The sequence below is a fragment of the Bacteroides sp. BFG-637 genome (genome assembly GCF_024793605.1).
Lineage (GTDB): Bacteria > Bacteroidota > Bacteroidia > Bacteroidales > Bacteroidaceae > Bacteroides > Bacteroides vicugnae.
Genome location: NZ_JANUPD010000002.1, coordinates 2,998,917 through 3,056,587, shown reverse-complemented (window position 1 = coordinate 3,056,587; position 57,671 = coordinate 2,998,917). Strand labels below are relative to the sequence as shown.

Genomic DNA, 57,671 nt, shown 5'->3' with positions numbered 1-57,671 from the left:
CTTTAGGAGTACCACTTCCCATAATCTGGCGGTCTTCCTCATCAATTTTATAGTCTTTATTCACATCTTCATATTTGATGTCACCTGGTTTCTTACCATATTTAGCAGCTTCTGCTACTTCTGCCAATCCCCATGTGCCCAGTCTTTTATATACATAGTATGACGCCCACTTTTCTCCTTCTCTAGCTATCGTATTATTACCTGTATCAATCGTTTCTCCATTGATATCTGCAACCACCAATTTATTGGTAGAAAATACCAAGTCTGTTACCCACATAAAATCACGGGTATGAATGTTGCGTGAAGTAATAGTTGTCTCAAAACCTTTATTAACTATTTCTCCCAGATTAGTCCATGTAGTCGTATAGCCGGTTGTAAAAGGAACCTGCTTTTCGAACAACAAATCTTTAGTAGATTTGTGATAGTAATCCATGATTACTTCCAAACGATTATCCCAGAAACTCATATCAACTCCGATATTGAATTGACGTGACGATTCCCACTTCAAGTCTTTATTACCTAGATTACTAAGAACTACGTAAGAGGTAAGTGCCTTGTTAAATATAGTAGAGCCGTTGCTATATTGCGATATGGTTCTATAATTGGGAATAGAAGCATTTCCTACGATACCATAACTAGCTCTCAATTTCATTTGACTGAGGACATCTTTTACAGGGAAGAAGAATTTTTCCTCTGAAATACGCCATCCGGCTGATACAGATGGAAAATATCCATACTTATTATTCATACCAAAGTTTGAAGCACCATCCACTCTGAATGTGAAACCAAGAAGGTATCTATCAAGAAAACTGTGGTTCATTCTAAAATAGTATGAATTCATAGTATTCTGATTCATTCCTGATTTTGGTTCATGCCATGTGGTTCCTGCCGATAAATTGTGATAGCCGAACGAATCGTCGAAATATTGTTCAGACCCCGAAGATGATTCTTCTGCATGATTATAATACCAACTGGCTCCCAAAACAAAGTTCGAGCTAAGTTTTCCATCAAAGAAAGTATCTGTATAAGTAAAATAGTTTTCACTGGTAAGTTTTTGGCTATCGCTATTTTTTATATCAGCATATCCGCCATTGTTTTCACTGACATCAAACAGCCCGGCTTTGGCATAGCTCATTTCTTTCCTATTTGATACCTGATAATCTCCCTGAGTAGTAAATGTTAACTTCTTAGTAATGTCAAATGTAGCATTCAAACTAAACAATGAGAAGTTAGACTTCCATTCGTTCTTTCTATCCTGAAGTAGTAACAACGGATTCTCTGCTGTTTCCGATAAAGGATAATCGTGTTTACGTCCCCATGTACCATCATCATATTTAATAGGAACGATAGGTGGCATTTCAATCATGTTTCTGATAGCCCCCTGATTAAAAGATCCCTCCATATCGTTATTATTGCCTTTCTGACTACCTACAGTTCCCACAAGTTGGATACGGAACCAATCTTTTATCTTAGTTCTTACATTCAATGTAGCAGAATAACGTTCGTACACACTTTCTTTTATCAATCCTTCCTGATTCTGGTATCCGACACTGGCATATACGCTTGTATCTTCATTCCCTGATGAGAAAGAAAGGATATGGTCGTTAGTCATAGCTGTTTGTGTCACCGCTTTCTGCCAATCTGTATTATATTTCGGAGAAGCAATCAAAAGTCCGTTTTTATCGTATTGGTAATTTTGGGAAGCATCTTTAGCATAATAGAACAGATTTTCATAAGGTGTTGTCAAATGAGGCATTGTCTGTCCACTATATGCGTATGCACGTCTTTGAACCTCCATATATTCATCCGCATTCAGCATGTCGAGCTTACGGTTCATAAAGCCAAATCCGACTTTACCATCATAAGTGATTGAGCCTTTGCCTTTTTTACCCTTCTTGGTGGTTATAAGAACAACTCCGTTTGATCCTTGTGCACCATACATGGCAGTTGCAGCAGCATCTTTAAGAACATCAATAGATTCCACGTTGGCAGCGTTTATAATGTCCGGATCCACTCCAATAACACCATCCAATACATAGATAGGATCTTTTCCTGCATTGATAGATCCCATACCACGAACACGTAAAGATGACGATCCACCTGGTCTACCAGACATCGATATATTTTGCACACCTGCTACTTTTCCGGCAACGCTCTGCATAATATTGAAAGCCGAAGGTCTGTTATTCAGTTCATCACCTTTCACAGAACTAACAGAAATTGACATATCTTTTTTCGAACGGGTTCCATATCCAATAACCACCACATCATCAATCAACACTGCATCTGATTCCATTACCACTTTAAACTGTGACTTGCTGCCAATAGGCAATTCTCTCGTCTTCATTCCCATATAAGAGAATTGTAGGATTCCTGCATTTGCGGGTATCTTTAGTGTAAAGACACCATCAAGATTAGTTGTCGTACCCACTCTCGTACCTTTAACCATTACCGTTACCCCTATTAAAGGCTCACCATTTTCATCTGTCACTAAACCAGAAATTGTTCTTTCTGATTGTTGCAAAATGCTGTCTGAAAAGGCTTTTGCCTGAACTCCACCCCATAATAGTAGAGCCAGTAACAACATCATTTTTGCAAGTCCGGGAAATGCACTAAGTGCATCCGCTCTTTGTTTTCTTTTTCATAATAGTAAACAATTTTTAATTAACAAAACATTTTCATGTTATTTATATATCAACTCAGAATCCTCTAACCATTTTAGGATATTCTATATATTAAACCTTATCTATTTTAAGCCACTCACAATCAATTCAATATTTATCTTCCCCACTCTTTATTAGGTGTATTACCCATATACAATTCCAAGACACTACCGGCCGCAATATCTGCAAAGTCCAGATAACATTTATTATATATCTTGCCGTTTAATAAGGCTTTTTGTATATACATATTATCTTTGTTGTTATCATGGGCAATCACCGTAAACGCTTTCCCTGAATAATATTTCGGATCAAGATGAAACTCTACCTTATCGAAAACGGGACTTGTTATTTCCACACGCGTGTTGCCCGGACAAGAAGGATGAATGCCAGAAGCTGCCAAAATATACCATGCTGACATTTGCCCCACATCCTCATTACCAACAATCCCCTCTACTTTATTTGCATAAGCTTTTTCACAGGTGTGGCGAGTCCACTTCTGCGTATACCAAGGTACCGCAAGCTGATTAAACAAGAAAGGCACGAAGTGTACCGGCTCATTTGCATGGTTATAATATTCATTCCATAACATACTGGAAGGAGTTTTATTGAAAAAATCAAGTAAGTCTGCGATCACCTTTTCTTCCCCCCATCAACTCTACCATTCCTTGGACATCGTGTGGAACAAACCAGCCTTGTTGATAAGCATTTGCTTCTATACAACCATACCATTCTTCAAGACGTCCATTTTCCGGCCATACTTCCCAGGTACCATCCACCTTGCGAGGACGAAACCATTCTTTTTCTTTATCAAAAATATTATGATAAGCCTGTCCTTTTTCATAAAAAAACTTTATATCCTCTTCCTTTCCCAAGGCTTCAGCTAATTGAGATATACACCAGTCGGTATAAGCATATTCCAAAGTATGTGAGATACTCAACGGTCCCGAAGTATAGCCCAATGAGTCATTGCCAAAACGATGAGATGTATTGATGGCATACTGATATGCTTTTTCGATATCATACGTACGGATTCCTTTTATATAAGCATCAGCCAATACAGACAAGACAGGATTTCCCAACATACAACCGGAATAAGAATTCAGAAACTCCCAGCGTTCGTAATATTTACGCCCGCTTTGATCGGCCATCGTTATCAAAGAATTTAATTCATCACTAACCAAACGCGGATTAATAATAGTCTGCAGAGGAAATTGGCTACGGAACACATCCCATCCACTAAAAATCGTACGTTTCGTAAATGTGCTGTCTTCTGTGTGTATATTATAATCTCCACCTACATAACGTCCATCTACGTCTGTATAAATACGAGGATCAATCATCGTATGATATAAAGCCGTATAGAAAATTGTTTTTTCATCATTCGTCCCTCCAGATATCTGGATGCGGCTAAGTTCTTTATTCCACAAATCCGTAGCTTCCTGTTTTACCTGTGCCAAATCTTTAGAAGCAATTTCCTGTTTAAAATTATTAGCAGCTCCTTCCATATCGACGAAAGAGATACCCACTTTCATCTCCACGCTCTCCCCTTCTTTGGTCGGAAATTCAGTAAAGAAGCCCAAGTGTTTGCCTTCCAACTCTTTCTTATCTTTTATAATCGGAGCCTGTGAAACACGTGTCAGATAGGGAATACTCACTACCTCATCCCGCTTCCGGGTCCATTGGTCAGGAATATCTGCACTCCAGAAACCGTAATCAGTCAGAGGTTTGCTGAATTGCGCATAATAATAAACGGTATAATTGGCTTTTCCCTCACCATTACCCCATCCACCACCATCGGGTGTGCACTTCATCCAGCCTTGAATCGTATAATCATCTACCACTTTAATATATTGGGAAGTAGATGTTCCTCCTACCCTGCGTGCCAGATCTATCTGAATACGGGATTGATCGTTAGAGGGATAAGTGAAACGCAATATTCCACAATGCGGCGTCGCACTACTCTCCACTTTTATCTTGTAATCAGTCAACTCTACAGAATAATATCCGGCTTTAGCTGTCTCGGTTACTTTATTATAAGCCGAACGATATCCTTTGATACTATCGTTATTCTCTTTGCCTGCCACTTTATACAATTCACCGGTAGTTGGCATTACAAGAAAATTTCCTAGATCCCCAAACCACCCTACGCCACTCATCTGGGTAAAAGCAAATCCCTCAATCGTTTTATGCTCATCACTATAACCGGAACCGTTATCGCCTCCTGTTATTGTGTTCGGGCTAACTTGCACCATACCATAAGGAGTCGTAGCCCCAGGAAAAGTTTTACCTAACCCATGATAAACGCCGGCAGCTCCCACACTGGTACTGGCACCAATAAATGGATTTACATAATCCGTCGGGATTAGTTCTTCCGAAGCTGTCTGGACCGATGAGCACCCTGTCATCCACCACAAAGAGCAAGCAATTAAAAGACTAGCAGTTGCTTTATACATAACAATATTATAATTATTTTAATTCAAACCCAAAACAAATGTCTTTATACCAAAGCGAGGCATTGAAATTGTCATTTCCGACTTTCCGGCATGTGTTTTTATTTTCTTTCTTTCGATGCATTGACCATTCAGATCGACTTCTTCCACGCTTGATAATGGCATATCGAAAACGATCTTCTGCAGCTTGTCATTTCCTTCTGCATTAAACAGGCGTAATATAATCTTTCCACTTTCCAACCGGGCAGTACTTATTTGATAACCTGTATTTCGCAAATCGACAAATGATTTTGATTCCAAAGCTGCTATTGAATGGCAGGAATATAGCAACAGCTCATTCCAGCAATCGCTATCATCTGCTATTGATGCTTTGTCCCATTTACCACGATGAGGTATGATTGCATATTTCATCTTCAGCGGCTGCGTAATTTTATAATCCGGCCCCCAAAGTCCTCCTCCCGAATATTGAGCTGTGAGTCCTAATGGATAATCTTTCCCATGAGAATAAGAAGTGGTATGATCTGACAATAAAGCCAGTGCATAATCGCCCTCCTGTTCAGCCAAATCAACCCAATGAAGTATGATATTATGTTTGATCTGATCCCAGGAATTAAAGAAAGTATTGTCGAGTTTACTTTCACAAACATCAAACGGTGCATTCTTATAGATACGAGGAGAATGAAGATCGGCTGGAAACAGAACATTCAGTTTAAACCGGTCATCACAAAAGGCCCTACGATTATCACTCCAATGATTTTCTTTATATTCTCCAATACCTACATTCTTTTTCCAATCAATTGTCAATTCAAAATCAATTCGTTTTGTTCCTTTAGAAAGAGTTATAATCTGTGTAAACGGATGAGAAGCAATTTCTCCTTGTACCTTTACTTTTTTCTCATACGTGTTATCTCTCAATACCGTCAGTCTGCCCGGTGTTTCCGTAGAAGAATGAAATTTATTTTCTTCATAAAAGAAACCTCTCAATTCTCCCAAAGAATATTCACCTGTTTTACATGCAAACTCTTTATTCCCCTCTTTCTTTGCAATCAGACTTTTTATAATTCCTCCTTTCGATAAGTCGAAAACAATCTTATACATATCATTTTCAACCGCGTACTCCTGTTCATTAACCTTTTCACTTTTTGAAACCTGTTCATTCCCTGAAACTGCTCTTTTACCTGTTTCTTTCTTTTTTATGCAATACGTGGAGTAACCGAAAGGAGGAATATCTGCTTCAAAAAACAATCTTATTTTTTCACCCTCACTTTCTACAAAGCAACCCTATCTCTTTCCCTTTCCAATCATAAATACCTAAATCCGAATATCCTGATTCCGAAGGAAGAAGGACATTCATTGTTTCTTTTCTTTCTGTTCCTAAAGTATTGAAAACGCGTATATACTGTTGTTGAGTGACCTTTTTCTGTTGAGCAATGGGATTATCAAAGCTCTGCATAGATGCTCCGATAATTCCATCAGCAATAGCATTCGTACTATCTGTCCAGCGTTTGATCTGATCTGCCCATGTACCCTGTTTATTCAATCCATTGTAGGGCACAATCCATGAGTCATGATGCTGCGCCAGCATTAAAGTGCGCCATGCCTCATCCATATCAGCTTGTGGACAGGTATATTTATTCTTCATATAAGCCATCACGGACATTTTTTCCGCCATGATAATCCGATTTTCAGATGTGCGTACTTCCTGTGCGATACGCTGCATCACCTGACTTCCCCACATCAGGTTTACATGCATGTCCTCCTGTGAGAAATGCCAGTCATCATCTGTTTTTCCAATGGAGATCTTTTCAATGTAATCTCTCCATCTCATATATATAGAGTTATTTTTTGTGTTCTTCCCACTTCCTATCCACGGACCATTTTTCCATCCGGCATCCTGAAAACACATACCAACCGGATGCTGAATACCTGCATCACGACAAGCTTTCAAATATGCGTCCGAATTCCCCAGGCAGTTGTTTGCCAAGTTGATTTCTGCTCCAATTCTTCACAAGCATACCGGGGAACTGTCAATATGGAAGTACCATCTGGTCCTACCCAGTTAACCAGTTCACCACCATAAGCAGCCGTATATCCTCCCCAACAAGTATTAGGACATTTCAATACAGCATATTTAAAACCGAATAGTTTAAGAATTTGTGGCAAACAGCTTGTGAAACAAGGTTCCTCCACGGAATAAGTGACGAAATCCACCTCTGGAAAATGTGCATTTATTTTAGCTATACCATATTGAAACTGCCGTATGATACTTTCACCCGAAATATTATAGCAATAAGGCTGCGCATAAGTAGGATTCGTAAATTCTACTTGCTGACTGGTTGCCACTTCTTTAAAATGCTGATAAGCTTCTGGGGTCTGTACACGAACCGTATCCCAGGTTTCAGGTTCTATTTCCAGACCTATTCGCCAATCCGGATGCATGTGCAACTGATCCACTATAAATTGCGTTTTCCACTTCACCGGATAATGACCATATATTCCGCCATGGTATCCGTCAACAAAATAGGCTTGCTGCGAATAGGCATTAGTAGATAAGAAAACAGTCAGTAATATGATATAAATTTTATTCATGGTATCCTAAGACTATTTGGTTTTGCGTTGTTCCATTTTACGCATAAATTCTTTTAATTTTTGCTGCGCAACTTCTTCGTCATTCTCATTCTCCGGAAATGTCCAATCAAGAAGTACCAAAAGATTCTGATTTACAATAAATTCTTCTTTAAGTTCTTCACTATTATCCACTTCCTGCAGAAAATTTGTTTTTTCATCAGAAGTCAGTTCATCAGCAAAATATCTATTCAGAAAATTTCTCATTCCTCGTCCTTTTTTATCAAAGAACGATTAGATATATAAAAACCCCTAAAAGAATATCTATAAATTAATTAAAAGTCACGCTGCTAAGCACACATTAAGTTTTACTCTCAATTTTTTAAGTGCTATTCCCATTTGACATTCCACTGTATTCACCGAAATTCCCAGCTTCTCGGAAATCTCCCTGTATTTCAATCCCTTCCATACGACTTAACAAAAATATATCACGGCATCTTTTAGGTAAACTGTTGATAGCATCTCTGACCAGTCTTTCCGTTTCATTTCCCTCGGATATATCAGATACATCAAAACGGTCTAAAGATTGCAGTTTCAAATTTAATTCTATCTCAAAAGAGGCTTGCACATTCTCTGCATATTTTTGTTCGAATACCTTATGCTTCAAATAATCCAAGCATCTGTTTCTTACAAGTCTGAAAAGGTATGCATTTACATTTTCGATATGATCTATCGCATCTCTCCTCTCCCATAGGTCTGTAAACACATCTTGCGTTATGTTTTCAGCATCCTCTTCCAGTACAACAAATTCTTTTGCGAACCGAACAAGTTTGGGATAATACATAAGATATAATTCTGAAAAGCTCATAGTTGTGTGTTTCTTTAGATTAGTATTCAGTTATCAAAAATCTTATGTTGCAAATATAGAGATGAAAAAAGCCTACTTCTGTGTGGAAGTAGGCAGGAAAGTAGACGTTTTAAAGACTAAAAATCTTATATATATTTAATAATCAACATCTTATCATAATATCATTTTGTTGTTTTGGTAAACCCTGTAGAATCATTTTTGAGATAAAGAACCGAGCTTTTTCACCTCTTCTTCAAAGAGATTACTATCAAGAACAGACATTCTCTTCACTTTACTCTTATAATTATAAATTGTCTGCACAGAATAATGTAGAAATACAGCGATCTGACCTACGTCTATGATCCCTAATCGGATCAATGCAAATATGCGCAATTCTGTATTTAACTGGTCTTTTTCGAGCTTGTAATGCTCCTCCGGTTTCAACAGAGAATTAAACTCTTCTACAAAATTGGGATACAATTTAAGAAATGCTTTATCAAAGTTATTATAAAGTTCTTCAAGTTCCTTTTCAAAAGGACGGGAAGAGGATTTATACAAATCATCAATTTGTCCTGTCTTTATTTTCCTGTTTACATTCTTCCTGTATTCATCAAGCTTATTAATATAAACGGCACACTGGTTCATAAAATATCCCACATACTTTTCCTTGATTAGATTTGCTTCATCAAGATTCTTATTCAATCCAATCAATTTTTCATTCATGGCTTTAAGATGTCGTTTAGCCCGGGATACCACTTTTGTTTGCTTATACGTGAAATACAAGGTTATTGCAAGCGCCACCACAAACAAACTGGTCAGTAATATATAAAAACGCAGGTTTCGTTTCTGCTCCTCCAGCCTGTATAAATAAGTATTCTCTATAATCGGATGAATACGGGCTATTACGGTATTCTTAAAACGGGAGTTATAGAAAATTGCATCATCCAAAGCCACTTTTATATAATTATAAGCGCGGTCTATATCTCCTTTATGATACAAATTGACTGCTAAAGTCAACAATGCTTCATTCTCTTTCACCGCCAACTTCGTATCTGTCATAGCAGCCAGTATCAGGTACTTTTCCTCCAATTCAGGATTTTTCATCAACCGATAGATTCGTGCAAGTCCCATAGCCATCATAGCATATCCATGAGACTCCGGTTCCTGTTTATCATATATTTGCGTCAATATCTGAAGTGCTTCTTTTGTGTCACCACTATCTTGAAGCTTCACCGCTTTTTCTTTCCTGTACTCGTCGGACTCATTAAACAAGATACTCATGACTGTATCTCGATAAGCTTCTTTTTCTACAATATATCCTTTAGAGAATCGTACATCATCCGTATATTTAATGAGGTTTTCATAATAGCGTATCTTATTCCAACAATACAATGCTTTCAGATGATCGGGTAAATCTGCACACTCAATTGACTTAAAAATGTCATTTGCCTGAATAAACAAACCGGATAGGGAATAGACGAAAGCCAAACGGAGTTTCTCTTCCAAAAGATATTCCTCATTACCCATCTTCTTTGCAATCTCAATATTCTCATGAATATATTGTTCTGCCGAATCACAGACAAAAGTTTCATACTGATGGATAATCTCTTTATTCAAATTATACAAATCTTCCGGAGTGTTCTGTCCGGACTTCTTTGTCTTCAATTCTTTTATGGTGGCTTCCTTTTTCTGTGTATACACCAAACGTTCAGAAATCACTTTGTCCAACACCTTCAACAAAGAGTCATTTTCATTACCTGCATAGAGGTAAAATAAGGAGTTCAAGAGAAAAAATGTAAACCAAAGTGTGCGTTTCATATTAGTGCGTTCTTTCTTAGTCTGCAAAAAAATGTATTTTATTTGTGTAATTCGTAAAAAAGGAAGTAAATCGTTCTTTTTATTGCATCTTTTAACAAATACAGGAGAAAGAATAGCCTTATTTCAAAATGATATTTATGAAACCGTACCGACCAAAAAACGAATCCTCTGGAAGCGGAGTTAAAAAAAGCTTTTTTGCCACTCGGACTTTGCAAAAAGTATAAATATTAGTTCTATATTTGCAGCCGTTAAAGGAGAAAGATGAAACAAAGCTTAAAATTCGGACTACTTTTAGTATTGGCTTTGCTCATCCATTGTGCAACTAATGGAGCAATGGAAGATATGTGCAAAGTTTCCTCCCCGACTTATCGGCAGGAGAAGTGCTATGTGTCACAAAATTGTCCGATTCACAATGCTTTAGAACGTCTTTACAACCTTTACGCTACCCAATCTTGCGATATGAGTCATACGGACGTCACGCATGTCCCGGCAAATAAAAGCATACTGTTGCCAGTTGCCTTTTCCGGAGAACATCACAATTCTCAAACACCGTATCACTCTTCATCTTCTCATCCCCCAACGTGCTATTATGATCCTATCTCCTATTATATATATGAGTTAAGAAAGATTGTCATTTAGCCTACAGTACAGTAGACTCTTTTACTCGTCTTTTATTACAGTTGGTTTTATTCTCCATAGGGCGAATAGATTAATTGTTTATTTCTATATAATATTCAATCTAAACAGCTATTGAATTATGAATTTTACATTTTTAGTTGTTGTTTTACTGACAGCGCTTGCTTTTGTCGGTGTAGTAGTAGCTCTTTCGCGTGCTATTTCTCCCCGTTCATACAATCTGCAAAAGTTTGAGGCTTATGAATGTGGTATACCGACACGTGGTAAATCATGGATGCAGTTTCGCGTAGGCTACTACCTGTTTGCTATCCTGTTCCTGATGTTCGATGTCGAAACTGCTTTACTGTTCCCGTGGGCAGTAGTTATGCATGACATGGGACCACAGGGACTTATTAGTATTCTCTTCTTCTTTATCATTTTAGTTCTGGGTCTTGCTTATGCCTGGAGGAAAGGAGCTTTGGAATGGAAATAACCAAAAAGCCAAAAATAAAATCTATTCCGTATGATGAGTTTATCGACAATGAATCATTGGAAAAGTTGGTCAAGGAACTTAATGCAGGAGGAGCAAACGTTGCCCTCGGAGTTCTTGACGACTTTATCAACTGGGGACGCAGTAACTCACTGTGGCCGCTTACCTTTGCAACCAGTTGTTGCGGTATCGAATTTATGGCACTGGGTGCCGCGCGTTATGACATGGCCCGCTTTGGGTTTGAAGTAGCACGTGCCAGTCCGCGCCAAGCTGATATGATTATGGTATGCGGAACAATCACCAATAAAATGGCTCCGGTACTGAAACGACTCTATGACCAGATGCCCGATCCGAAGTATGTGGTTGCCGTAGGCGGATGCGCTGTCAGCGGAGGTCCTTTCAAAAAGTCCTATCATGTGGTTAACGGAGTGGACAAGATTCTTCCGGTAGATGTATATATTCCCGGATGCCCGCCACGTCCTGAAGCTTTCTATTATGGCATGATGCAATTGCAACGCAAAGTAAAAATAGAAAAGTTCTTTGGTGGAGTAAACAGAAAAGAGAAGAAACCGGATTATTTAAAAAATGAAGAATGATTCTACATTCTGTAATTAAAAGGATTTATGCAAGAAATACAATTTATAGCTCCTGCAGCGTTACACGACGAGATGCTGCGCTTGCGAAATGAAAAACAGATGGACTTTCTCGAAAGCCTCACCGGTATGGACTGGGGAGTAGCCGATGAGAAAGACGCTCCGGAAAAACTCCGCGGTTTAGGCGTAGTCTACCATCTGGAATCTACCATTACAGGCGAACGGATAGCACTAAAAACAGCGACAACCAACCGCGAGCTACCTGAAATTCCATCTGTCAGCGACATTTGGAAGATAGCCGACTTCTACGAACGTGAAGTTTTCGATTATTACGGTATCACTTTTATCGGTCATCCTGACATGCGCCGGCTTTATCTGCGTAACGATTGGATAGGTTATCCAATGCGCAAAGATAATGATCCGGAAAAGGATAACCCATTGTGTATGACCAACGAAGAGACGTTTGATACGACTCAAGAAATAGAACTGAACCCGGACGGAACCATCAAAAATAAAGAGATGAAGCTGTTCGGTGAAGAAGAATATGTAGTTAACATCGGTCCGCAACACCCTGCTACTCATGGTGTAATGCGTTTCCGTGTTTCTCTGGAAGGTGAAATCATTCGTAAGATTGATGCGAACTGCGGTTATATCCACCGGGGCATCGAGAAAATGAATGAAAGCCTCACCTACCCTCAAACATTGGCTTTGACAGACCGCCTTGACTATCTGGGTGCACACCAGAACCGTCATGCACTGTGTATGTGTATTGAAAAGGCTATGGGTATTGAGGTTAGCGAACGTGTGAAGTATATCCGTACCATTATGGATGAATTGCAACGTATCGACTCTCACTTGCTGTTCTACTCTTGTCTTGCCATGGACTTGGGAGCATTAACAGCATTTTTCTATGGATTCCGTGATCGCGAGAAAATTCTCGACATCTTTGAAGAGACTTGTGGCGGACGTCTGATTATGAACTACAATACGATTGGCGGTGTACAGGCTGATCTTCATCCTAACTTCGTCAAACGAGTAAAAGAGTTCATTCCTTATATGAGAGGAATCATCCACGAATATCATGATATATTTACGGGTAACATCATCGCACAAAGCCGTATGAAAGGCGTCGGTGTGTTAAGCCGTGAAGATGCCATCTCTTTCGGTTGTACCGGAGGTACAGGCCGTGCTTCAGGATGGGCGTGTGACGTACGTAAACGAATGCCATACGGTGTATACGACAAAGTAGATTTCAAAGAAATTATTTATACGGAAGGTGACTGCTTTGCCCGTTATCTGGTGCGTATGGATGAAATCATGGAAAGTCTGAACATCATCGAACAATTAATAGACAATATTCCCGAAGGACCTTATCAGGAGAAGATGAAGCCTATCATCCGTGTTCCGGAAGGCAGTTATTATGCTGCAGTAGAAGGAAGTCGTGGTGAATTTGGTGTCTTCCTTGAAAGCCAGGGTGACAAAACGCCTTACCGCCTGCATTACCGTGCTACGGGATTGCCGCTTGTTGCCGCAATCGACACCATCTGCCGGGGAACGAAGATTGCCGACTTAATTGCTATTGGCGGAACAATAGATTATGTCGTTCCGGATATTGATAGATAAAATACTTAATTATTAAGAATATATGTTCGACTTTAGTATAGTAACAAACTGGATACATGAGCTACTGCTCTCCATTATGCCGGAGGGATTAGCCATCTTTATAGAATGTGTAGCTGTCGGCGTGTGCCTCGTAGCACTATATGCCATCCTGGCTATCATATTGATCTACATGGAGCGTAAAGTTTGCGGTTTCTTCCAGTGTCGTCTTGGTCCGAACCGTGTTGGTAAATGGGGTTCTATTCAAGTGGTCTGTGACGTACTCAAAATGATGACCAAAGAAATCTTCATGCCGAAGGGTGCCGACCATTTCCTTTACAATCTTGCTCCATTCATGGTGATTATTGCCTCATTCCTGACTTTCGCTTGTATTCCTTTTAATAAAGGTGCAGCGATTCTGGACTTTAACGTAGGCGTGTTCTTCCTATTGGCTGCTTCCAGCATTGGAGTTGTCGGTATCTTGCTGGCCGGTTGGGGTAGTAACAACAAATTCTCTTTGATTGGTGCCATGCGAAGCGGTGCACAGATTATCAGTTACGAACTTTCTGTTGGTATGAGTATCATGACTATGGTAGTGCTGATGGGAACCATGCAATTTTCTGAAATCGTAGAAGGACAGGCTGACGGCTGGTTCATCTTCAAAGGACATATCCCTGCTGTCATTGCTTTTATCATTTACCTGATTGCCGGAAATGCAGAGTGTAACCGTGGCCCGTTCGACCTTCCCGAAGCTGAAAGTGAGCTGACTGCCGGATACCATACAGAATACTCCGGTATGGGTTTCGGTTTCTTCTATCTGGCAGAATACTTGAATCTGTTTATCGTGGCCAGTGTTGCCACCACTATCTTCCTGGGAGGATGGATGCCGTTACACATCGTCGGGCTGGATGGATTCAACACTGTAATGGATTATATTCCGGGCTTTATCTGGTTCTTCGCTAAAGCATTCTTCGTGGTGTTCCTTCTGATGTGGATCAAATGGACGTTCCCACGTTTACGTATCGACCAGATTCTGAATCTGGAATGGAAATATCTGGTTCCAATTTCTATGGTAAACCTATTATTAATGGCATGCTGCGTAGCTTTCGGCTTCCACTTTTGATAAATGAAAATTATGGAATATAAAGATAAAAAATATACGTACTTAGGTGGTCTGGTGCACGGCATCAGCACACTGGCAACGGGTATGAAAACCAGCATCAAGGTATACTTCCGCAAGAAAGTGACCGAGCAATATCCCGAAAACCGGAAAGAGCTGAAAATGTTCGACCGTTTCCGTGGTACGCTGAATATGCCCCACAATGAGAATAATGAACATCGCTGTGTAGCCTGCGGATTATGCCAAATGGCTTGTCCGAACGATACAATCAAAGTGACCAGCGAAACCGTCGAAACAGAAGATGGCAAGAAAAAGAAAATCCTGGCAACCTATGAATATGACCTGGGTGCCTGTATGTTCTGCCAACTCTGTGTCAATGCTTGTCCGCATGATGCGATTACGTTCGACCAAAACTTCGAACATGCAGTATTCGACCGGACGAAACTTGTCCTGAAACTGAATCACGACGGTAGTAAAGTAATAGAAAAGAAAAAAGAAGTTTAGATATGGGATCAACACTTGAAACAGTAGTATTCTACTTTTTGGCAGCATTTATTATTGCTATGTCCATCATGACGGTGACTACCCAACGTATCGTACGCTCGGCCACCTACCTGCTCTTCGTGCTCTTCGGCACGGCCGGCATCTATTTTTTGCTGGGTTACACCTTCCTGGGCTCTGTTCAGATAATGGTTTATGCCGGTGGTATCGTCGTTCTTTATGTATTCTCCATCCTGTTGACCAGCGGAGAAGGTGATCGAGCCGAGAAAGTGAAACGAAGTAAGCTCCTGGCCGGGCTCATTACCATGATTGCCGGTTTAGCAATTATCCTGACCATCACGTTGAAGCATAATTTCATGCAGACGGCTAATCTTGCCCCGCACGAGATCAATATTCATGCCATCGGGAACGCTTTGCTTAGTAGCGACAAATACGGTTATATATTACCTTTCGAAGCTGTCAGTATCCTGTTGCTGGCTTGTATCATCGGTGGTATCATAATTGCACGTAAAAGATAGAAAATCAAGTATTAACTATTAAGTATTAAGTATATGATACACATGGAATATTATCTGGTAGTTTCTACCATCATGATGTTTGCAGGAATCTATGGATTCTTTACCCGCCGGAACACACTGGCTATCCTGATTTCTGTAGAGTTAATGCTGAACGCCACGGACATCAACTTTGCCGTGTTCAACCGTTTTCTCTTTCCGGAGGGAATGGAAGGCTATTTCTTTGCACTCTTTTCCATAGCCATCTCGGCTGCGGAAACTGCAGTAGCCATTGCCATCATGATTAACATTTATCGTAATCTCCGGAGCATCCAGGTGCGCAACTTGGACGAGCTGAAGTGGTGATTTGTTTCTCACCAAGAACAAATAATAATAAATCAAGTAATAAAAATAAAACTGTATGGAACTAACAATTCTAATACTCCTTCTTCCTTTCTTCTCCTTTCTCATACTGGGAATCGGAGGTAAATGGATGTCCCATCGGACAGCGGGCACAATTGGTACGCTGATACTGGGAGCAGTAGCGGTACTATCCTACGTTACAGCTATCCAATATTTCTCGGCTCCACGACTGGAAGACGGAACATTCGCCACACTGATACCTTACAACTTCACGTGGCTTCCTTTTACAGAGACCTTACACTTTGATTTGGGCATCCTGCTCGATCCTATATCAGTAATGATGTTGATTGTCATCTCTACCGTGTCACTGATGGTACATATCTACTCTTTCAGCTACATGAAAGGTGAGGTAGGTTTTCAACGTTATTATGCTTTCCTATCCCTGTTTACCATGTCTATGCTGGGATTGGTTGTTGCAACCAACATCTTCCAGATGTACCTTTTCTGGGAATTGGTGGGTGTAAGCTCTTATCTGCTAATCGGTTTCTACTATACAAAACCTGCTGCGGTTGCCGCTTCCAAGAAAGCGTTTATTGTCACTCGCTTTGCCGACTTGGGCTTCCTGATCGGTATCCTGATTTACGGATATTATGGTGGTACATTCGGATTTACCCCGGACACGGTATCCTTGATAAGCGGTGGAGCTTCTATGCTTCCATTGGCTCTCGGATTGATGTTTGTCGGTGGTGCCGGTAAAAGTGCCATGTTCCCGTTGCATATCTGGTTGCCGGATGCAATGGAAGGTCCTACTCCGGTCAGTGCATTGATTCATGCGGCTACCATGGTTGTTGCCGGTGTATATTTGGTGGCACGTATGTTCCCGCTTTTCATTGCCTATGCACCGAATACGCTGCACATGGTTGCCTGGGTAGGTGCATTCACCGCATTCTATGCAGCAAGTGTGGCTTGCGTACAATCAGATATTAAACGCGTACTGGCTTTCTCTACCATTTCACAGATTGGTTTCATGATGGTAGCTCTGGGTGTCTGTACTTCCATGGATCCTCATGAAGGAGGCTTGGGCTACATGGCTTCCATGTTCCACCTCTTCACACATGCTATGTTTAAGGCATTGCTCTTCCTCGGTGCAGGTAGTATCATTCATGCTGTACATTCTAACGAAATGTCCGCGATGGGAGGTTTACGCAAATATATGCCGATCACTCACTGGACATTCCTGATTGCTTGTCTTGCTATTGCCGGTATTCCTCCATTCTCGGGTTTCTTCTCGAAAGATGAAATTCTGGCTGCTTGCTTCCAATACAGCCCTGTAATGGGATGGGTAATGACAGTAATTGCTGCGATGACCGCTTTCTATATGTTCCGTCTCTACTACGGTATTTTCTGGGGGAGCGAGCCGCTCCGGGCAGATTCCCATTCGGAACATAACACGCCGAAGGGAAACTTGGAAGCGGCACCTTGCCGCCCTTGCCGCCCACATGAAAGTCCGTTAGCTATGACTTTCCCATTGATGTTTCTGGCGGCAGTAACTTGTGGAGCCGGATTTATTCCTTTCGGACACTTCATCAGTTCGAATGGAGAATCTTATTCCATCCATCTCGATCCGTCGGTGGCTATTACGAGCGTTGTCATTGCGATTATTTCGATTGCAATCGCTACATGGATGTACAAAAATGCCAAACAGCCAGTTGCCGATTCATTGGCAAAACAGTTCAAAGGTCTGCACAAGGCTGCTTATAACCGCTTCTATATTGACGATATATACCAGTTTATCACGCATAAGATTATCTTCCGTTGCATCTCTACTCCTATCGCATGGTTCGACCGTCATGTAGTGGATGGATTCTTTGATTTTCTGGCATGGGCTACCAACACAACAAGCGACGAGATCCGTGGTTTGCAGAGCGGTCAGGTACAACAATATGCATACGTGTTCCTTTGCGGTGCACTGGCACTTATCCTACTGCTGATTCTCTAAATAGTAAATAGTAAATCTTTAAATAGTAAATCATAAAGATGAATTTCTTATCAATATTCGTACTTATCCCCTTATTGATGCTGGCCGGACTCTGGGCAGCACGAGGAATCAAAGCCATCCGGGGGGTTATGGTTACTGGCGCATCGGCACTTCTGATTGCCTCCGTCGTACTTACATTCCTGTATCTGGGAGAGCGTAGTGCCGGAAACACGGCAGAAATGCTTTTCCGTGCAGATACGCTTTGGTATGCCCCGCTTCACATATCCTATTCAGTAGGTGTTGACGGAATTTCGGTAGCCATGTTGTTACTGTCCGCTGTCATTGTGTTCACCGGTACATTTGCTTCCTGGCGTCTGCAACCGCTGACAAAAGAATATTTCCTTTGGTTCACCCTATTGTCTATGGGAGTATTCGGATTCTTTATATCCGTCGATTTATTCACCATGTTCATGTTCTACGAAATCGCATTGATACCGATGTACCTGTTGATTGGTGTATGGGGATCGGGACGTAAAGAATATGCAGCCATGAAGCTGACTCTCATGTTGATGGGTGGTTCTGCCTTCCTGCTGATCGGTATTCTCGGAATCTATTTCGGTTCGGGAGCAACCACTATGAACCTCCTCGAAATCGCGCAGTTGCACAACATACCTTTTGCACAGCAATGCATCTGGTTCCCGCTGACTTTCCTTGGTTTCGGTGTATTAGGTGCCCTTTTCCCGTTCCACACATGGAGTCCTGACGGTCACGCTTCCGCCCCGACTGCCGTATCTATGCTTCATGCCGGAGTATTGATGAAACTGGGAGGTTACGGATGTTTCCGTATCGCCATGTATCTGATGCCGGAAGCTGCTAACGAACTTTCATGGATATTCCTGATATTGACAGGTATCTCTGTAGTTTACGGTGCATTCTCCGCTTGCGTACAAACCGACTTGAAATATATCAATGCTTATTCATCCGTATCTCACTGCGGACTGGTTCTTTTCGCCATTCTGATGCTGAATCAGACAGCAGCAACAGGAGCTATCCTTCAGATGCTTTCACACGGATTGATGACAGCCTTGTTCTTTGCTCTTATCGGTATGATTTATGGACGTACACACACACGTGACGTTCGCGAGCTTGCCGGCTTAATGAAAGTTATGCCGTTCCTTAGCGTATGTTATGTAATTGCCGGTCTTGCCAACCTCGGTCTGCCGGGATTAAGTGGCTTTATTGCTGAAATGACTATTTTCGTCGGCTCTTTCCAGAACAACGACCAGTTCCACCGGGTACTGACTATCATCGCTTGTTCTTCGATTGTGATTACCGCAGTCTACATTCTGCGTCTGGTAGGTAAAATTCTATACGGAACCTGTACCAACAAACATCATCTCGAACTGACTGATGCGACTTGGGACGAACGTGTAGCCGTTATCTGTCTCATCGTTTGTGTAGCCGGACTAGGTATGGCTCCTTTCTGGGTTAGCCACATGATTGGTGAAAGTGTACTCCCCGTAGTCTCACAACTGATTCCATAGCCCTTTAATTTTTAATCTTTAATTTTGAATTGATAAAGATGGATTATTCACAATTTCTATATATGCGAGAAGAGCTGTCGCTCATAGCCGTCTTACTGCTGCTATTTCTAGCTGACCTCTTCATGAGTCCGGATGCACACAAAAATGGTGGGAAAGCACGCCTGAACACAATGTTACCCGTTATTCTGATGGCTATCCATACAGCTATCAATTTAATTCCGGGAACTGCTGCCGATGCATTCGGCGGTATGTATCATTATGTACCGATGCACACAGTGGTTAAATCAATCCTGAACGTCGGCACACTGATTGTTTTCCTGATGGCACACGAATGGATGAAAAGAGAAGATACTTCGTTCAAGCAAGGAGAATTCTATGTACTAACACTCTCTACCTTGTTTGGTATGTACCTCATGATTTCTGCCGGACACTTCCTGATGTTCTTCATCGGGCTGGAAACTGCTTCTATCCCGATGGCAGCGCTGATTGCCTTTGACAAATACCGTCATAACTCTGCCGAAGCAGGAGCCAAATACATTCTGACAGCTCTTTTCTCCAGTGCATTACTGTTGTTCGGTCTGTCAATGATCTACGGTTCTGCCGGTACTCTTTATTTCGATGACCTTCCTGCCCATATTGACGGAAATCCGTTGCAGATCATGGCATTTGTATTCTTCTTTGCAGGAATGGCATTCAAATTATCATTGGTTCCGTTCCACTTATGGACAGCAGACGTTTACGAAGGTGCTCCGAGTGCAGTTACCGCTTATTTGAGCGTTATATCAAAAGGATCGGCAGCATTTGTTTTGTTGGCTGTACTTATCAAAGTATTCGCTCCAATGATCAATGACTGGCAGGAAGTACTTTATTGGGTAACCATCGCTTCTATCACGATTGCCAATATATTTGCTGTCCGTCAGCAGAACCTGAAACGTTTGATGGCGTTCTCCAGTATTTCACAAGCGGGATACATTATGTTGGGCGTTATCGGAGGTACGGCACAAGGCATGACAGCTTTGGTATATTACGTATTAGTGTATGCTGCTGCCAACCTCGGAGTATTTGCCGTGATTACTATCGTGGCATTGCGCAGTCAGAAATTCACGCTCGAGGATTATGCAGGACTTTATAAAACGAATCCCAAAATCGCTTTTCTGATGACTCTGTCTCTGTTCTCATTGGCAGGTATCCCTCCGTTTGCCGGATTCTTCTCGAAGTTCTTTATCTTCATGGCTGCTTTCGATGCAGGTTTCCACTTGCTGGTATTCATTGCATTGGTAAATACAGTGATTTCATTGTACTATTATCTGTTGATTGTAAAAGCAATGTATGTCACTCCTTCCGACAACCCGATTCCTACTTTCCGCAGCGACCGCTGCACGAAATGGGGACTGGCACTCTGCACACTGGGTATCATCGGACTGGGTATCGCAAGTATCGTATATCAGTCTATCGATAAATTGTCGTTCGGAATATAAACGAACTACCTCTATAACATAAGAAACGGTCTTGGTTTCATGTCCCTATCAATCGACATCAAAACCAAGACCGTTTCTTTTATATATTAAATTGCCCCTTTACCGGGCACAACTCATCTCTTCCGTCACAATTACCCCAGGAATAGTAAACCAGAACCGTGATCCTTTTCCTTTTTCAGAGTCAACGCCAATACGTCCACCCAGTTGTTCTACAATGCTTTGACAGATAGAAAGTCCCAATCCTGTACCGTGCACAAAAGAATTAAGCTTCACAAAACGTTCAAAAATATGCGGTAACTGCTCTTTCTCAATACCGATTCCCGTATCTTTGACATAAAACTCCAACTCTCCTTCTTTTATTTCATATCCGACATGAATACTCCCTTCGGAGGTAAACTTCATTGCATTATTAACAAAGTTAGAGATCACCTGATGTATGCGATTACGATCACTAATGACATGACAGACAGGAAGATGATTATCGAGTACCAGTTCCACGTCTTCTTTCGCTTTCATACGCATCGAGCGGACAATATCCTCACACAACAGATTTACATCTACGTCTCCATTAGTAAACTCAAACGTACCAGCCTCAATCTTCGAGAGGTCGAGTATATCCGAAATAAGTTGCAGTAACAGATCATTATTCTCACGTACAATCTTAATATACTCCTGACGTTCTGCCACGTCTTCAGTTTCCACCAACAAATCGGAGAAACCAACAATAGCATTCAGCGGCGTACGGATTTCATGACTCATATTTGCAAGGAAAGCACTTTTCAAGCGATCCATCATCTCCGCTTTATCGCGTGCCTGAATCAATTCGGCTTCGGTCTCTTTCAGCTCTGTGATGTCATAATTGATACCGATGATTTCTATTTCGTTTTCTTCCGGTCTATAGTTAGTGACCATTACATTACTATTTACCCAATTCCATTCGTTCTTTGTTCCGGGACGACGAATACGCACTTCTCCCTGAAAATGCCTCCTTTTTCCCTTCTTGACTTCGTCATAGAAATCAAAGAAACGTTTACGGTCTTCCGGATGCATTTTGCCATAAACTCCCACAACCTCGCTCAAAGGAATATCTTCTTCCTCACCCAAATTCTTATACCACTGTTTAATAGCATAGCCTTTCCGGTTCAAAAGATTCAGTTTAGCATAACCTACCTTGGCATAGTCGGATATCATCAGGAAGAAATTCTCAAAATCACGGATACGATTCATCGCGTCGATGCGTTCCGTATTGTCAATGCTGATTAAGATATATCCGTTAAAGTTACCCTCGTTGTCATATAGTTTACTAACTTTCGAATATAGTTCGATCACGTTGGAGCGGCTTGTTTCATAATATCCCCCAGTTTGCTCAAAAGAATAGTTAAGCCGGAAATCGACTAAATCCTCATTCCTCACACGATCACGGATGTTCTGTGGTACATTCGGATTCTCAAAGAAATTAACCCCTATTACATCCGATTTATTCACTACACCGAATATCTCCAGATCTTTATTATTTAAATCCACCAGATACCCGTCCTTATCATAGATTTCGACTCCTGCCGGGATATTGGTAAAGATATTCTTAAATAACTTTTCGCTCCGGTCCAGTGCCCGATTGGCTTTCACTGATCCCGTGGAATCGAGGAACAAGCCGACAACTTCATCCTGTTCAGGAGAATAAATAATCCAATGCGTATAGCGTTCCGTTTTAGGAAAATATTCATCTTTTTCCCTATAAGAATCACTATCCAGGATCTCTTTCAGGAAATCAAGTTTTTGGAGATAGTCGGAATGCTTTTCAGATCCCAAAGAACCAATATAAGATTCCAAAGGATGTCCGAAAAATGTGGAACTTACCTCATTTGCATCTGTCACCCGATAATCACAAGGCTTATTATTCTCGTCACGGATAATCGACATACGGATATAACCCATCGGCATAAAATGGAACAGGTTATTCAGGAAAGCCTGTTCACGGATCACCTTGTCCTTGGCCTTACGCAACTCGATACAAATGCTTATAATATTTCCCAATGAAGAGAACCATTGAAAATCTTCATTACTCCAGCCATGGTAATTTTTCACCAGATCAATGCCCATATACCCCCAAACGTGATCACCCGTCATCAAAGGAGTAACCATTAAAGAACGAATCCCCTGAACAGCAAGTATCTTATACTCATCGGCTGCTGCTTCCGGTAATTGTTCCAATGTATCCAAGAGAATAGGTTTACCAGCTAATATCTGTTCGCTCCACCACTTCGATTGACTGATAGGTATATTTTGGAGAGTCTCTTTTTCAGCTGATACCCCTTCGGAAACAACTTCATAAGTACAACTATGATGGGTATGAGTCTCATCATATTCAAAAATATAAACGCGTCCTTCGCCATCATATAGATTCAGTATATCTCTTAAAATATCTGTTATACAAGATTCCACCTCTTCATCACGAAGGAAACGAAGCAACGATTGCGACACAAAATTCTGACGGCGAAGCAAGTCATTCACACGTCTTAATGCATCCCTTTGATCTTCTTCCTTAGGAGCTTCGACACGCTGGATTACTCCGAAAGATTTATCACCTCCATCAGCACCTGCTCCCTTCTCACGAAAAGCCAGACGAGTATGTAACCAAACCTCACCATATTTGGAATGAATAGGAAAAGTTTGTTCATAAAAGTCCTTATGAATAGAAGTGTTTGCCTGAAACTCTTGGGCAATTTGCTTGCGATAATCTTCACGTACCAGATTCAGAAAATCCGAATTAGAAATAGTATCTCCATCCAAGCCCAGAAGATCACAAAGATAATCGGAACATAAGTAATATCCTGTCGTTAAATCTACTTCCCACCACCCGATCTGTGCAAGAGAAGCCATTTTATGGTACCGCTCGTTGTCTGTTTGCATAATTTATATCATTGTAAGATAATAGGTCGACAAATATACGAAAAAGGAAATCACTCATACCATAAAAAACCAAATAAAAAAACTAAAATAAGATTACGAAAACAAACAAATAGAATATGGGAGAATCTGTTTGTTACAAATACTCCCATACCTCCTATTAAAAAATAAACCTCGCTAATCTATATCTTAATTATAATGAGGAGAAATTATATCCGGTCCAAGTGAACAGGGATGCATCTGCACCAGTGTTAGTAGCAGGTTCGGTAAATGTATTCAATGTACCGTTCAGCTTCGTTTTATATTGCAGAGTATTCGTTATGCTAATGCTGGAAGCTGGATTTCCCGCACCTTTGCTGTCGTTCATATCAATCAGGTCGATGGTTCCGCCGGTTCCTTTGACAAGCGCATTGATAATGGTAGCTTTCGCGCCACGACGAATCTTTATCACATCCTGCATACGGTCTACATTGTCCGTTGTATTTGCAGCATTATTTACAATCGTCATATTTTCAACCGTAAAGTCCGATTGACGCAGATGATCGGGATAGATACCGTCCAAATTACCGTCTGCTTCAATACCGCGCGGATCTGCTTCCGTACTGGTATAACCGCTTTCCCAAACACCATAGCAGTTTTTCAATGTACCGGAATATCCTTGAGTAAAGTCGAACATATCATCATCCGGGTTTACAGCTAACAGGTTCGTTACATTCACTGTACCGCCAAAGAATTCGATGGCATCATCCGCACTTTCAAGAATATAGATATTCTCAATCTTGGTACCGTTTCCAACACCGTTCAGCGTCAATCCATTGTGTTCGATATCTGCTGTAGAGCGAGCACCGGCATAGCAGATTTTCACATAAGTCAGTGAACCGGAATTATCATTATCGACACTACCACCATATTTATAGTTGTTGTCGATTTCTGTCAGACCTGTATCACTCTTATTTGCATTCGAACCGGAGATCGGAGCTTTACCGTTGATAATGACTCCTCCCCAATAACCGGATGTGGGACTCGTTGAGTTGGCTGTGAAAACGATAGGCTTGTCAGCGGTACCGTCAGCATAAAGTTTACCCCCCTGTGCTACCAGCAGATAACTGCTGAAACCTTCACGGGCTTTAATCGTTGTTCCGGCAGGGATATTCAGACGGCCTCCGTCTTCAATCACGACTGTTCCGTTCAGAATATATTCCTTAGCTTCCAGCGTTTGCTCTCCGGTCAGCGTTCCGGACAGGATATTTTCACCCACAACGATAGAGCTACCTGTTCCGCCATTGTTTCCACCATTTCCATTACCATCGCCGTCTCCGTCACTATCACTGCTACATGCAGTCAATGTAAGTGCTGTTGCCATAACGGCAAATGTCATAAAGTTCACAAACAATCTTTTCATTTTGCTTTCATTATTAGTTAATAATTTTATTTCATCACCCGGTTTAGAATGTACACGACACCCCCAGGCTTATATTTATTCCTTTCTTATAATCATTCAGTATCACCTTCTCCCCATTTTCGTTCGCTTTGCGGCTTAACTTATAAGAGGGATTCAGCAGATTACGAGCTTTCAGATTGAGTGAGAGATGTTTATTGAGTTTAGCTTGAGACACAAAATCCAGTGTCAGGATTCCCTGCTCCATCATATCTTGATAGCCCTGTGTACCAATGGTATATATCTTATCACTCACATAATTAAGTACCAATGTATTGACAAAGCTACGCTTACCCTTCGTGAAGTTATGTGAGAGATCGAAATTGACAATCCACGGTGCAGCTCCTTCCAGTTGCGAACCGGTAGTAACGGTTGCCAAAGGCATTTTGGCATTCGTGTAGATATAAGAGCCGTTCAATCCGAAAGAGAGTTTATTCATTCCATTCGCGGCATTACCCGCCGGACGGACAAACAGATTCTTACGTATTTCCACTTCTACTCCGGCTACGGTTGCTTTGTCTGCTATATTCTCATAAGAAAGATAACCTCCGGCACTTGCCACTTCTATGCGGGATATCGGATTCTTGATCAGTTTATAAAAAGCCGTGAGAGAAATCAATTCGGTCGGAGTGGGATTAAAGTCCCATTTCAAATCAAGGTTATAATTATCCGAAGGTTTCAGATTGGGGTTACCCTGGCTGTTGAAGTTCACACCGACATAACGGTAAGGAGATATTTCCTTTGCCTGCGGCAGCGTATACGTTTTGCTGGCTCCCAGACGAAGCGAGTTTTTCTCATTCAGATTGTATTTGAGATTCAAGCTGGGCAGGAAATAATCTTTTTGAATGGTATTGTTTCCTTTAGAGCCTCCACGATTGACATTATAGTCCACTTCAATGTCTACCTTGTCATATTTCAATCCCAGATTCACAATCCAACGGGAAGTAAACTGGTAGGTAGCTTCGGCATAAGCGGAATGAATATTCTTTTTTACTGTATATTCATCTATATTCTTCTGTATCTTAAACCAGTCGGAAGAAAAGTTTTCCTGATTATAATAATCGTCAAGCGAGAAGTCATGCAAAGAAGGGATGGTAGAAACATGTCCTACCGTCAGATTATACTCCGTAGCTTTGAAGTTATCATCAACGAATCTGCCTGCATATCCGAAACGGACATTTGATATCTCTTCCACATCATCTTTCAGACGATAGACCAAGCCTGCTTTTACATTCAGGTCGTTTTCGTCTAAAGTTGAGAAATAGCGCTGTTGCGAGTTTCCTCTAAGCAATGTATATCCATTTTCCGCTTTGGTCAGGTTGTTGATACGACGGTCCGGTTCATAACCTTTCACTATATTATAGGAAGCACCTGCATCCAGACTTAACGATTTGGTTAATCCCCAGTTGGTCATCAGCTGATTAACGATCAACATATTGTCATTCGCCTGTTGACGACGGGTGAATCCGAGGTTTTCGTAGTCGTCACTAAAAATCGAGTTCTTACCGTTGTAGTCACCCACCGACTGGGTATTGGCATGAATCATCATAAAATTATAACTGATGTGATGACGGTTCTGCATATCGAAATCAACATTGGCAAGTGCCAGCTGACTGATATTCTCCGTATACTTCTTGCCATTCATATCTTTGTATATCGTACCACTGGTAGTTGTATTACGTATGATTTCATCCGTATACTGATAGTCCGTCGTATGTCCGGCAGTCAGGAAGAAAGAAAGCGGATTTTTGTCTTCTCCGACATAGAATCGTTTGCCACCGGAAATGCTATAACTCCGGTTGATCTGGAGATGTTGACCGGAAGGGTCTAACTTATTTTTGAAGTTCCATGAGTTTTCATCCACAGGTTCGGTGCGATTGGCAAAGCCCATAAAGCTCACTCCATCCTGTTTCAGAAAATCGGCCGCTACAGTCTGTGTGTTCAAGCCACCGGAAATACCGACTCCCAAATGACCGCTACCTATCAGTTCTTTGGATACAATATCTATGGTTGCCCCTCCAACATCACTGCTGCCTCCTGCGTTGAATGCTTTATTTACGCCTACAGACTGGATTATGTCCGTACCGAAGAAATCAAGAGAGATATTCTTATATTCCGGATCTTCGGAAGGAAGAGCGAACCCGTTGAACGTGGTTGCATTGTAACGGTCTCCCAATCCACGGACAAAGACATTCTTCACCCCGTCTTGTTTAGATACTCCGGCAACTTTAGTGACGGCACCTTCCGCATCCGAAACACCCTTGCGGGAGAGTTCCCTGACGCCGACGGATTGCACGGCAATCACTGCCTTCTGCTGTTCGAGCAACAGCATATTCTCATTTTCCCGGTTCTTTTTGGCTACTACCACCACGTCGGAAAGTTCTTGTGCATCTGTTTCCAGTTCCAGATTCAAAATCACCAGCTTTCCATTCTCCACACGCACCTTACGGCGCACTTCTGTCTTATAGCCTACATATTTTATTTCAATATCATACATACCTTCCAAAACACCGGCAACATTCAACTCGAAGTTACCATCCATATCGGTAACGGCTCCGGCTTGAGTGCCTATCAGCCGGATAGTAGCTCCGATCAGAGGTTCTTTGGAAAGTTTGTCTTTCACAGCTCCTTTCACCTTTATATTAGCAGCCAATGCGGAAAGTACACATACGATACTGAAGAAGACTGCAACAGAGAATCTTAATAGAAATAGCTTTTTCATCGAACTTTACTCTACGTTTAAATTACATCGGCAAAGGTAGAGCGTAAATGTTACGATGATAATACGAAGAAAATACAATCTATTGAAATAAGCATTGCAATCTCATTGCTTCTACATGGAATTTCCTTTCATTGCTATCTTTATTTCCTTTCCTGCTTATGACAGGCAATGCCAACCCGCTGGCACAACTGTGCCATCACAATGGCACAACAGTGACAACGTAGTGGCACAACTGTGACAAGCCGCTGGCACAAGCCCTCGTCCAGAGCATCTCCAGAGGCTTCCTTTGCAGAAAAAACGGAGTCCGGGGGGACTAGCGTCAACCGGTCTCTATCCCCTCGCCAATCACTAAATCAATTTCTTTTTCTTCCGGTAGTTCTCACGAAACTCTTTGGGCGAACAACTCTTTTTCTTTTTAAAGATACGGTTGAAATTGGAAAGGTTATTGAAACCGCACTCATAACAAATCTCGGCAATAGACATAGTAGAATCGACCAGCAACCGGGAAGCAAAGCCCAAACGAATGTCTATGATATAATCAGATAAGTTCTTTCCGGTACGCAGTTTGAAGAACCGGCTGAACGACACATCCGTCATTCCCACCATATCAGCCAATTGCCCCAGACGTATTTCCTCCTGATAATGTGCATTGATATATTCCTGCACTTTTTGCACACGGCGGCTGTCCGAATGAATATCTATCTTGGCAAAAGACGAACTGGACAACGTACGGGCTTCTTCTTCAAAGAGAGAAAGCTCATACAGTATCGTCATAAACTTGATGACTGCATAGAATCCCTGTTTCTCGGAAGCAAGCGTATCCAGCAACGGATAAATTTTCAGTATGGCAGACATGGGAAAACAAAGTCCCTTCTGTGCCTTATCCAGCATCCGGCGGATAGAATCGAATTGATTCTTATTGATAAAGCTCTTGAAGAAAAGATCGGAAGAAAACTGGATGGTAATCTCCCGTATCTCTTTAGAACGACAGTCGTTCTGTTCCCAGACGTGTTCCAAGTCTTTTCCCGTTATCAGCACCAGATCATAGTCGCCTATCACTTCGGAAGAATCTCCTACAATCCGCCTCACCCCGGCAGCCTTTTCGGTGAAGTTCAATTCAAATTCGGAGTGATTGTGAATAGGATAAGTGAATTCCGTTTTATAACGCTCCGCAATGTAAAAGCAATCCTTATCTGATAAAGGAGTGATTTCACGGATAATCTGGTTGGATAACGGTGTAGTCATAGTAGTAGTAATTTATAAACGTTTGATTAGTTTTCTATCTTTACCCCTATCCGATGGAAGTCGGCTCCCGACGGATTCTGGAAGACACGCAGATCGAATTCAGGAATAATGGCAAGCACATGATCGAAAACATCTGCCTGTATGCCTTCATAGGCAACCCATACTTTATTGGCAGAAAAGAAATAAAGTTCCAACGGAATACCGGTTTCGGTAGGCTGGAGCTGACGTACCATGCAGGTCAGATCCTGATTGACGGTAGGCAGGTTTTTCAGATAATTAGTCAGATAGGCGCGGAAAACTCCCAGGTTTGTTTGCCGACGTCCATTCACTAATACGGAGTTGTCGATGTGATGCTCCTTATTATATTCTTCCACTACCTTTTCCGTTTCATCCACATAGTTCGTCAAAAGTTGTATCTTCCGGTATTTTGCCAACATTTCCGGTGTACAGAAGTGCACGCTGGTCATGTCTATATTAATGGAACGTTTCACACGGCGTCCGCCGGATTCCTGCATTCCCTGCCAGTTCTGGAAAGAGTCACTAATCAACAGGTAAGGAGGAATGGTGGTGATGGTGTTATCAAAGTTACGCACCTTTACGGTGTTCAATGTTACCTCTATCACCGTACCGTCCGCACCATATTTCGGCATCGTGATCCAATCGCCCACTTTCAGCATATTATTGGCAGAAAGCTGGATGCCGGAGACAAATCCCATGATACTGTCCTTGAAGACTAACATCAAAACGGCAGCAGAAGCTCCCAGTCCGGTCAGCAGCACCACCGGGCTTTGCTTTATCAGGATACTGATAATAATAATGGCTCCTATAAAGAAGAGAACGACTTGTGCTGTCTGCAAAAGTCCCTTCAAAGGTTTGTCCTTATATTGTTCACGTGCGCTATATACGAGGTAAACGGCTGTGAACAGCGCACTGACGAAGCGAAGAAAGACTGCCAGGATATAAATCATACAAAGTCTGCGAAGGAAGTCCAGCAAACCGGAGTCCGCATGTTCGGGAAATGCGATAGGGATAGATATATAAATCAAAATAGGTGCTACCAATCTGCTGATATTCAGCATCACTTTATCATTAAATACAATATCATCCCAGGTTGCTTTCGTCTGTTTCACCAATCTGGCTACGGTACGCAGAATAATCTTGCGGCAAATCAGATTGGCTAATAAAGCGATTCCGATTATGCACAATAAGATGATAAAGTTATCAATCTTATCTGCCCAGACTTCATCTACTCCCATCGAAAGCAAAGCATGGTTTACTTCTTGCATCATTACATTACCTGCTTCTTCCGGCTGTCCATTTGCCAATGCTATACTCACAGTATCAACTACTTCCTTTACTTCTTTCATAAGCAATCTTCTCTCTCTCTTTTAGTTTTTCTTTTATTTATGATTTCTGTTTATTTTTTCCTTCTTCCAAATATTCACTGATATCCTGCCGCAACCAATCGTAATGGAAGAGCCTTTTGTAGGCTACATTCTTCTTGAGCATGATTTCCACATTCACCTGGCTGTTCTGATAACAAGTCAGTTCGTTTCTGAATTGTTCATTGTGTTCGGCCAGTCGTTTGATTTCCTGTTCCCGTTCACGGCGTAATACAGTGCAGACCGGAATCAAAAGTTTCATTACCACATTATCCATCACATGGTGTCCCTGCATATACAAATAAGTAGTTTCCGGCACCAACCCCAGCTCTTTAAATTCAGCCTGCAGTCCGTTTACTTGATTGATGTTATGAGGAAATTTCTTTTTCAACTCTGCCAACTTCTGGTTAACCCGTTGTTGGAGTGATTCCAGACTCTTTTCCGGATTCCGGAGGTTAATCTCACGCAAAGAGGTATAGGTATGGAAATCGTACATCGGGAAAGTGTAAGTATCCCGTTGGCGATAGAACCATACGTTCCAAAGAAAAAGCGGATATACTATTTCGGAGTATCTCTTTAGATAGGAATTGAAGTCGAGAATGGAACGGTCGTTCAATGTGGCCTGCACACATACCTCGTGAAGGCTTTCGGCAAAACAATGATAGTTTTCAATAGCATAGGTATAAGTCTGAAAAATATATCTGTTCCGGTTGATTTTACGGGAGGTATTGGTGGCTCCCTGCAACAGGAAATCATAGTCACTGTCCACACAGGCAATCAGGCTTCTCCCCAGTTCGGCTGTATTCAGCGTGTTCATGAGTACCATCTTTTTTCCTTTTGCCAAGGAGGTGGCCGAAGGAAGCATCACCTGGAAATAGTGTTCATCATCTTCAAATTCTTCAAGCAATGTGCGCCAAAAAGCGATGTCGTCATAGCTTTCTACATAAGCGATGATACGTCGGCGGGCTTTTTTCGGATAAAGCTTATGGGCGGCATTGAAATAGGAAGAAGTCAGATTATCTCGTAGTGAAGTTGCCATCAGTTTTATTTATATTGGTAGATATATCGCTTACTTCTGTCACGGCATCCAGCCATCCTTCCATAATGACGGCAGGTGAATGGGTAGTCAGGATGATCTGCACATTCGGATTCAGTTCACGTATCATAGCAATCAATTTTTGCTGCCATTCTATGTGAAGGGAAGCTTCCGGCTCATCCATAAACAATACGCAGTGGCTGTTGTCCTGCACAAGTACGGTCAGCAGAATAACCAGCATTTGCTTTTCGCCGGACGATAGTTTATAAGGAAACAATAGTTCGCCATCTTGGTAGAAAGCAATATCATTCCGTTTCCGGTCTATCTTTTTACGTGTATAGCTGAACAGTTCGTCAATCATATCCTGAAAGCGGCGCTTAGCCACAGACAGTGTGGCCGCCTTGCGACGTTCCTCTTCATTATCGCTGGAAAGCATTTCGATCATCTTATTGCCTATGTTAACCTGATAATCGAGATAACGGCGTTGCAACAGGTAGAGTTGCCAATCCAGTTCGGACTTTACATTCTTGTCTGCCATACGGGCGGTGAAGTCTCCCATAATCAAGGGACGGTCGTAGCTCCGGATCACATTATAGGGGATATAGGTTGCCTGGGGATTGTCGAAGAAAAGACGCACTCCGTTCTTCTCGTCACTTTTCATTTCACCGGAAAGTTCCTCGAGATATCCTACCGAACGGTTCAGAATGGTAGTCTTCCCCACTCCGTTGATGCCGGAGAGGATATTCACATCGGGACGCAAATCCCATCCTATATTAAAGCGTTCCCATAGTCCGTGTATCTCGATACGACGGATATAATTGGCTTGTTGTTCCATAATATTCAAGTTTAATCAAGGCAAATATAAACAAATCATACGATAAAAAGCTACCTTTGCAACCGTTTTCTCTATTTGATTGTTAATGATATCAGAAATATAGTAAAATAAATAGCATCAACATGGACAAAAGTAAGAACCTGTATGGTCATTTGTTTGCGCTTACGGCAAACGTTATGTGGGGATTAATGTCTCCCATCGGTAAGTCAGCTCTTCAAGAGTTTTCCGCAATTTCAGTTACCACGTTCCGTATGGTGGGAGCAGCAGCAGCTTTCTGGATTCTTTCTATATTTTGTAAACAGGAACATGTGAATCATCAAGATATGCTGAAAATCTTCTTTGCTTCACTTTTTGCGCTAGTATTCAATCAAGGAGTGTTTATCTTCGGACTTTCTATGACTTCTCCTATCGATGCTTCTATCGTAACTACTACTCTACCGATTGTAACAATGGTTGTAGCGGCCATCTATTTGAAAGAACCTATTACCAATAAGAAAGTAATGGGAATTTTTGTAGGTGCTATGGGAGCACTCATTCTCATTGTGAGCAGCCAGGCAGGAAGTAACGGAAACGGAAGCCTGATTGGTGACTTGCTTTGTCTCGTTGCGCAAATCAGTTTCTCCATATACTTAACTGTATTCAAAGGATTATCTCAACAATATTCAGCAGTAACGATTAACAAATGGATGTTCATCTATGCTTCGATGTGCTATATTCCATTCTCCTATTATGATATTTCTACGATTCAATGGACTTCTGTTTCCACAATTGCTATCATACAGGTATTGTATGTCGTATTAGGAGGTAGTTTCCTCGCATATCTCTGCATTATGACTGCGCAGAGACTGCTTCGTCCTACGGTAGTCAGCATGTACAATTATATGCAACCGATCGTGGCTACAATTGCGGCAATTGCAATGGGTATCGGAAACTTTGGCTGGGAAAAAGGGATTGCCATCGCACTCGTATTCTTGGGAGTATATATTGTGACTCAAAGTAAATCGAGAGCTGACCTTGAAAAAACAGAAAAGCTTCATTAATAGTATAAACGGGTAGAAAGACTGAACGTTTCCTACCCGCTTATGCTAAATGTATTCTTTAATAATTAGAATCTTGTTAATTTAAAGCCTTATTTCAAATCCTCAAAGTAAGTATCGAGCAGACTTCTTGCAGCTATAAACGAAGTCAGGTTACCTTTCAATACCTGCTGTTCTTTTTCTAAGAGCATCGCTTCAATCTTCGGATTATGATAAAAGCTGTCACGAAGTTGTTCATTAATGCTTTCATACATCCAATATTTACTTTGTTCGTTTCGGCGATATTCAAAATAGCCGTTTCCTTTCACGAAATCAATGTACTCGTAAATCATGTCCCAGACTTCCTTCACTCCCAGATTATAAAAACCGGAGTAAGTCAAGACTTTGGGAGTCCATCCGGATTCAGGCGCAGGAAACAGATGCAATGCATTACGGAATTGAGTGGCAGCCAACTTGGCACGTTCCAGATTATCTCCATCGGCCTTATTGATAACGATACCGTCTGCCATTTCCATAATACCACGCTTAATCCCCTGCAGTTCATCTCCCGTACCGGACAACTGAATCAACAGGAAGAAATCAACCATCGAGTGAACAGCCGTTTCGCTCTGTCCCACTCCTACGGTCTCCACAAAAATCTTATCAAATCCGGCAGCTTCGCAAAGAATAATCGTCTCCCGTGTTTTACGTGCCACTCCTCCCAATGAACCGGCTGACGGACTAGGGCGGATGAACGATTTAGGATGTACGGCCAGCTGTTCCATACGCGTCTTATCTCCCAAGATACTGCCTTTACTGCGTTCACTACTGGGATCGATAGCCAATACCGCCAACTTGCCCCCTTTTTCAAGTACATGCAGACCGAATACATCTATCGACGTACTCTTTCCCGCACCGGGAACACCACTGATACCGATCCGAACCGAATTGCCGGAAAATGGCAGACATTTCTCGATGATTTCCTGTGAGACAGCCTGATGTTCAGGCTTTACGCTTTCCACCAATGTCACAGCCTGACTCAATATAGTGACATCACCCTTTACGATACCTTCTACAAACTCTGCTACTGAAAGTTGGCGTTTCTTAGGTTTCCGCTTTAAGTAGGGATTCACAGATGAGGGTTGCTCAATACCTTTATTGACAACAAGTCCCTTATATTCTTCACTATTTTCAGGATGTTCCATAACAATAGGATTTAGCGTTTGATATTGATTTCGACTTTCGGGCGTAGCGGATCATTCGTTATCATCAAGATACGTAAATGATGTTTCTTATTACCTACGTCACGCTTACGAATGGTCACTTTAAGTTTCGTCATTCCATCCGGGGGAAGCACTGTCTTTTTCAGGCTCACTCCTACCGATGAATTAAATACCTGCAACTTACTGATAATTAACGGAGTTTTTCCGGCATTGGCTATCAATATGTCGTGGCTTGCCTTTTTCTTCTTTATCAATGGCACGCTCAGGTCGATGTTCGTTTCAGAAATACGCATGGCAGGAGCGTTCAGAGAATCTTTTTCTGTCATACGTGAGAAGTCGGGAAGAAGAATAGCCGAAACCGGTATTTCATTATCTTCGCTCACCTTATCACCGGAAAAACGGGAAAGGTAAACGGATGTTTGTGTCAATCCATAATCTTTCAGCTGGCTTGCATCCAACGTCAGTTTAACAGTTCCTTTCTTACCTTTCAACAGCACTTTAGGTTCCGCTTCCATTTTCAGATAAGGAGGCAGGTGCATCAGCACCGGTTCGTAGGGACGATCGGAAAGATTGGCGATGTTGAAAGTCAATGAAGGCTGCTGTCCGCGATAAACATCAGGAAAAGCAAACTCATCACGATCTAAACGGATATTTCCGATGGCATGAGGAAGCAGCTTGGTATAATCTTTAATTTCCTGCACCACTTCGCCGGTAAACTTCAGATAAACCAGACTCGGACTGGCATTGCTATAGATGCCTACTGACTTCTCAAAATGCCCTAACGCCTTGGCATCAAAAGTAGCCTTTACTACTCCCTTTCCTCCGGGAGCAATCGGTTCTTTCGTCCAGTCGGCCACGGCACAGGCACAAGAGGTCGTGACGTTGGTCAGCACCAACGGTTGGTTTCCCGTGTTAGTGATGGTATATTCCACAGCCACCGGACGTTTCCACTCTATTTGTCCGAAGTTATGTGTCTCTTTATTTGAAGAGATACGCGGTTGGGCAACGGCTGCCAAAGCGACAGTAAGCAAAGTTAATATAGATAGTAAACTACGTTTCATGCGATATTTTTTATTTTGGTGCACAAATGTAGGGGTTTTAGATGAGTTTTTCACCACAGATTACACAGATTAACACAGATTGGGAAAAGACTTTACTTAATAGCATTCCTTGTAAGCCCCTGTTTATAAGAAAAAAGTTCCTCACCGAGGAAGGATGCCTTCCTCGGTGAGGAATACCCTCTTCATCGGTGAGGAACGCCTCGCTCATCGGTGAGAATAAAAATCCCCTGCCGGAACTATTTAATAATAATTGTCATCGAAGCAGAATGAGAAGCATATTCCGGTGCATAAGCACACTGCATAGTTGCCAAACCTGTTTCGTAAGTTCCTGCACGACTGACACGGTAGCTATATTCCAACACGTATACACCCTTTCCTAAATGATCGAAGAAGAAATTAGTCGATGCATCTTTGATGTCTACGTAATAGCCAAGCCCGTTGTTCCAACGATAACCGGAAATGCCGCCAATCGGTTCGAAACAAGCGCCCCGCTGATCTTTCAACTGTACAAAGTCCATCGGACGGTCTACGCGGATGCTCAAACGGGAAACGACTTTATCACCTACCTGAAGAACCGTTTTGGCAGTAATAGGTTGCAATTGAGGCACGTTATTCACCGTACGCTCCACATACAACTGTTTCTCAACATTCAGTTCACCGCCCTGTTGTTTCACATCACTCATAGGAGATTCAAATTCTGCATACACAGCTCCCCAGGCAATACCCGGATTTCTCTTTTCCACTTCAATCTTGCGGGCATCCACCACATTCTTCTGTGTGAAAGAACGTTTGATATATCCCAATCCGGGAACAGTCGTTTTACTTGGACTAACAGTTTCCAGCACTTCATCAGCAATCACAATCCGTACATCTCCCTGATTGTCGAGTAAATTAGTACCCTTCATCAGCAATGCAAATACCGCATCGGCAGTAGCTACCGGAGAATTCCACTGTTGTGTCTGCTTTTGCTTCAACAACCAAAGTTTCATTTCTTCCACTGTATCGGTATTGCCGCCTGTCTGTTCCAGCGCTTCCATCACATCTACATGAGCCTGCATCTGCATTCCGCCCCATGTATACGGATTCTCGTTGAAAGCAAAGAACATTCCCTGTTCATCTGTCTTCGTCAGATGTTCTTTCAGAGAAGCGACAAACTCCTGCGCTTCCTTCTTGCGTCCGGCTTTATCAAGCACAATGGCGGCAATCGCTTTTGTATCCATCGAAGGAGAAGTCAGCAATTCTCCTACCTTAGAAAGATAATAGGTATAAGCCGCTTTATTGACTGCGGGTACCTGCTCTCCCGAAATAGCGATGAGATACAAATATTGCAGAATACTGCCCGAAACGCCCGTAAACTTCACACCGTCTTTCTGTGCTTTCAGGATTTCCTTATACTCGTCCAAAGCTGATTGATGAAGGTAAGCGAAAGCCTTCTGTTGCAAAGAAAGAGCCGATCCGCTTAATTTCTCACCTGTCAGCATAGCCAGACGGGCATTCAGTTCGGCGATATAGGTAGTTACAGATCGACTGCCGTTCATTCCTTTATACCAGGACCATGCCCCGTTTGAGTTCTGTAACTCCTGCAATCGAGTCAAAGCTGCGATATTATTACTACGGATGTTATTCAAATCAAACAAGGTGGCGATGCGCTCTTTCTGTTGCTCTTCCGTCTGTGCTTCGAGCACCCAGGGAGACTCGGACAAAATGATATTCTTCACTTCCTGATTCTTTTGCAGATTGCCCAAGAACGTTTCTTTCGTACCTCCTTGCAGTTTCCAACTTTCAAATACCGCTTTGATCTTCGGCTGACTGTTCATGATAAACGAGGCCAATGTATTGGCATAGTAGGCAGTAGCCCAGGAAATAGCGTTATTACTTGTCGGAAGACTCAATGAAGGCAATGCCTGAACGGCATACCAAGCCGGGTTTCCTGTAAATTCAACAGTTAGTTTACGATCTGTGGCTGTTTTACTTTGCTGATTGAACAGATGATCGAGTGAGAAAGTACGGGTTTCTTCTCCACGCACTGGCATTGGAAGTGTCTCCACCAAATGCTCTTTATTGCTAAGAACCGGAAGCAACTGTTGTTCTCCATCGCTGAAAGTACCACTGTCGGCAATCATCCGGCATCCCACTATTTCGTATTTATCACTAACGGTAAACTGGAAGTCCACACCCATTGTCTTTCCGGCAGCAAGGCTGAATTTCTGTTTTTGTGTACTGATAACCTTCTCTGTCATCGGGTCAAAAAGGACCAGACTGACCGTTCCGGCTTGCGGCTTACCAGTCATATTAGAGATAGAAGCTGCCAGAGAAGTCTTATCACCCACACGCACAAAACGAGGGAGATTAGGAGTCAGCATAAATTCTTTGCTTGTGGCAGCTTCGCCATCCAATGTTCCCGTCAACATTCCCTTTGTATGAGAATATCCACGGAAGTTCCAACGCGTCAGACTTTCGGGCATCGTGAAAGAGAAAGAGATCTCTCCCTGTTCATTGGTGCGAAGTTGAGGATAGAAGAATGCTGTTTCTGCTAAATTGGTACGCAAGTCGGCAGATGCTTCGGGAAGCATTTCGTTGTCAGATGCCTCATCCGCTTTTTCTCCCGTGGGTATCATTTCCGATTGAAATTCAACATTAGTCATGGCATCAGCAGCCATAGCCGATTTCATCTTTGGCGCATTACTCCTTAAAGTTGCAACGTCCAATGTCGAAACGCTACCTGTCACCGTCAACTTTCTCGTCGAGCCATATCCTCTCACCATTATTTCATCCGTTCCTCCGCTATTATAATAATTCAACAGCATCACAAAGTGGTCATACTCCAGTGATGGCACTTTGAGACTCTTCGTATTCCACCAGTAATTGAACGAATTATTGCCGGAATACCCACTCATCCAATTAAAGTAAGGGAGTATCTGATTGTAATACACCCAAAATTCCTGCTTACGATTCCATATTTTATCCAAGGAGGCATCATACATCGTTGCCAGCATTTCCGCGTTGGCAGCCTGCCCTTGCGGCGTTTTAATCGTCAGCTTCCATTCTTCCTTTTGTCCCGGACGCAATTTATCACGGAACACTTCCCACTTCATAGCCAGCGTTTTATCAGGAATCCGTTTGATCAGCCGTACCTGTTCCTGATAAACCTGTCCGTCCCTCACCATACAGAGATTCACAAAGACACCATCCCCATAACTTTCCCGATATGGATACTCGAAACGGACAATCGTATCTGACAAATTCAACGTCTTGCTCTCCAGCAATTTATCACCAGAAAATACGTTCATCATCACATAAGCATCTTTTTTCGACGTACCGAAACAGAACACGGCCGGATGAGCAGCATCAAATTCCGTATTTGCACCATAGAACCACATCGTCGTTTCTACAGGCGGACGTTTGTCCTCGACAGAGAAAAGAATCGTGTTGGTGTCAGCAGTCACTTCCTTGCCCTGATTGTCTTTCACTGATGCTTTCAGCACATAAGGTCCCGATGGAAGATTCTTCCAGTCGAGCGTCATGTCTTCATTAGAAGTAAAGGTTCCCGTTGCAACCGGTTTCTCTTCCAGCTGCTTAAAGTCCTTGTCTTTGGCAGGGTACAAGTAATAATCCCCCTTCACCTCCACAGGTTGTCCATTCAGGTTCTGTACTTTAAATATTGTTTCGAAGGGTTGATCCTTGCAAGTCTTATCTTGCAATTCCACCTGCAAAACCAACGAACGGTTTCCTGCCGAAATCACGTCCGTAGAAGATTGTGTTTCACCTGCCACATTGGTAACAGTGGCCTCAATGGAATAACGATAATATACCTTATCATTATTCTTATAAGAGTCACTTTCCTGCAGACGAATCGGTATCGTAAATTCTCCATTCTCATTGGCCATCACTTCACCGGAAGCAATCTGCACAGATTCCGCAAACCGCCAAAGGCTGTATGCAGAACGCTTTACCGTATATTTCACCGGAAGATCCTGAAGCAGCACACCACTATAAGATTGTACCTTACCCTTCACCTGTACCTCATCACCCAGTTTGTAACTTCCTTGTTGCTTTTCAAAAGTGATATCAAATGTCGGACGTTTATAATCTTCTACCCGAATGCTTGTACGGCCTCTTCCCGCTTTCAAAGAGAACATTCCGTTCAGACAGGCCGAAGGCAATGCGAAATCGGTGGTAAACGAACCGAACTCATTAGTACGTACCGACTTCTGCCCTACTTCCTGATTGTTTACATCCAATAAAGTCACCGTATATCCCTTGTTCGGAAGTACATTCGCCGTATCCGATTGTTGAGAATAAGCAATTCCCTTCACATACACAGTCTGTCCGGGACGATACAAAGAACGGTCGGTCAATAAAGTCATATTTTCAGTCACTTTATCTTCGTCGCCGTAATATCCGTAACTTCCTGCATAAATGCCTTGTTTCGGCATTGCCGTATCCGTCCCCTTGGAAGCTTTCAGATAGCGGTATTCGGATTTCCAGGGAAATACGACCTTACCCTCTTCGTTTGTCGTAAACTCCTGCAACACTTTTTCGTCATTACTGTACATTGTCACTTTCGCATGGGGAATAGGATGCCCTGTCTGTCCATCCAGCGTCACCACTTGATACTGTTTTTCCGGCAGACGGCACGTCAGCACTTTGAAACGTGTTACATCAAACTTACTTTCACTATCTCTCTTCGCACGAATATCAGGTATGATACGCATCACGTAAGATCCAAGCTCGGGAGCTTTGAATGTAAACACAGTGTCCTGCGTCCGGTAATCTTTCGGACGAAGCACAGCGTAATGTTGTTCCTTTATCAGTTTCTTCGCCTGATAAAGACGGACAGTGAAACCATCCAGATTTTTGTGTGAGACCCTCAATTCTATCTCTTCGTTCGGAAAAGCCAAATCGGATGCATAAACATTCAAATAAGGAGCCAATATCTCTTCCCGAAGATTTTTCAAAGCATTGATTCTGCGATAGCCTGGATAAAGGCGGATTGCCTCATCGCAAAGCTGCAATGCATTGAGCTGCTGTTGTTTTCCAATAGCATACCGGGCTTCCGCCAAATAGACTTCGGCACAGATGGGTTCGGAAGCATACTTGCTTTTCAATGTGTTCAAAGCTTTCAGATAAGTATCTTCCGTCAGTACCGGAAGTTCGCCCTGTACCTGGAGAGGTCGAATATTCCGATCAGCATTCCATCTCCATTCCAGGTAGTTAAGTGCTGTCAACACATAACCTTCTTTTAATCCGGCTGCTTTATAAGCGGAAATCATATTTCCATAAATAGCTATTATATCTTGTTTTACCGGATTCACAGTACCGTCATTAGTAATCCTGTTACCCAGTTCTTCCACCCGTTGCAGTGCTTCAATGCTACGGGAAGCCAATAAATGATACATATCATGGTGATAGTATTCGCTCGTTTCTCCCAGTTCTACAAAAGGAATATAGTCGCGTGAGGACGTTTTGAGCAGCAATACAGAATCCGCTAATGCCTCCTTTATATTTGTCCTCACTTTTTCGATGAACATATTAGCTGTCCATTCACGCATATCGGTGGCAGGTGTCTGGTCTACGATTTCTGTCCGTTGGCGGAGTTGCCACTGGTTACTGGCCGCATAATCTGCATAGATTCCCGCTATCAAAGAGTGTAGGATGGCGCAATCCATTGGTTGGTCAGTCTGTTTCACCCATTGTTCCAGTCCTTTCAAATCAGCATAAAGACTGTCGGGATTCAACATTTCCCGATATTTCATCCGCCACGTATATGCTTTGAGCATTTGTGGAGAGTTTTTCTCTTTTTCCCCTTTCTGATAAATCTCATCAGTCAGTTTTATCACAGTCTTAGGCAAGCTCTTTTTCCCCGCTTGCTCCACTTCTTTCCATAATTTGTCGAAAGTTTGTGCTTGTACCGCCGGAATCACTCCCAACCATAGCAGCACCATCATACAAATCTGCTTTACTTTCATAATCTTTCTAGTTTAAGTTTGATATAAGTCTCACTCTTATAAATAACAAAGTAAGGAAATAAAGTTTAAAGATTTGTACTTTTTAGCTTAAAAAAAGCTTTTATCAAGCTACCAGCCCTATAGCATATTGCATAAACATTAGCCTATTAATCAACTCACTTTGGAATAAAATAAAAAGTCCAAAGGCTGCCACTCCATTTGTTGTTTAATTGAAAAGTTTATCTTCTGCAATAAGATTAACCTATCTCTTACAAGTTCAAAAATGCAAAAGTATCTTGCACCTTACACTAATCCTGTGATAGTTAATTGATATACAGGATTTGTAGCAGTACAAAAAACAACTTTATGTAAAATTTTAGATATAAAAAATGGGGATATCGTATTTAATAACGTATCCCCACTCTAAACTTAGTTAATGTACTTGTTCTCATTTCTCAATTCTGTACCCCCATGAAAGCATTTCATTACGACCTACTTCACTAAGGATTTTTCTAACTAAAGAACTCATTTTCTTTGCCATAATCTTTAAACCTTTAAAATTACTAATTCCTGAAAACTAAAAAATAAAACTTACTTGTTTGGTTTGGTATTAATTGTTGAATATCCCCAAACATGTACATCGGCTTCGCCGATCTTTCTAAACAATCTTTTTAAACTTTTCATTTTGTTATCCTCCTAATTACATGTTTTACAACACAAAAATACAGCCTTTGTTTATACATTGATCTAAAAAAGAGAGAAATTTATGTTTTATAGCATATTTCTTGATTTGCATCAATTAATTTATTTGTTATACAGCAGAATTGTAATATACGCTGCAATAAATATGACAAAAGGCACAGATGAAATATCATCCGTGCCTTCACTATGGTTACCTATTATATAATAGGAGAATATTTATATAAAGAGAAATACGTTATTTCATTGGAGTTTGCTCCAAAGTTGCCACCAGAAAGTCATAGAACTTCTGTACGGTAGGAATCAACGCTCTTTCGTCCGGCGAATGCGGTGAACGCAAAGTCGGACCAAAAGAAATCATGTCCAATCCCGGAATAATAGCACCGATAATACCACATTCCAAACCAGCGTGAATCACTTTCACTGCAGGTTCTACGCCAAACTGCTGTTTATAGGATGACTTCATCGCATGCAAAATCGGAGAATTTACATTAGGTTGCCAACCGGAATATCCGCCTGTCATCTCTACCTTCATCCCTGCCATAGAGAAACAAGACTCTAAGCTGGTAGTCAGATATTCCTTCATGCTATCGCTTGAACTACGAGCCAAAATCTTAATGACTGCCTTCCCTTCACCAATCGTAATAATAGCAAGGTTGGAAGACGTTTCTACCGTATCCGGAACAGTAGGGATCATACGTGTCACACCGTTCTGACAAGCAAAGATTGCATCAATCAGATTGTCTTGAATTTCTTCAGGTACTTCACCGGCAGGAAGTTCTACGCGTTCAGCTGTAAAACTGATCGGAGTTTCAATAGCCGAATATTCTTCATTGAACAGGTTTTCGCAGTATTTCACCAAGCCCAGCAGTTCTTCTTCATTTTCAGCCGGAATGGTAATAACCGCATGCGCCTCACGCGGGATAGCATTACGCATATTACCACCTTCCCAGCTAGCCAAACGGGCTTCATAGCTGGCAACCGCTTCACGAACGAAACGAACCAATAACTTATTGGCATTGGCACGCCCTTCATTGATTTCCAATCCCGAATGTCCGCCGCGCAATCCTTTCAAAGTAACTTTCACTGCGATATCTCCTGCTTCGGGAACTACTTCCTTATATTCCAAGGTAGCAGTTACGTCCATACCTCCGGCACAACCGATATACAATTCACCTTCATCTTCCGAGTCCAGATTCAACAGAATTTCACCGTTCAGGGTGCCCGGCTTCAAACCAAATGCACCGTACATACCGGTTTCTTCATCTTTAGTGATAAGAGCTTCCAGAGGACCATGTTTCAGGTCTTTTGCTTCCAGCACGGCCATGATGGCAGCTACTCCCAGTCCGTTGTCCGCACCCAAAGTAGTACCTTTTGCTTTCACCCAGTCACCGTCTATATAAGTTTCAATCGGGTCTTTTTCAAAATCGTGTACAGTATCGTTGTTCTTCTGCGGAACCATATCCATGTGCGCCTGAAGAATTACACCTTTCCGGTTTTCCATACCCGGAGTTGCCGGTTTACGGATAATCACATTACCTGCTTCGTCTACAAAAGACTCCAAGCCCAAGCCTTTTCCGAAACCAAGAAGAAATTCAGTTATTTTTTCCATGTGTCCTGACGGACGAGGAATCTGTGTCAACGAATAAAAATGCTTCCACACATTTTGTGGAGCTAAAGAAAGAATGGTACTCATAATAAATATTTTAAAACGATTTTAAATCTAATAATTAAACAGTGCCAAGTTATGGAAAAGTTTTCAGATGGCAAAGGACGTCAACAAAAACATTTAAGAATACACAGTTTTAGCTAAAATTTCACCCTCGATGTCTATTGGTGAATGGCAGAGCGGCAAATCCATAGATGCCCAACAGAACAACCAGAAAGGTTTGAATACCGTGTACAATCAGGGCAAAGATTCCGGCATCCGTCACATTTACTCCATAAAGCATCATCATAGAAATGATAGCGAAATGCCACGGCCCCGCCCCGTTGGGAGTAGGCACAATCACGGCAAACGTACCGCCCACAAACATGACCAATGCCGCCAGAATACCTAAATGCGCTGTAAAGGCAAAACAATAGAATGTGAAATAGAAATGGAGAAAGTAGCACGTCCAAATAGCCAGTGTATAAAAAATAAAGAGAGGAATGTTACGCACTCCCCTTAAAGACATAATCCCCTCCCATATATTAAGTACAAAGCCTTTCACCCGTTCGTAAAAGAACAGCGTTTTTCTTAAATAATAAAGAAGGATCGCCACACCGATAAAACAGAACAGGATGATATAAAACCATACTGAAGTCAAAAGATGAACAAGAGAGGGTATTTTTGTTCCGGTCTGTTGAAGAAAGGTGACGAAGATAGGTAATTGAAGTAAAACAGTGATGCCTGTAATAAGAAGAATAGTCAACGTATCAACCAGTCGCTCCGTAACGACTGTTCCCAACGACTTGGCAAACGAGACGTTATCATATTTCGCCAAAACCCCGCAACGGCTCACTTCCCCGATCCGGGGAACTACCAGACTGGCAGCATAAGAAATGAAGATAGCATTCACACAATCGCTCTTTTTCGGGAAAGCGTCCAACGGTTCCAGTGTCTGTCTCCACCGCCATCCACGAAAGACTTGTGCGAACACCCCGAACACTAATGAGAAGAGCATCCACCACCAATTTGTACCGTGTAATAACACATCGCCCGCTTTTGTAAAATCAAAGTCGCGATACACCCAGAATAAGATAAAGCCGCCTAAAACAACCGGTAATATCAGTTTCAGTGTCTTTTTTAATAGTTTCTTCATCCTTAATTCTTCATTCTTCATTTAAAAGAATTACCTTTGTCGGCTGCAAAAGTAATTATTTAGTTGGTAAATGAAATTAGTAAAGCCTAAAAAGTTTCTCGGACAGCACTTTCTGAAAGATCTGAAAGTTGCGCAAGATATTGCCGATACTGTCGACACTTTCCCCGAACTGCCTATTTTGGAGGTGGGACCGGGTATGGGAGTATTGACCCAGTTTCTGGTGAAAAAAGACCGGTTGATAAAGGTCGTAGAAGTTGACTATGAGTCGGTTGCCTATCTTCGCGAAGCTTATCCGTCATTGGAGGACCACATCATCGAAGATGACTTTCTGAAAATGAACCTTCACCGGCTATTCGACGGCAAACCTTTCGTACTGACCGGTAATTATCCGTATAACATCTCCAGCCAGATCTTTTTCAAGATGCTGGACAACAAAGATATCATCCCCTGCTGTACGGGAATGATTCAAAAAGAGGTAGCCGAACGTATTGCAGCCGGACCGGGCAGCAAGACTTACGGCATCCTTAGCGTATTGATTCAGGCTTGGTACAAAGTGGAATACTTATTCACAGTGAGCGAACATGTGTTCAACCCGCCCCCCAAAGTGAAAAGCGCTGTCATCCGCATGACGCGCAACGAGACTAAAGAGTTGGGATGTGATGAGAAACTGTTCAAACAGGTAGTGAAAACGACTTTCAACCAACGACGCAAAACATTGCGCAACTCTATCAAACCTATTTTAGGCAAAGATTGTCCACTCACGGAGGACATATTATTTAATAAACGCCCGGAACAACTATCGGTAGCAGAATTTATAGACCTGACCAATAAAGTGGAAGAAGCATTAAAGACGGCAGGCAACAACCAACAACCGACTGACGGGCAGCAGTGAGCAGAGAACTGGATTTTGTAATTCGTAATTTGTAATTGACAACGATGAACGAGGAATACATTGACAACGTTAAACACCTTATTGAGCAAAAAGACGCCGATACGGTAAAAGGGCTTCTCATCGACCTCCATCCGGCCGACATCGCCGAATTGTGCAATGACCTGAATCCGGAAGCGGCCAAGTTCATCTATCGCCTGCTCGACAACGAAATTGCCGCCGACGTACTTGTCGAAATGGACGAAGACGCTCGTAAAGAGCTACTCGAAATGCTCCCTTCGGAGACAATCGCCAAACGCTTCGTTGACTACATGGATACGGACGATGCCGTAGACCTGATGCGTGAACTCGATGAAGATAAGCAGGAAGAGGTTCTTTCGCACATTGAGGACATTGAACAGGCAGGTGACATTGTCGACTTGTTGAAATACGACGAAAATACCGCCGGTGGTTTAATGGGTACGGAAATGGTACTCGTCAACGAGAACTGGAGTATGCCCGAATGTCTGAAAGAGATGCGTCAACAGGCGGAAGAGCTGGACGAAATCTATTATGTATATGTCATCGACGACGACGAACGTCTGCGAGGTATCTTCCCGCTCAAAAAGATGATTACGTCTCCTTCTGTATCCAAGGTGAAACACGTGATGCAGAAAGATCCGATTTCCGTGCATGTAGATACTCCCATTGATGAGGTGGTACAGGCGATTGAAAAGTACGACTTGGTGGCCATCCCCGTCATCGACAGTATCGGCCGGCTTGTAGGACAAATCACCGTCGACGACGTCATGGATGAAGTTCGTGAACAATCGGAACGTGATTATCAGTTGGCATCCGGTCTTTCGCAGGACGTAGAAACAGACGATAATGTATTGAAACAGACCACTGCCCGCCTCCCCTGGTTATTAATCGGTATGATCGGCGGAATCGGAAACTCTATGATATTGGGAAATTTCGATGCTACTTTTGCCGCTCATCCCGAAATGGCACTTTATATCCCGCTGATCGGTGGTACAGGAGGAAATGTCGGAACACAATCTTCGGCAATCATCGTACAAGGCTTGGCAAACAGTTCGCTAGATGCCAAAAACACATTCAAGCAAGTTACCAAGGAAGCAGTAGTAGCATTAATCAATGCCACGATTATCTCCTTATTAGTATACACCTACAACTTTATCCGGTTCGGTGCAACAGCTACGGTGACTTATTCCGTATCCATCAGCCTGTTTGCCGTGGTTATGTTCGCATCCATTTTCGGAACACTGGTACCAATGACTCTGGAGAAGCTAAAGATTGATCCTGCAATTGCAACAGGACCGTTTATAGCCATTACAAATGACATCATTGGAATGATGTTGTACATGGGAATAACCGTTTTATTGTCATAAAAACACGATAAACAAAAAAAAATAAGCAAAATAGTATGAAGTAATCGTTTTATTTCATTAATTTGTGACCCAAAACTAATATACAATGATGGACGCTCATGACACTAATCAACCCTTGAACCAAGGGGAATTAGAAGAAGAAAAGAAAACAGTCGAGGTTTCTGAAGCTATTACAGAGACTCCGACTGAAGAAGTTACTGCCGAAGTTCAACCTGAAGCAGCCCCTAAACCTGCCACTAAGGAAGATGTACTAAACCAGCTGAAAGAGCTTGCGCAAGATGCCGAAAATGCGAACAAGCAGGAAATTGACAATCTGAAACAATCATTCTACAAGTTACATAATGCCGAGTTGGAAGCTGCTAAGGTACAGTTTACAGACAACGGTGGAAACATTGAAGATTTTGTTGCCCAAGAGGACCCGACAGAGGAAGAATTCAAACGTCTGATGGGGGTTATCAAGGAAAAACGCAGCAGACAGGTTGCTGAATTGGAACGCCAGAAGGAAGAAAACCTGCAAGTGAAACTTTCCATTATCGAAGAACTGAAAGAATTGGTGGAATCCGGAGATGATGCCAACAAATCTTATACAGAATTCAAGAAGCTGCAACAGCAATGGAATGACACGAAATTGGTACCGCAAGGCAAAGTGAATGAACTTTGGAAAAACTATCAATTATATGTAGAGAAGTTCTACGATTTATTGAAACTGAACAATGAATTCCGTGAATACGACTTCAAAAAGAATCTGGAAATCAAGACGCGCCTCTGCGAAGCTGCTGAAAAGCTGGCTGACGAGGAGGACGTGGTTTCCGCTTTCCACCAACTGCAGAAGTTGCATCAGGAATTCCGCGATACAGGTCCGGTAGCCAAAGAACTGCGTGATGAGATCTGGAATCGGTTCAAAGCCGCTTCTACCGCTGTCAACCGCCGTCATCAGCAGCACTTCGAGTCGCTGAAAGAGGCCGAGCAGCACAATTTGGACCAAAAGACCGTAATCTGCGAAATCGTTGAAGCGATTGAGTATGATGAATTGAAGACATTCTCTGCTTGGGAAAATAAGACTCAGGAAGTGATTGCCCTGCAAAACAAATGGAAAACCATCGGTTTTGCACCTCAAAAGATGAATGTGAAAATCTTCGAACGTTTCCGCCATGCCTGCGATGATTTCTTCAAGAAGAAAGGAGAATTCTTCAAGAGCTTGAAAGAAGGTATGAACGAGAATCTGGAAAAGAAGAAAGCACTCTGCGAAAAAGCGGAAGCTTTGAAAGACAGCACGGACTGGAAAGTTACTGCCGATGCGCTGACCAAACTTCAAAAAGAATGGAAGACCATCGGACCGGTAGCCAAGAAACATTCGGATGCTGTCTGGAAACGTTTCATCACTGCTTGCGACTACTTCTTTGAGCAAAAGAACAAGGCTACTTCTTCACAACGCTCTGTCGAAACAGAGAATATGGAAAAGAAGAAAGCATTGATTGAAAAGTTATCCGCTATCGATGAGAACATGGATACTGAAGAAGCGAGCAATCTGGTTCGGGATTTGATGAAGGAATGGAATTCTATCGGTCACGTGCCGTTCAAAGAAAAAGATAAGCTATACAAGCAATATCACGGATTGATCGATCAGTTATTCGACCGTTTCAATATCAATGCTTCCAACAAGAAGTTAAGCAACTTCCGTTCGAACATCAGCAATATCCAGGGAGGCGGAACTCAATCTTTATATAGAGAACGTGAGAAACTAGTGCGCACTTATGAGAATATGAAGAACGAACTTCAGACTTATGAGAACAATCTGGGCTTCCTGACTTCTACTTCCAAGAAAGGCAGCAGCTTGTTGACTGAACTAAACCGCAAGGTAGACAAGCTGAAAGCAGACTTGGAACTAGTATTACAAAAAATTAAAGTAATCGACGAATCAATTAAAGCAGAAGAATAATCCTCTGCCCGATTTAGAGAAATAAAAGAAACCGGTTTTATGCTCGCTTGAGCAATAAAACCGGTTTCTCTTTTCTAGCAAACAAGCTTATACAGCCTTTAAGGATTTATTTATTAAACATCAACCCCACGTATTCTTTTCACAGCAAATATGTGTTTCTTCTGACTATAAATGTCAGAAAACAATAAAACCCTGCAAGATTTAATTCTTAGCAGGGTTCTATATAAATTGACGTTGATTTGTTGGGCTACCTGGATTCGAACCAGGAATGACAGGACCAGAATCTGTAGTGTTACCATTACACCATAGCCCAATGATTTTCGTTTGCGGGTGCAAAGATACAAATATTTTGGGAATTCAAAACAATTCTGATATTTTTTTTGCAAAAATGCCCAAATAAGCTTTCTAAACAAAAGTATCTCCACTAAAAAACACAAAAATTGAGGGATAACTTTCTTGTATCCAATAAATCAGCGTATATTTGTCAAAAATATCACGTTTATAATCAGAAACAAAGGGTTGCCTTTTTTTGTTATAAACAAATAGAGAACATAAATTATTAATCTCAATTACAGGAATGAACGATACTAAAGTATTAATTGAAAAAATAAAAGAAGGAATTCAAGAGAAAAAAGGTAAAAAGATAATCGTTGCCGATTTAACCAGCATAGAAGATACCATCTGTAAATATTTCGTTATCTGTCAGGGAAATTCTCCCAGTCAAGTGAGTGCCATTGTAGATTCAATCAAGGAATTTACACGCAAAGGTGCGGATAGCAAACCTTATGCAATCGATGGGCTCCGGAATGCAGAATGGGTGGCAATGGACTATGCCGACGTACTGGTACACGTTTTTTTGCCGGAAGTAAGAGCTTTTTATAATCTTGAACACCTTTGGGCAGATGCCAAACTCACTCAAATCCCCGATCTAGACTAATTAATGATTATGGACAATAATAATAGCAATAATAACAATAGCAATAAACCTAATAATAAGGTTAATATGCCTAAGTTCAACCTGAACTGGATGTATATGATTATTGCCCTTATGCTTCTCGGCCTCTGGTGGGGCAGTGATTCAAAGGGAGCTGGAAGCAAAGCTGTAACTTACAGTGAGTTTCAGGACTACGTAAAAAAGGGCTATGTAAGCAAAGTATTGGGTTATGAAGATAAGTCAATCGAAGCTTTTCTTAAACCGACTGCTGTAGGAGCTGTTTTTGGAGCAGATTCTACCAAAGTAGGACGTAACCCTATCATTACAAGTAGAACGCCATCTACCGATAAACTGGAAGAGTTTTTGCAGGCAGAAAAGGAAGCCGGTCATTTTGACGGCTCTTCTGACTATCCGCCCAAATCGGATATTTTCCCCGCAATCCTGATTCAGATACTCCCGCTTGTCTTGCTTGTAGCGTTATGGATCTTCTTCATGCGCCGTATGAGCGGAGGTGGCAGTGGTGGCCCCGGTGGTGTATTTAATGTAGGAAAATCAAAAGCCCAGCTTTTTGAAAAAGGCGGAGCCATCAAGATTACATTTAAGGATGTAGCGGGTTTGGCAGAAGCTAAACAAGAAATAGAGGAAATAGTAGAGTTCTTGAAGGAACCGCAGAAATATACGGATTTGGGAGGTAAGATCCCTAAGGGAGCATTGCTGGTAGGCCCTCCGGGAACCGGTAAAACTTTGCTTGCCAAAGCTGTGGCGGGTGAAGCTAATGTTCCTTTTTTCTCACTGGCAGGTTCTGACTTCGTGGAAATGTTTGTGGGTGTAGGTGCATCCCGTGTTCGCGACTTGTTTAAACAGGCTAAAGAAAAAGCTCCCTGTATCGTCTTTATCGATGAGATTGATGCCGTAGGACGTGCTCGTGGCAAGAATCCTGCAATGGGAGGAAATGACGAACGTGAAAATACATTGAACCAGTTATTGACAGAGATGGACGGTTTCGGTTCCAACAGCGGTGTGATTATCCTCGCTGCTACTAACCGTGTAGACGTACTTGATAAAGCGTTGCTCCGTGCAGGACGTTTTGACCGTCAGATACATGTGGATCTGCCTGACTTGAATGAACGTAAAGAAGTATTTGGTGTGCATTTGCGCCCGATCAAAATAGACGATAGTGTTGATGTAGACTTGCTGGCTCGCCAAACTCCGGGATTCTCGGGTGCGGATATCGCCAATGTCTGCAATGAAGCTGCACTGATTGCTGCCCGCCACGGAAAGAAATTTGTAGGCAAGCAAGACTTTCTGGATGCGGTAGACCGTATCATCGGTGGTCTGGAAAAGAAAACCAAGATTACTACGGAAGCTGAAAGACGTTCCATCGCTTTGCATGAAGCAGGACACGCCTCTATCTCCTGGTTATTGGAATATGCCAATCCGTTGATTAAGGTAACTATCGTTCCCCGCGGACGTGCATTGGGAGCTGCCTGGTATCTGCCGGAAGAACGTCAGATTACTACTAAGGAGCAGATGTTGGATGAAATGTGCGCCACTTTAGGAGGACGCGCCGCTGAAGATTTATTCCTTGGCCGCATTTCAACTGGTGCCATGAACGACTTGGAAAGAGTGACCAAACAGGCATATGGTATGATTGCTTATTTAGGTATGAGCGACAAGCTGCCGAATTTATGTTATTACAACAACGATGAATATTCTTTCAATCGTCCATACAGCGAAAAGACAGCCGAACTAATTGACGAAGAGGTAAAGAGAATGGTGAACGAACAGTATGAACGCGCCAAGAGAATTCTGTCAGAGCATAAAGAAGGTCACAACGAACTGACACAATTACTGATTGACAAAGAGGTAATCTTCGCAGAAGACGTTGAACGTATCTTCGGCAAACGCCCCTGGGCTTCGCGTTCGGAAGAAATCATGGCTGCTAAAGAAAGCCAGGATGCTGCAAGAGCTGAAAGGGAACTTGCCCAAAAGCTGAAAGAAGAAGAAAAAGAAATCAAAGAAGAGGAAGCTGAAAATACTGCAGAGGAACAAGCACCCATTGACACCAAAGTTGCCGCAGCGGGTAACAAGGTTACAGTGGAAGGCAAAGTTACCGTAGAGGGTAAGTCTAATGGAGAAGAACAAGCTAACGAGTCCAACTAATTAAAACGAATAGATTTTGATTAATAATTTCATAAAACGAGCTATTACAGGTGTACTCTTCGTTGCCATCTTGGTAGGGTGCATCCTTTATGATGCATTCAGTTTTGGCATTCTGTTCACCGCTATCAGTGCACTGACTATTTATGAGTTTGCACAGCTGGTAAATATGCGCGCAGAAGGAGTCAAGATAAACAAAACCATTAATATGCTCGGCGGGGCTTATTTATTCCTCGCAATCATGGGATTCTGCATTGATGCAGCCGATTCGAAAATATTCATCCCGTATGTGCTTTTATTGCTTTACATGATGATTAGCGAATTGTATCTGAAAAAGGAGAACCCGGTACTTAACTGGGCTTATTCGATGCTTAGCCAACTTTATATCGGCCTGCCTTTTGCTTTGCTAAATGTATTGGCTTTCCATAACGACCCAGCGTCGGAATTCAGTAGCATAAGCTATAATCCGATTCTACCGTTATCCATCTTTATTTTCCTTTGGCTGAATGACACGGGTGCTTATTGCATCGGTTCACTGATAGGCAAACACCGACTCTTTGAACGCATCTCCCCGAAAAAATCATGGGAAGGTTCTATCGGCGGCGGAGTTGTAGCAATCGGAGTATCTTTTATACTTGCTCACTACTTCCCATTTATGTCAATGATTGAATGGGCAGGACTGGCATTGGTAGTGGTTATATTTGGCACATGGGGCGACCTGACGGAGTCATTGCTAAAACGCCAATTGCACGTAAAGGATTCGGGAAATATCCTTCCGGGACATGGAGGGATGCTCGACCGGTTTGACAGTTCTTTGATGGCTATACCGGCAGCAGTCGTTTATCTATATGCATTAACGTGGTTCTAACAGGAGTTTTTCTCATCAATTAGAATTGCACACAATACAAAAGGTCGGGAACTTCGATAGAAGTATCCCGACCTTTTTCACACACAGTAAATCATAGTTAGGTTATCGGATCGAAGAAGTGGAGTGTACATCCTTCGCAGCTTCCGGCACACCTACCGGATGATCCAGATCAAGAACGATCACTCTTCCTTCTCCATGTTCTCTTGAATTTATAGTCACTTTAAAACCTTTCATTGTTGATTCAGAATCTTTCTCCGTTGGGAAGAACTTTTCCAGATTATAAGAAACTCGTCCCCATCCCCAATAATCGGTTACATCTTCATACGTATTATAACGCAGTTCCAAATGTACGTAACCATCTTCAGCCACATTCAATGTTCCCGGTTCTGACGGTTCTCCCGTTTCTATCTTATTTTGCACAAGACTGATACGATGTTTCTCCGAGCGAGGCAGTTCCTGACGAAAAATTACATTCAGGAATTTTCCTCCCAACCACATATCACCCTGATAAATCAGGATAGGATCATTGCCGAATTCCACCGCTTCTTCCTCTGTGGTCATATCTTCTACTTCCTTTGTCAACAATTCCTGTACACCTTCCATCTTCACCTGAACTCCTTTTCCTCCTTCCATGTCATACAAAGGATTGAAAAAAGCCACTACACGTTCACCGTCCACCGGTTTAAACCAAGGTATGGAAGTAGCAACCGGATCAATCAATCCCCAACGATCACCTTCCAAATAATAGCCTCCTCCACCGGTTGCACGAACGGTCGCCCAGTCCCAGCTAAAGTCTCCGATAGAATAGCCATCATCATCACATGATTGCAACATTGGCACTAATGCCAATAACAACATTCCTAAAAGCCACTTAATTTTTTTCATATCTTTTTTCCTTTCTTTTTTAGTCTTCTGCTTAATAAATAAAAAAGCCGTGCAATTACTGCATCGGCTTTACGTTTATTCAGAAAAAGAAAGTTATTTTTTCAACAAATGCAGCATTTCACGAGCTGCACGACGGGGAGCACCGGCAGGTCCCAACCGTTCAGCCATATATTCATATCCCGAAAGCATTTCATTTCCTATATGCTTCATTTCCAATGATATTTTTCAATTCACTCTGCATATTCTTCACGGTCATCGTATCCGCCACCAGCTCTTTTACCACTTCACGGTCGGCAATCAAATTAACCAACGAAATAAATTTCACGGTCAAGATATGACGCCGCAAGAAGGAAACTATTTTCCCTATCGGAGTGTGATAACAAACGACTTGGGGAACACGGAACAATGCCGTCTCAAGAGTAGCCGTGCCTGAAGTGACCAAAGCCACATCTGCGTGTTGCAACAAACGATAGGTTTGATCGAAAATGATTTTCACTTTCGCCTCTCCTACATATTTTTTATAATATTCGGGAGCAATGGCAGGAGCACCCGCCAGAACAAGCTGATAATCAGGAAAAGCAGAAGCCGCCTCCAACATATCCGGCAGATTATCTTTGATTTCCTGTTTCCGGCTACCTGCAAGAAGAGCTATTATCGGTTTATCTTCCAGTTGATTCTCCGCAATAAACAAATCCTTATTTTTCGGATGAGCTTCCTGATAGGCCACCACCTCATCCACGGTAGGATTTCCAACATAGTGAATGGGATATTGATGCTTTCCTTCGAAGAAATCTACTTCAAAAGGAAGAATGGAAAAAAGTTCGTCTACATCTCGTTTTATATTCTTAATGCGATACTCTTTCCACGCCCATATCTTCGGAGAAATATAATAATAAACCGGAATCTGTGTCTTTGCATGGACAAACTTGGCTATATCCAGATTGAATCCCGGATAGTCCACCAGAATAACAACATCCGGTTGCCAAGAAACAATGTCTTCTTTACAACGCTTCATATTTGCAAAGATAGTGCGCAGATGGAGCAACACGGGAATAAACCCCATGTACGCCAGTTCTTTATAATGTTTCACCATCGTTCCTCCAACGGCAGCCATCAAATCACCTCCGAAAAACCGGAAATCAGCCTGCGGATCTTCGGCCTTTAAGGCAGCCATCAGATGAGAAGCGTGCAAGTCGCCGGAAGCTTCGCCGACAATCAAATAATACTTCATAATAGTTGATAGGTGATAGGGGATAAATGATAGGTGATAGGGGATAAATGATAGGTGAAAATTAAAACATGACAACCACTAAGTCGTGTCTTGTAACCGATTCTCAACTCAACATCTATCGCTTATCACCTATCATTTATCAACTAATTAAACCATTTGTTAAGTTCATCCATAAAGTGATAAGCTGTCACATCAACCGTGGTCGGAGTGATAGCAACATAGCCATTTGCCAAAGCCCAATGATCATTCTTCTCATTTTCAAGCTCGTGGTCGGTAAATTCGCCGGTCAACCAGAAATAATTCGGATCGTTCAGACGGGGACAGGCAGCCCATTCGTTCGTCCAACGACCTTTTGCCTGTTCACAGATTTTGATTCCTTTGATATCGGTTGTATTCGGGAAGTTTACGTTCAGGCAGGTCAAAGGAGGAAGTCCTTTTTCCAGTACCATGGCGGCAATACTGCGAATATAAGGTCCGGCAGCTTCAAAATCGGCATCAGGTTCATGATTACACAAAGAGAAGCCAATAGAAGGGATTCCATTCAAACAACCTTCGAACACCACTCCCATCGTACCGGAATAATGCACGTTAGTGGCGGAGTTATCCCCATGATTGATACCACCGACTACCAAGTCCGGTGTCCGGTCGAGCACTGTGTTCCGTGCCAATTTGATACAATCGGTCGGCGTTCCCGAACATTTATAAACAGTTAAACCTACTTCTTTCTTTACTAACTGGTAATGAACAGGCTGCGTCACCGTCAGCGCACAACCACTGCCCGAACGCGGAGCATCAGGTGCCATTACCACAATATCTCCCAAAGGGCGAAGAAACTTCACCAGTTCATTAATCCCTTTAGCCATCACGCCATCGTCATTTGAAACAAGTATCAACGGCTTTTCATTTTCCATATCTTCAATCCTTTCCTTTTTTATATTCGCACAAAAGTAACAAAAAGAAGCCGTACCGCCAAACACCTCCCTGCATCAGATCGAAAAGTCTCTTTCCACCCCATTCCTACCCGTTTACAAATCTTAATCTTCTGCAAGCGAGCAAAAAAAGAAATAGATATCCAATATAAATATGTATATTTGCAAGCTCGTTAAAGAGAAAAGTAGATGATGCAACCTGTTGAAGTTTTGTAACCGTTTCGTCCGACAGTTATTAACAAAACAGGCGACTTATCAACAGAAATTGCAAAGTTTCTCTTTTTTCGTAGGCGCTCTAAGGATTTATCACTTATTTCGCTGCCAATAAATTTAGAGAATATGGGAAAAATTATTGCTTTGGCCAATCAAAAGGGTGGTGTAGGAAAAACAACGACTACGATTAACCTCGCAGCTTCACTTGCTACACTGGAAAAAAAGGTACTCGTGATAGATGCCGACCCGCAAGCTAATGCCTCTTCCGGTCTGGGAGTAGACATCAAGCAGTCGGAATGCACTATCTATGAGTGTATTATTGACAGAGCCAACGTACAGGACGCTATCCTTGACACGGAGATTGATTCTTTGAAAGTGATCTCTTCGCACATCAATCTTGTAGGGGCAGAGATTGAAATGCTGAACCTCCCAAACCGAGAAAAGATACTGAAGGAAGTACTCACTCCTTTGAAAAAAGAATATGACTATATTCTGATAGACTGTTCTCCTTCATTAGGACTAATCACGATCAACGCCCTAACGGCAGCGGACTCGGTGATTATTCCCGTTCAAGCTGAATATTTCGCTCTTGAAGGTATCAGCAAACTATTGAATACCATTAAAATCATCAAGTCGAAACTGAATCCGGCTTTAGAGATCGAAGGTTTCCTGCTGACGATGTATGATTCTCGTCTGCGTCAGGCTAATCAGATCTATGACGAAGTGAAACGGCATTTTCAAGAACTGGTGTTCAATACCGTTGTTCAACGAAATGTAAAATTGAGCGAGGCTCCCAGCTAC

The 57,671-nt window shown here is 42.1% G+C and carries 36 protein-coding genes, 1 tRNA gene and 4 pseudogenes (2 of these 41 cut by a window edge); 19 read left to right on the top strand and 22 right to left on the bottom strand.

Translation table 11 applies throughout. The annotated features are described in order from the left end of the window. From NXX38_RS11850 to NXX38_RS11825, 6 genes and pseudogenes are all read right to left on the bottom strand, one after another. Window positions 1-2,590 carry the 5' portion of a TonB-dependent receptor gene (locus NXX38_RS11850; protein ID WP_258979536.1) on the bottom strand. It extends 260 nt beyond the left edge of the window, so the window shows 2,590 of its 2,850 coding nt (coding positions 1-2,590); the start codon lies at window positions 2,588-2,590; its stop codon lies off the left edge, out of view. Window positions 2,591-2,778: 188 nt separating this feature from the next. Next, window positions 2,779-5,116, bottom strand: a pseudogene (locus NXX38_RS11845) (GH92 family glycosyl hydrolase). 18 nt (window positions 5,117-5,134) lie between these two features. After that, a pseudogene (locus NXX38_RS11840) lies at window positions 5,135-7,702 on the bottom strand (glycoside hydrolase family 38 C-terminal domain-containing protein). A 12-nt stretch (window positions 7,703-7,714) separates the two neighbouring features. Further along, window positions 7,715-7,945 carry an anti-sigma factor gene (locus NXX38_RS11835; protein WP_195648560.1) on the bottom strand — a complete coding sequence of 77 codons (231 nt, stop codon included), beginning with the start codon at window positions 7,943-7,945 and terminating at the stop codon, window positions 7,715-7,717. A 75-nt stretch (window positions 7,946-8,020) separates the two neighbouring features. Beyond that, a pseudogene (locus tag NXX38_RS11830) lies at window positions 8,021-8,546 on the bottom strand (RNA polymerase sigma-70 factor). Between the two features lie 192 nt (window positions 8,547-8,738). After that, window positions 8,739-10,343, bottom strand: a complete 1,605-nt coding sequence (locus NXX38_RS11825) for a DUF6377 domain-containing protein (protein WP_195648562.1) — start codon at window positions 10,341-10,343, stop codon at window positions 8,739-8,741. Between the two features lie 261 nt (window positions 10,344-10,604). Between NXX38_RS11825 and NXX38_RS11820 the strand changes: the two genes are divergently transcribed. The 11 genes from NXX38_RS11820 (at window position 10,605) to NXX38_RS11770 (ending at window position 21,118) form a co-directional block, all read left to right on the top strand. After that, window positions 10,605-10,982: a hypothetical protein gene (locus NXX38_RS11820; protein WP_195648563.1), complete on the top strand. Its 378-nt coding sequence runs from the start codon at window positions 10,605-10,607 to the stop codon at window positions 10,980-10,982. A gap of 118 nt (window positions 10,983-11,100) precedes the next feature. Then, a complete protein-coding gene (locus NXX38_RS11815; protein WP_148366442.1) occupies window positions 11,101-11,451 on the top strand; it encodes an NADH-quinone oxidoreductase subunit A in 351 nt (116 codons plus the stop codon). Beyond that, window positions 11,442-12,044 (top strand): NADH-quinone oxidoreductase subunit B, encoded by a 603-nt coding sequence (locus tag NXX38_RS11810; RefSeq protein WP_004301465.1) that lies wholly within the window; start codon window positions 11,442-11,444, stop codon window positions 12,042-12,044. Before NXX38_RS11815 ends, NXX38_RS11810 begins: the two co-directional genes overlap by 10 nt. 27 nt (window positions 12,045-12,071) lie before the next feature. Continuing rightward, the gene (locus NXX38_RS11805; RefSeq protein WP_258979534.1) at window positions 12,072-13,664 is read left to right on the top strand and encodes an NADH-quinone oxidoreductase subunit D; all 1,593 of its coding nucleotides are present in this window, start codon (window positions 12,072-12,074) and stop codon (window positions 13,662-13,664) included. 22 nt (window positions 13,665-13,686) lie between these two features. Next, on the top strand, window positions 13,687-14,763 hold the full coding sequence (nuoH, locus tag NXX38_RS11800) for an NADH-quinone oxidoreductase subunit NuoH (protein ID WP_195470190.1): 1,077 nt from the start codon (window positions 13,687-13,689) through the stop codon (window positions 14,761-14,763). A gap of 12 nt (window positions 14,764-14,775) precedes the next feature. Continuing rightward, window positions 14,776-15,264, top strand: a complete 489-nt coding sequence (locus tag NXX38_RS11795; RefSeq protein ID WP_004305338.1) for a 4Fe-4S binding protein — start codon at window positions 14,776-14,778, stop codon at window positions 15,262-15,264. Between the two features lie 2 nt (window positions 15,265-15,266). Further along, complete coding sequence (locus tag NXX38_RS11790; RefSeq protein WP_148366445.1) at window positions 15,267-15,779, top strand: NADH-quinone oxidoreductase subunit J; 513 nt, start codon at window positions 15,267-15,269, stop codon at window positions 15,777-15,779. Window positions 15,780-15,812: 33 nt separating this feature from the next. After that, window positions 15,813-16,121, top strand: coding sequence for an NADH-quinone oxidoreductase subunit NuoK (gene nuoK / locus NXX38_RS11785; RefSeq protein ID WP_004301460.1), 309 nt, complete (start codon window positions 15,813-15,815; stop codon window positions 16,119-16,121). A gap of 55 nt (window positions 16,122-16,176) precedes the next feature. After that, complete coding sequence (gene nuoL, locus NXX38_RS11780) at window positions 16,177-18,117, top strand: NADH-quinone oxidoreductase subunit L (protein WP_258979533.1); 1,941 nt, start codon at window positions 16,177-16,179, stop codon at window positions 18,115-18,117. Between the two features lie 38 nt (window positions 18,118-18,155). Further along, on the top strand, window positions 18,156-19,640 hold the full coding sequence (locus tag NXX38_RS11775) for a NuoM family protein (RefSeq protein ID WP_004305342.1): 1,485 nt from the start codon (window positions 18,156-18,158) through the stop codon (window positions 19,638-19,640). 38 nt (window positions 19,641-19,678) lie between these two features. Continuing rightward, window positions 19,679-21,118 (top strand): NADH-quinone oxidoreductase subunit N, encoded by a 1,440-nt coding sequence (locus NXX38_RS11770; protein WP_258979532.1) that lies wholly within the window; start codon window positions 19,679-19,681, stop codon window positions 21,116-21,118. Window positions 21,119-21,217: 99 nt separating this feature from the next. On the opposite strand, the gene NXX38_RS11765 is transcribed toward NXX38_RS11770, so the two are convergent. The 7 genes from NXX38_RS11765 to NXX38_RS11735 all read right to left on the bottom strand — a co-directional run bounded on the left by NXX38_RS11765 (window position 21,218) and on the right by NXX38_RS11735 (window position 32,683). Next, entirely contained in the window at window positions 21,218-24,028 is a 2,811-nt protein-coding gene (locus tag NXX38_RS11765) for an ATP-binding protein (RefSeq protein WP_258979531.1), read from the bottom strand. A 190-nt stretch (window positions 24,029-24,218) separates the two neighbouring features. Next, a complete protein-coding gene (locus NXX38_RS11760) occupies window positions 24,219-25,427 on the bottom strand; it encodes a hypothetical protein (protein ID WP_195648568.1) in 1,209 nt (402 codons plus the stop codon). 43 nt (window positions 25,428-25,470) lie between these two features. Next, window positions 25,471-28,185 (bottom strand): TonB-dependent receptor, encoded by a 2,715-nt coding sequence (locus NXX38_RS11755; RefSeq protein WP_258979530.1) that lies wholly within the window; start codon window positions 28,183-28,185, stop codon window positions 25,471-25,473. A 348-nt stretch (window positions 28,186-28,533) separates the two neighbouring features. Further along, window positions 28,534-29,430, bottom strand: a complete 897-nt coding sequence (locus tag NXX38_RS11750; RefSeq protein WP_148366450.1) for an AraC family transcriptional regulator — start codon at window positions 29,428-29,430, stop codon at window positions 28,534-28,536. Window positions 29,431-29,456: 26 nt separating this feature from the next. Beyond that, complete coding sequence (locus tag NXX38_RS11745; RefSeq protein ID WP_148366451.1) at window positions 29,457-30,797, bottom strand: mechanosensitive ion channel family protein; 1,341 nt, start codon at window positions 30,795-30,797, stop codon at window positions 29,457-29,459. A gap of 37 nt (window positions 30,798-30,834) precedes the next feature. Further along, window positions 30,835-31,851 (bottom strand): DUF4435 domain-containing protein, encoded by a 1,017-nt coding sequence (locus tag NXX38_RS11740; RefSeq protein ID WP_148366452.1) that lies wholly within the window; start codon window positions 31,849-31,851, stop codon window positions 30,835-30,837. Then, window positions 31,829-32,683: an AAA family ATPase gene (locus tag NXX38_RS11735; RefSeq protein WP_195648570.1), complete on the bottom strand. Its 855-nt coding sequence runs from the start codon at window positions 32,681-32,683 to the stop codon at window positions 31,829-31,831. The genes NXX38_RS11740 and NXX38_RS11735 overlap by 23 nt, the downstream gene beginning before the upstream one ends. A 122-nt stretch (window positions 32,684-32,805) precedes the next feature. Between NXX38_RS11735 and NXX38_RS11730 the strand changes: the two genes are divergently transcribed. Then, window positions 32,806-33,723 carry a DMT family transporter gene (locus NXX38_RS11730; RefSeq protein ID WP_148366454.1) on the top strand — a complete coding sequence of 306 codons (918 nt, stop codon included), beginning with the start codon at window positions 32,806-32,808 and terminating at the stop codon, window positions 33,721-33,723. Window positions 33,724-33,812: 89 nt separating this feature from the next. On the opposite strand, the gene meaB is transcribed toward NXX38_RS11730, so the two are convergent. From meaB to NXX38_RS11705, 5 genes are all read right to left on the bottom strand, one after another. Next, on the bottom strand, window positions 33,813-34,904 hold the full coding sequence (gene meaB, locus NXX38_RS11725) for a methylmalonyl Co-A mutase-associated GTPase MeaB (RefSeq protein WP_195648572.1): 1,092 nt from the start codon (window positions 34,902-34,904) through the stop codon (window positions 33,813-33,815). An 11-nt stretch (window positions 34,905-34,915) separates the two neighbouring features. Continuing rightward, a complete protein-coding gene (locus NXX38_RS11720) occupies window positions 34,916-35,983 on the bottom strand; it encodes a DUF1573 domain-containing protein (RefSeq protein ID WP_195648573.1) in 1,068 nt (355 codons plus the stop codon). Window positions 35,984-36,219: 236 nt separating this feature from the next. Then, window positions 36,220-41,952 (bottom strand): alpha-2-macroglobulin family protein, encoded by a 5,733-nt coding sequence (locus NXX38_RS11715; protein WP_258979528.1) that lies wholly within the window; start codon window positions 41,950-41,952, stop codon window positions 36,220-36,222. 916 nt (window positions 41,953-42,868) lie between these two features. Continuing rightward, window positions 42,869-44,326, bottom strand: a complete 1,458-nt coding sequence (locus tag NXX38_RS11710) for an aminoacyl-histidine dipeptidase (protein ID WP_258979527.1) — start codon at window positions 44,324-44,326, stop codon at window positions 42,869-42,871. Window positions 44,327-44,447: 121 nt separating this feature from the next. Next, complete coding sequence (locus NXX38_RS11705) at window positions 44,448-45,434, bottom strand: lysylphosphatidylglycerol synthase transmembrane domain-containing protein (RefSeq protein ID WP_074556839.1); 987 nt, start codon at window positions 45,432-45,434, stop codon at window positions 44,448-44,450. A gap of 70 nt (window positions 45,435-45,504) precedes the next feature. On the opposite strand from NXX38_RS11705, the gene rsmA reads away from it, so the two are divergent. The 3 genes from rsmA (at window position 45,505) to NXX38_RS11690 (ending at window position 49,650) form a co-directional block, all read left to right on the top strand. Then, window positions 45,505-46,326, top strand: coding sequence for a 16S rRNA (adenine(1518)-N(6)/adenine(1519)-N(6))-dimethyltransferase RsmA (gene rsmA, locus NXX38_RS11700; RefSeq protein ID WP_234132326.1), 822 nt, complete (start codon window positions 45,505-45,507; stop codon window positions 46,324-46,326). Between the two features lie 44 nt (window positions 46,327-46,370). Continuing rightward, entirely contained in the window at window positions 46,371-47,711 is a 1,341-nt protein-coding gene (gene mgtE / locus NXX38_RS11695; protein ID WP_099146489.1) for a magnesium transporter, read from the top strand. Window positions 47,712-47,796: 85 nt separating this feature from the next. Beyond that, window positions 47,797-49,650: a DUF349 domain-containing protein gene (locus NXX38_RS11690; RefSeq protein ID WP_148366456.1), complete on the top strand. Its 1,854-nt coding sequence runs from the start codon at window positions 47,797-47,799 to the stop codon at window positions 49,648-49,650. Between the two features lie 242 nt (window positions 49,651-49,892). Here NXX38_RS11690 and NXX38_RS11685 read toward each other — a convergent pair. After that, window positions 49,893-49,963 (bottom strand) — tRNA-Gln (locus tag NXX38_RS11685). A 264-nt stretch (window positions 49,964-50,227) separates the two neighbouring features. Here NXX38_RS11685 and rsfS point away from each other — a divergent pair. The 3 genes from rsfS to NXX38_RS11670 are packed head-to-tail and all read left to right on the top strand — an operon-like array spanning window position 50,228 to window position 53,612. After that, window positions 50,228-50,587: a ribosome silencing factor gene (gene rsfS, locus NXX38_RS11680; protein WP_148366457.1), complete on the top strand. Its 360-nt coding sequence runs from the start codon at window positions 50,228-50,230 to the stop codon at window positions 50,585-50,587. A gap of 9 nt (window positions 50,588-50,596) precedes the next feature. After that, the gene (ftsH, locus tag NXX38_RS11675; protein ID WP_148366458.1) at window positions 50,597-52,747 is read left to right on the top strand and encodes an ATP-dependent zinc metalloprotease FtsH; all 2,151 of its coding nucleotides are present in this window, start codon (window positions 50,597-50,599) and stop codon (window positions 52,745-52,747) included. 16 nt (window positions 52,748-52,763) lie between these two features. After that, on the top strand, window positions 52,764-53,612 hold the full coding sequence (locus tag NXX38_RS11670; protein WP_195358420.1) for a phosphatidate cytidylyltransferase: 849 nt from the start codon (window positions 52,764-52,766) through the stop codon (window positions 53,610-53,612). 102 nt (window positions 53,613-53,714) lie between these two features. Here NXX38_RS11670 and NXX38_RS11665 read toward each other — a convergent pair whose 3' ends face one another. The 3 genes and pseudogenes from NXX38_RS11665 to surE all read right to left on the bottom strand — a co-directional run bounded on the left by NXX38_RS11665 (window position 53,715) and on the right by surE (window position 56,639). Further along, window positions 53,715-54,497, bottom strand: coding sequence for a NigD-like protein (locus tag NXX38_RS11665; RefSeq protein ID WP_258979524.1), 783 nt, complete (start codon window positions 54,495-54,497; stop codon window positions 53,715-53,717). A 93-nt stretch (window positions 54,498-54,590) separates the two neighbouring features. Then, a pseudogene (gene lpxB, locus NXX38_RS11660) lies at window positions 54,591-55,728 on the bottom strand (lipid-A-disaccharide synthase). 143 nt (window positions 55,729-55,871) lie between these two features. After that, on the bottom strand, window positions 55,872-56,639 hold the full coding sequence (gene surE / locus NXX38_RS11655; RefSeq protein ID WP_148366462.1) for a 5'/3'-nucleotidase SurE: 768 nt from the start codon (window positions 56,637-56,639) through the stop codon (window positions 55,872-55,874). Between the two features lie 357 nt (window positions 56,640-56,996). On the opposite strand from surE, the gene NXX38_RS11650 reads away from it, so the two are divergent. After that, window positions 56,997-57,671, top strand: partial view of a ParA family protein gene (locus tag NXX38_RS11650; RefSeq protein ID WP_122135576.1) — the 5' portion only. Its footprint extends 90 nt past the window's final position; 675 of the gene's 765 nt are visible here — the first part of the coding sequence; its start codon is at window positions 56,997-56,999; the stop codon falls past the right edge of the window.

Excerpts from the sequence above, each read along its gene's own strand:
- NXX38_RS11740 (WP_148366452.1), bottom strand. The coding sequence starts at position 31,851 with ATGGCAACTTCACTACGAGATAATCTGACTTCTTCCTATTTCAATGCC.
- NXX38_RS11690 (WP_148366456.1), top strand. The coding sequence starts at position 47,797 with ATGATGGACGCTCATGACACTAATCAACCCTTGAACCAAGGGGAATTA.
- NXX38_RS11735 (WP_195648570.1), bottom strand. The coding sequence starts at position 32,683 with ATGGAACAACAAGCCAATTATATCCGTCGTATCGAGATACACGGACTA.
- NXX38_RS11665 (WP_258979524.1), bottom strand. The coding sequence starts at position 54,497 with ATGAAAAAAATTAAGTGGCTTTTAGGAATGTTGTTATTGGCATTAGTG.
- NXX38_RS11805 (WP_258979534.1), top strand. The coding sequence starts at position 12,072 with ATGCAAGAAATACAATTTATAGCTCCTGCAGCGTTACACGACGAGATG.
- NXX38_RS11835 (WP_195648560.1), bottom strand. The coding sequence starts at position 7,945 with ATGAGAAATTTTCTGAATAGATATTTTGCTGATGAACTGACTTCTGAT.
- ftsH (WP_148366458.1), top strand. The coding sequence starts at position 50,597 with ATGGACAATAATAATAGCAATAATAACAATAGCAATAAACCTAATAAT.
- NXX38_RS11745 (WP_148366451.1), bottom strand. The coding sequence starts at position 30,797 with ATGAAAGAAGTAAAGGAAGTAGTTGATACTGTGAGTATAGCATTGGCA.
- NXX38_RS11795 (WP_004305338.1), top strand. The coding sequence starts at position 14,776 with ATGGAATATAAAGATAAAAAATATACGTACTTAGGTGGTCTGGTGCAC.
- NXX38_RS11720 (WP_195648573.1), bottom strand. The coding sequence starts at position 35,983 with ATGAAACGTAGTTTACTATCTATATTAACTTTGCTTACTGTCGCTTTG.
- NXX38_RS11825 (WP_195648562.1), bottom strand. The coding sequence starts at position 10,343 with ATGAAACGCACACTTTGGTTTACATTTTTTCTCTTGAACTCCTTATTT.
- rsmA (WP_234132326.1), top strand. The coding sequence starts at position 45,505 with ATGAAATTAGTAAAGCCTAAAAAGTTTCTCGGACAGCACTTTCTGAAA.
- NXX38_RS11790 (WP_148366445.1), top strand. The coding sequence starts at position 15,267 with ATGGGATCAACACTTGAAACAGTAGTATTCTACTTTTTGGCAGCATTT.
- NXX38_RS11730 (WP_148366454.1), top strand. The coding sequence starts at position 32,806 with ATGGACAAAAGTAAGAACCTGTATGGTCATTTGTTTGCGCTTACGGCA.
- NXX38_RS11715 (WP_258979528.1), bottom strand. The coding sequence starts at position 41,952 with ATGAAAGTAAAGCAGATTTGTATGATGGTGCTGCTATGGTTGGGAGTG.
- nuoL (WP_258979533.1), top strand. The coding sequence starts at position 16,177 with ATGGAACTAACAATTCTAATACTCCTTCTTCCTTTCTTCTCCTTTCTC.
- NXX38_RS11775 (WP_004305342.1), top strand. The coding sequence starts at position 18,156 with ATGAATTTCTTATCAATATTCGTACTTATCCCCTTATTGATGCTGGCC.
- rsfS (WP_148366457.1), top strand. The coding sequence starts at position 50,228 with ATGAACGATACTAAAGTATTAATTGAAAAAATAAAAGAAGGAATTCAA.
- meaB (WP_195648572.1), bottom strand. The coding sequence starts at position 34,904 with ATGGAACATCCTGAAAATAGTGAAGAATATAAGGGACTTGTTGTCAAT.
- NXX38_RS11750 (WP_148366450.1), bottom strand. The coding sequence starts at position 29,430 with ATGACTACACCGTTATCCAACCAGATTATCCGTGAAATCACTCCTTTA.
- surE (WP_148366462.1), bottom strand. The coding sequence starts at position 56,639 with ATGGAAAATGAAAAGCCGTTGATACTTGTTTCAAATGACGATGGCGTG.
- NXX38_RS11810 (WP_004301465.1), top strand. The coding sequence starts at position 11,442 with ATGGAAATAACCAAAAAGCCAAAAATAAAATCTATTCCGTATGATGAG.
- NXX38_RS11770 (WP_258979532.1), top strand. The coding sequence starts at position 19,679 with ATGGATTATTCACAATTTCTATATATGCGAGAAGAGCTGTCGCTCATA.
- mgtE (WP_099146489.1), top strand. The coding sequence starts at position 46,371 with ATGAACGAGGAATACATTGACAACGTTAAACACCTTATTGAGCAAAAA.
- NXX38_RS11765 (WP_258979531.1), bottom strand. The coding sequence starts at position 24,028 with ATGCAAACAGACAACGAGCGGTACCATAAAATGGCTTCTCTTGCACAG.
- NXX38_RS11820 (WP_195648563.1), top strand. The coding sequence starts at position 10,605 with ATGAAACAAAGCTTAAAATTCGGACTACTTTTAGTATTGGCTTTGCTC.
- NXX38_RS11760 (WP_195648568.1), bottom strand. The coding sequence starts at position 25,427 with ATGAAAAGATTGTTTGTGAACTTTATGACATTTGCCGTTATGGCAACA.
- nuoH (WP_195470190.1), top strand. The coding sequence starts at position 13,687 with ATGTTCGACTTTAGTATAGTAACAAACTGGATACATGAGCTACTGCTC.
- NXX38_RS11755 (WP_258979530.1), bottom strand. The coding sequence starts at position 28,185 with ATGAAAAAGCTATTTCTATTAAGATTCTCTGTTGCAGTCTTCTTCAGT.
- NXX38_RS11705 (WP_074556839.1), bottom strand. The coding sequence starts at position 45,434 with ATGAAGAAACTATTAAAAAAGACACTGAAACTGATATTACCGGTTGTT.
- nuoK (WP_004301460.1), top strand. The coding sequence starts at position 15,813 with ATGATACACATGGAATATTATCTGGTAGTTTCTACCATCATGATGTTT.
- NXX38_RS11710 (WP_258979527.1), bottom strand. The coding sequence starts at position 44,326 with ATGAGTACCATTCTTTCTTTAGCTCCACAAAATGTGTGGAAGCATTTT.
- NXX38_RS11815 (WP_148366442.1), top strand. The coding sequence starts at position 11,101 with ATGAATTTTACATTTTTAGTTGTTGTTTTACTGACAGCGCTTGCTTTT.